The sequence below is a fragment of the Microbispora sp. CSR-4 genome, from assembly GCF_008033685.1.
GTDB lineage: Bacteria > Actinomycetota > Actinomycetes > Streptosporangiales > Streptosporangiaceae > Microbispora.
The window spans coordinates 57,367-111,624 of sequence record NZ_VJVX01000018.1 but is presented as its reverse complement, the minus strand read 5'-3'; the positions used below and the strand labels follow the sequence as shown (position 1 = coordinate 111,624).

Below are 54,258 nucleotides of genomic sequence, written 5' to 3'. Positions count from 1 at the left end.
TAGGTGAAGGTGTTCATCTCCATCTGGGCGGTGGCGGACCGTTCGGGATCGGTCAGGTCGGTCATCGCCTCGGCCATGGCCCGGAACCTGGTCCTGTCCTCGTACGGCACGCCGAGGAGCTCGCAGATCACCTGGATCGGCAGCGGGAGCGACAGACCGGCGTGCAGGTCCGCCGGCGGGCCCTGCTCGTCGAGCCCGTCGAGCAGCGCCCTGACCAGCGACCCGATCCGGTCCGACAACATCCGCATGCGGCGGGCCGAGAACGCGGGGGTGAGCAGGCGCCGCATCTGCTTGTGGACCGACCGCTCCGTGGCGTACTGGCCGGTCGGGCCGCCGAGGAGGGCGTTGTTCGACAGGCGGGCCGCGGTCTCGGGGGTGGGGTGGGAGCGGCCGAACCTGTCGTCGGCGAACACCTGCCGAATCTCCTCGTAGCCCGTGATCAGCCATGCCTCGTCGCCCATGGCGGTCGTGACCTTGGCGATCGGCGCTCTGGCTCGCAGTTCGCCGAAGCCGGGGGATATCCCCAGGACGTCCGGCCGCTCGAACGGCAGCCGCGGGAGTCCGGGCATAAGTGACCTTCCCTTCGTTTTCGATGTCGGCCCTCTCGAATCTCTCCCCTGACTCTCTGTCCGGCAAGGTAGTAAAACCATGTCCGGCATGACCCGAGAGGCGACATTTGCCACACGACACCCCGCCGCGCCTGCTCGCGCCCGGACACTCGTGCCCCGCGCATACCAGCGTCGTTCCCGCGACCCGGCATGAGACAGGTGGTACGGGAGGAACGGGGATCAAGTCGTGGTGAAGTCACCGCAACCGGCGGGAGATCTTCGTCGGGGCCGGTGTGGCGGTGCGGCCGGAGGGGGGAGACCGCTTCTCACTACCAATCGTGTCCGGATGAGCACACCGTTGTCTCCCGGCACAGAGCCTGGAGGTGGTGACGAGTGCGGTTCTCAGCCGAGGACGCTGCCTGGAGACAACTGAGCAGCGAGTACGCCGGCCGCTGGTCGATCTGGAGGAGCGACGCCGGCCGCTGGTACGCGACCCGGCTGACCAGGTCGCTGTCCCGGATCGAGATGGACCGGGGCCTGATCATGACCGCATGCGGCGAAAGCGCGGAGGAGTTGCGCGCCTTGCTCACCGCGCAGGAGGGCCTTGCGGGCAAGACGCTCTCCACGTGACGCCCAGGACGTGGGCCCGGTCCGCTGCCGGGCTCACGACCCGAGAGTCCGCCGGGTCTCGGCCCCGAGGCTCTCCACAGGGTGCCCTGCGGGCGTCATGGGCCGGATGGGAAAATCCCTCTCATGACAGAATCAGCGGTTCGCGAAGCCGTTTCCCCGACCGGCACGCAGCACACGATCGCGGCGCACGGATACGCGGCGACCGTCACCGAAGTGGGCGGGGGCCTGCGCGCCCTGACGTACAACGAGCGGCCGCTGATCATGTCGTTCCCCGCGGACGCGCAGCCGGTGGGCGCCGCCGGACAGTTGCTGCTGCCCTGGCCCAACCGGGTGCGCGACGGCAGATACGACTTCGACGGCGAGACCAGGCAGCTCGCGATCACCGAGCCCAGGACCGGCAACGCCGCGCACGGCTTCGCCCGCCTGATGCCCTGGACGGTCCTCGACCGGGACGACGCCTCGATCCGGCTCGGGCTGCGGCTGTTCCCCCAGCTCGGCTATCCGCACGTGCTCGACCTGACCGCGTCGTACGCCCTGGGGGAGGCGGGCCTGGAGGTCGAGGTGGCGGCCGTCAACGTGGGGGAGGGCGTCGCGCCGTACGGCATGGGCGCGCACCCCTACCTCACCCTCGGCGAGGAGACGGTGGACGACGCCGTGCTGGAGCTGCCCGCGGCCGAGTGGACTCCGGTTGACGAGCAGCAGATCCCTACCGGCCGTCGCCCGGTCGAGGGCACGGAGTACGACTTCCGCGCGGGACGCCGCATCGGCGGCACGGTGCTCGACACCCCGTACACGTCCCTGCGGCGGGACGGCGACGGGCTGGTGCGGGCCCGGCTCCGGACGTCCGGCGGATCCCGGGGCGTGGAGCTGTGGGCCGCGTCCGGCGTCGAGTGGCTCCAGGTCTTCACGGGGGACACGCTGGCCGAGCCGTACCGGCGGGCCGGAGTGGCGGTCGAGCCGATGAGCTGCCCGCCGAACGCCTTCGCGACCGGCGAGTGCCTGGTGCGCCTGGCCCCCGGGGAACGGGTCGCCCACCGCTGGGGGATCACCGCGCTCGGGTGAGCGGCAGGCCGGACGAATTGGGTCTTATGCCGCACAGTGGACATGCGAGATGATTCGGTCTGCGTGCATCGCGAGTCACGGATGCTCGTATTTCAGCTATTTTCATGGTGAAGCCGGTGGTGTGGGCACGTTCCGTGGTCACGGTGGCGGGCGGGGCATGCCGGATGGGGTGCCGCTGACGTGCGCACTCCCGGCAACGTACAGAAGATCGATGGCCTTTCCTCCTTTCCGCGCATCACGGAACGGGCATTGACCGGAAACAATCTTGTTTCTTTGAATTCACATGACTGCGTTGCGTGCCGTATCTTGAGCCGTGGGAGCGCTCCCATGAGCCTAAGGAGGCGCGCGTGACTCTCCCCTTCGGTACGGCGCCGGTCGACCCGGCCCCTGTCTGGACCGCGGAATGCCTCCTGCCCGCCATCGGAGCGAGTGTCGGCGAGGCACGTGCTCTCGTCCGCCGCGAGCTCGGCCGGTGGGGCCTGGACGAGCTCGTGGACGACTGCTGCCTCATCGTCAGCGAACTCGCCTCCAACGTCGTACGGCACGGCGGGAACGTCTTCACCCTGCGGCTCGGCAGCAACGGCACCTGGGTGTACGGGGAGGTCTTCGACCAGGGCGAGGGCGTGCCGCACCAGCGCGAGGCGGACATCGATTCGGTCGGCGGCCGTGGCCTGCTCATCGTGGACGAACTCGCCGACGACTGGGGAGTGGCCAGCTCGGGCCGGAGCGGCAAGACCGTCTGGTTTCTCGCCGGGTCCGGCAGCCCGTCGCCGCTGCCCGTCGTCCCGCACCAGATGCGCATCGCGGTCGGCTGACCCGGCCACCTGACCCGCCCGGCTCACGCGCGGCCCGGCCACCTGACCCGCCCAAACCGGCGCGCCCGCCGGCCCGAACCACGTGCCCCCACTGATCCGCCCGGCTCACGCGCGGCCCGTCCGGCGGATCCGCTCAACCTGACCCGCCCTGGGATCGGGCGGTCCTGTCGTCGGCGCAGGGGCCTTTTGCGGGTCTCCTCAGCAGGGTTTTCCGTACGTCTTTTCAGCGGGTCTTCTTTTCAGCGGGTCTTCGCGCCGTCGAGACGCGCGAGCACCGTGGCCGCGATCTCCTCGGGCCTGTGGGTGGAGGGATCGACCGTCACGTCCGCGACCTCCCGGAACCACGGCAGCCGCAGGTCGCGCTGCTCGGTCAGCATGCGTACGAGGTCGGGCTTGAAGTGCGGGCGGTGGGTGCTCGACTTCATCCGCTCGGCCAGCACCTCGGGCGGGCCGTCGAGGAAGACCACGAAGGCGGAGGCCAGCGCACGGCGCGTCTCGGGGTCCTCGACCGTGCTGGCGGCGGCCGCGACGACAGGGGTGGGACGGTCCGCCAGCGCCTCCCGCAGCACCAGCGCCTCTCGGGCGTGCAGCTCGTCCGCGCCCACACCGGCGGCCATCGCGGCGGCGGTCGTGCCGAACCTGGCCTCCAGATCGGCGTCGCTGTCGCGCATGGGACGGCCGAGCGCGTCGGCGAGCAGCCGGGCGACGGTGCTCTTCCCGGCGCCCATGAGTCCCATCACCACAATGGGGATATCGGTCATAACTCGCAATGCTGCCCTATGCGGGCACCCGCATGCGACGTTTGGAATCCGTGGAGGGGATAGAGCAGAAGGCGAAGGAGGAAAGCCATGACCATCGCCGGAAGCATCATCCTCATCATGCTGGGGGCCATCCTCACCTGGGCGGTCGACTTCACCATCGCGGGCCTCGACATCCAGGTGATCGGGGTGATCCTCATGGTGGGCGGCCTGGCCGGGCTGCTCTTCGGCATCTGGCGCCTGACGACGGTCCGCCGCAGGACCACTGTCACCGCTGCCGCCCCCGTGGACACGACCGCCACCCGCCGCCACGTGTACGAGGAGCGGCGCTACGACGACCCCACCATCTGACCCCCTCCAACGGACTTCCGACGGCCTGAAGGGAGGCATGGAACATGCCAGGACGTAAGGAACTGCCCTCGACCCTGGAGCGCTCGCCCAAGGAGGCCCAGGAGACGTGGATCAAGGCGCACGACTCCGCAGTCGAGACGTACGGCGAGGGCCAGCGCGCCCACCGTACGGCGTTCGCCGCACTCAAGCACTCCTTCGAGAAGGTGGGCGACCACTGGGAGAAGAAGGGGGGACGCGGACCGTCGGACGAGCAGGCGAAGAAGGGCACGCCGAAGCAGGGCAAGACGGCCGAGGGCGTAGACGCGAACGCGTCCAAGCAGCATCTCTATGACGTCGCCGGCCGCCTCGGCATCCAGGGCCGGTCGAAGATGACCAAGGACGAGCTCGTGGACGCCATCAAGAAGGCCAACCGCAAGGCGACCGCCAAGGCCCGCTGATCGCTCTCGTACGCGCCGCCGGCAGCCCGGAAGGGCCTGTCACGTGGACGGTGGTTCCGGGCGGCCGGAGGCGGCGAGGAGACGACGGGCGAAGGCGGCATAGGCACCGCGGAAGTCCTCGGGCTCGATGACGGTGAAGTCGGCGTCGAGACGGGCGAGGCCGAGGACGAGCCATTCCCAGGAGTCGAGCCAGACGGTGACCCGGGTCTCTCCGGCGCCGAGCCCACGGCGCATCTCGGCGTCCTCGAACTTCAACGCGTCGGCCACCTGGTCGGGCCGCGCCCGCACGACGAGCCGTACGCGCCGGCGGTCGGCGTTGAGGCCCTGGCGGAGGTAGGCCAGGGCCGCGTCGGCGGGCAGGGCGCGGGGAGCGTGCCGGACACCGGTGCGCACGAGGTCGCGGACGCGGTCGAGGCGGAACACCCGCCAGTCGTCCCTGTCCAGGTCCCACCCCAGCAGATACCAGCGCAGAAGCAGATGGACCTGCCGGTGCGGCTCCACCCGCCGGCGGCTCTCCCCGCCGTGTCTGTCGCGATAACCGAACCGTACGACCTCCCGGTCGTCGATCGCCTCGGCGAGACCGGCGAGAAGCGCCGCGTTCACCGCGGGCGCGAGCTGCCGGCCGGTCTCCAGGCTCGCCCGCAGCGCGGCCACGCGCGGCCGCAGCCGCGCGGGCAGGAACTGGTCGAGCTTGCCGTACGCGCGGGTGGCCGCGTCGTCGAACGCCCCGTCCTCGCCCGAACCGGAGGAGGCGAGAGTCGCGAGACCGAGCAGCGCGGCGATCGCCTCGTCATCGTCGAGGACGAGCGGGGGCATCGTCCGGCCCGCCACGAGCCGGTAGTAGCCGCCCGGTCCCGGCTGAGTCTCCACGGGATAGCCGTACTCCCGGAGCCGGTCCACGTCGCGGCGCACGGTGCGGGGGCTGACGTCGAGGCGCGCGGCCAGTTCGTCCCCGCTGAACGGCCGTCCCGTCTGGAGGATCGACAGCAGGGCCAGCATGCGTCCCCGCCGCGCTGTTCAGCGCCAACTCCGAAGGCGCCTGCCCGAAGTGCGACGGGCTCGGGATCATCTACACCGACCTGGCCTTCATGGACGGCCAGGAGGTCGTCTGCGAGGCGTGTGAAGGGCGGCGCTTCACCCCCGAGGTGCTCGCGTACACCGTCGACGGTCTGTCCATCGCCGACGTCGATGCCCTCTCCGTCGACCAGGCCAGGCGCCGGCTGTCCGACACGGCCGTCGACCGGGCGCTGCGGCACCTGTCGCAGGCCGGTCTCGGCTATCTCCGGCTGGGCCAGTCGCTCACCACGCTGTCCGGAGGGGAGTGCCAGCGACTCAAGATCGCCAAGGAGCTGCGCGACGCCGAGCGGCCCACGACGTACGTGCTCGACGAACCGACCACGGGCCTGCACATGAGCGACATCGACGGACTGCTCCGGGTCCTGGACGCCCTCGTCGACCGGGGGCACACCGTCGTGGTCATCGAGCACAACCTGGACGTCGTCCGGCAGGCCGACTGGCTGATCGATCTCGGGCCCGGCCCCGGCAGGCACGGCGGGCGCGTCCTCTACCAGGGGCACGTCGCGGACTACCCGCCGGACGCCGGGACGCCGACGGCCCGCGCCCTCGCCGCCCACCGGTAGGCTCGGCGGGTCTCAGCGGAGCAGGGACAGGACGGCCGCGCGGATGGCGCCCCTGTCGATGCCGGCGTCCTCCAGTTGCTCCTGTGAGGTCGCGCTGCCCGGCATCACCGACACGCCCAGCTTGCGTACCGGCACCGGCGCGTCCGCGAGCGCGGAGAGGACGGCGTCGCCGAGCCCGCCCTCCGGCCAGTGGTCCTCCACGGTGACGACCTTCCCGGTGGCCCTGGCCGCGTCGAGCAGCTCGGCCGAGTCGAGCGGCTTGATCGAGTACGCGTCGACGACGGTGACGGAGACGCCGTCCTCGGCGAGCAGGTCGGCGGCGGCCAGCGCCTCGTGCACGGTGATGCCCGCGGCCACCACGGTCGCCTGGCCGCCGGTGCGCAGGATCTTGCAGCCGCCCACCGGGAACTCCTCGTCCGGGCCGTAGATCACCGGGGTCTCGCCTCGGGTCGTCCGCAGGTAGCGGATGCCCTCCAGGCCGGCCATGTCCGCGACCAGCCGGGCCGTCTGGTTGGCGTCACAGGGGTAGAGCACGGTGCTGCCGTGCACCGCGCGGAACGCCGCGAGGTCCTCCAGGCCCATCTGGGAGGGCCCGTCCTCGCCGATGGACACTCCGCCGTGCGAGCCCACCAGGCAGATGCCCGCCCGGCTCACCGCCGCCATCCGCACGAAGTCGTACGCCCTGGTGAGAAAGGCGGCGAACGTCGCGGCGTAGGGGGTCCAGCCGCGGGCCGCCATGCCGACGGCGGCGGCGACCATCTGCTGCTCGGCGATGTAGAACTCGAAGAACCGCTCGGGGTGCGCCTTGGCGAACGCCTCCAGCTTCGTCGAGTCGGCCACCTCGCCGTCGAGCCCGACGACGTCGCCCCGCGCCGTGCCGAGCGCGGCCAGCGCCTCGCCGAAGGCGGTCCGGGTGGCCACCCGCTCACCCACCTCATATGCCGGCAGGTCGAGCGTGCCGTCGGCGTACCGGTACGGCGTGGCCGGGGCGTCCGGCGGGGTGACCTCGACGGTGAGGGAACGCGGCCCGCCGAGCTCCTCGATCGCCCGCTCGGCGTCCTCAAGCGGCTTGCCGTGCTTGCCCTCGCGGTTCTCCACGGCCGACACGCCGCGGCCCTTGCAGGTCCTGGCGATGATCGCCGTCGGGCGGCGCCGGGTGGCCCGGGCGTCGGCGAGCGCGTAGTCGATCTGGCCGGGGTCGTGGCCGTCGATCTCGATGGTGTGCCAGCCGAAGGCGCCGAGCCTGGCGGCGTACGCGCCGAGGTCCCAGCCGTGCCGGGTCGGGCCGCGCTGACCGAGCCGGTTCACGTCGATGATCGCCGTGAGGTTGTTCAGCCCCTCGTGCCCGGCGTGCTCGAACGCCTCCCACATCGATCCCTCGGCGAGCTCGCTGTCGCCGCACAACACCCAGACGTGGTACGGCAGGCGGTCCAGACTCCGTGCGGTCAGCGCCAGCCCCACCCCCACGGGCAGGCCGAAGCCCAGCGAGCCGGTGGCCACGTCGATGAACGGCACCCGGGGCGTGGGATGTCCCTCCAGGCGGCTGCCGCGCTTCCGGAAGGTCAGCAACTCCTCGTCGCTGATCACCCCGGCGGCCTTGAGCATCGCGTACAGGAGGGGTGAGGCATGGCCCTTCGAGAAGACGAGATGGTCGTTGGCCGGGTTGGCCGGGTCCGCGATATCAATGCGCAGGTGACGCGCGAGCAGTACGGCCATCAGCTCGGCCGCCGACATCGAGGACGTGGGATGTCCCGAGCCGGCGGCCGCGGCGGCCCGCACCGAGTCCACCCGGAACTGGGCCGCGAGTTCGCACAGGAAGTGGTAGTCAAGCTCGTCCATCGCCCTCGACTACCCCGGTATGCCCCTACGTATCAGCAGGAAAAGGTCGTGCCTCGATATAGAGCGATATTCACACCCGCGCGTATCACCGACCGGGCTGCCGGGCACCTCGCCCGAGGCCGGGTCGGGTAGGGGAGAGGAGCGCGGGCCTGAGCCGTCAGCGGCGGCGCAGGCCGAGTCCGGCGAGGGCGGCGAGCCCGAGGCCGGCGGCGGTGACGAGGCGGCGGTGCTGCGACATCCACAGCTGCACGCTGCGGCCGTGCGAGCGCCGGTCGAAGCCGCCGTGCGCGCCGTAGTCCTTGTCCTCGTCCGCCGGTTCCCACAGGTTGGACACCCCGGTCGGGGTCTTGTCACCGGTGAGCTGCGACTTCACTCCGGTCCTCGCGAGATAGCGGTCGAGCAGCGCGGGCGCCAGCCGCTGGCCGATGATCGTGGCCGCGGTCATCCCGCCGACCCAATACTCCTTGCGCTCCGGATGCCCGGCGGCGTAGACGAGCGCGTCGGCGGCCACCTCCGGCTGGTAGATCGGCGGCACCGGCTGCGCGTGCCGTCGCATCCGGTTCAACCCCCAGTCGAACTGCGGAGTGTTCAGCGCCGGAAGCTGCACCACCGTGATCTTCACGCCCGAGTCCTCGGCGAGAAGTTCGGTCCGAACCGACTCGGTGAACCCGACGATCGCGTGCTTGGCGCCGCAGTACGCCGACTGCAGCGGGATCGACCGGTAGGCCAGGGCCGAGCCCGCCTGCACGATGACGCCCCTGTCGCGCGGCTTCATCATCTCCAGGGCCACCCGGGTGCCCCAGACGTAGCCGAGATAGGTCACCTTGGTCTCGCGCTCGTACTCCTCGGGAGTGATCTCCAGGAACGGCGCGAACACCGTCGTGAACGCGATGTTGATCCACACGTCGATCGGGCCCAGCTCGGCCTCGGCGCGCTGGGCGGCCTTGCGGACCTGGTCGTAGTCGGAGACGTCCGCTGCGAAGGTCTTTCCGGTGCCGCCCTCCGCCCCGACGTCCACGGCCGCGCCGGCGAGGCCGGCCTCTCCTCGTGCGATGAGCGCGACCTTCGCGCCCTCCGCTCCGAGCTGCCGGACCACCGCGCGGCCCACGCCGCCGCTGGCGCCGGTCACCACGACGACCTTGTCCTTCAGGCTCACCTCGTCATCCTCTCGATCGGGGCCCGCCGCCCAGCTTCTTCTGCTTGCGTACGGCGAAGGCCATGTAGAGGCCGATGGCCGCCATGATCACCACGACGATCCCCGTCAGCACCCACAGGCGGCCGACGAAGGAGAGCACCAGTACGGCGACGCAGAAGACCAGTGCGAACGACCCGATGCGGATGCGGATCACATCCATCGGGGTCGCCTCCACCATGGGCTTGCCGGTCGGAGAGCGTTGTTCTTCGGTCATGGGGCCCCCTCTACCCTCGAATCCGGTTCGCTATCGCCGCGGTCGAACGGGCCTGGACATATCCGGGGTGCAGCGCCGTCATCTCCCGGCGGCTACCCCCGAAAACGCAGGGGAAACAGCAGGCACCGCAGACCCGTCCGCTCGGTTTGGGGCCGTCCCACCGGGGTAACCGGGATCAGACGTCGCTCCACACGAGTGCTCCGCCGGGGGTCAGCCGGCGGGCCGGACGAATGGGGGTGTCCGATGCACGAGGGGACGGGGCGGGTGGCATGAGCGCCCTGCTCGTGGAAGGAGTCGAGCGGATCGCGGTGCTGAGGGCCAGCGCCCTCGGCGACCTGCTGCTGGCGCTGCCCGCCATCGGGGCGCTCAGGCGGGCCTACCCGGCCGCCAGGATCACCCTGCTCGGCCGTGAGTGGCACGCGCGGTTCCTGCGCGATCGCCCGGGTCCGGTGGACGAGGTGGTGGCGTTGCCGCCCATCTCCGGCGTCTCCTCCCCGGCCGACGGGTCCGGCGGGTCCGCCACGCCCGAGAAGCCGTACGAGGAACGGTACGAGGAGCTGTGCGAGGACCTGCGCCGGCGCAGGTTCGACCTGGCCGTCCAGATGCACGGCGGCGGGCGCGACTCCAATCCGTTCATCCGCCGCCTGGGAGCGCGGGTGACGGCCGGCCTGCGCGCCCCCGACGCCGAGCCGCTCGACCGCTGGGTGCCGTACGTCCACTACCAGCACGAGACCCTGCGCTACCTGGAGGTGGCGGGGCTGGTCGGCGCGACCGCCACCGAGATCGAGCCGAGGATAGCGGTCGTGCGGAAGGACTGGGCCGAGCTGAACCGCACGCTCGGCAAGGTGCCCAGGGGACTGGTGGCGATCCACCCGGGCGCGGGGGACCGGCGCAGGAGATGGCCGCCGGAACGCTTCGCCGAGGTAGCCGATCGCCTCGGACGGCCGGTGGTGGTGACCGGCGTCGAGGAGGAGCGGGACGTCGTCGAGAAGGTCGTCGCGCAGATGCAGACCCCGGCGAGGGCCGTCGTCGGAGAGCTGTCCCTCGGCGGGCTCACGGCGCTGTACGCCGCCTGCGACCTGCTGGTCTCCAACGACACGGGGCCGCGTCACCTGGCGGCGGCGACCGGCACCCCCACCGTGGGCGTCTACTGGTGCGGCAACATGATCAACTGGGGTCCGCTGAGCAGGGGCCACCAGCGGCCGCTGATCTCCTGGACGTCCGGCTGCCCGGTCTGCGGGACGCCCGCCGACCCCCGGCTGGGCATGCGGGAGTGCGGTCACCAGGACGTCTCGTGGGTGGGCGACGTGAGCGTGGACGAGGTGCTCGAACAGGCGTGGGAGCTGCTGCGATGAGCACGGTGACCCAGAAGGCGGCCACCCGGGGTTCCCCGGACGAAGAGACCCTCGCGGAGGCGGCCAAGGTCTTCCAGACACCGCCCGTCGAGCTGCGGCCGAGCGATCCCGGCGAGCCGGGCATCCGGCGCAGGCGCCGCGGGCGCGGGTTCAGCTACACCTGGGCCTCCGGCCGTACGGTGAAGGACCACGCCACCCTGCGCCGGATCAGGCACCTCGCGATCCCGCCGGCCTGGACCGACGTGTGGATCTGCGCCCATCCGGACGGTCACCTCCAGGCCGTGGGCACCGACTCGGCGGGCCGGCGGCAGTATCGCTACCACGACGAGTGGCGCAGGCAGCAGGACGAGGCCAAGTTCGACCACGTGCTGGAGATCGCCCGGCGGCTTCCGGCGTTCCGCGAGCGGGTCGCGCGCGACCTGCGCGGCGACGAGCTGAGCCGCGAGCGCGTGCTGGCCACCGCCGCGCGCATGCTCGACATCGGCTTCTTCCGCGTCGGCGGGGAGGAGTACACCGACTCGTACGGCCTGGCCACGCTGAAGACCTCGCACGTCAGATGCGGCGATGGTGAGGTCGTGTGCCGCTACCTGGCCAAGGGCCGCAAGGAGCGGGAGCAGGTGCTGACCGACGCCGACGTGTGCGCGGTGCTGTCGGCGCTGTCGAAGGGCCGCAGGGGCGAGCTGCTGCGCTACCGCACCGACGAGGGCTGGGTGGACGTGCGGAGCGCCGACATCAACGCCTACCTGAAGGATGCGTTCGGCACCGAGGTCTCGGCCAAGGACTTCCGCACCTGGCACGCCACGGTCCTGGCGGCGGTCGGGCTCGCCGTCTCCCGCCCCGTACGCAGCGGCGCCGGGCGCAAGCGGGCCGTCTCCCGGGTGATGAAGGAGGTGTCGGAATACCTGGGCAACACACCGTCGGTCTGCCGCGCCTCCTACGTGGACCCACGCGTCGTCGCGCTGTACGAGAAGGGGCGGACGATCCCTCTCGGGCGGCTGGGCGAGGACACCGGCGAGGGCAGGCTCGCCACCCACGGGCCGGTCGAGGAGGCCGTCATCGAACTCCTGTGCCGGGCGCCCGCACGGCGCCGTTGAGCACCTGCCGCCGAGCACCTGCCGCCGAGCGCCTACCGTCGACCGCCTGCGGTTGAGCACCTGCGGTTGAGCACCTGCCGTCGACCGCCTGTGGCTGACCATCTGCCCGTTGACCGCCTGCGGTTGAGCACTTGCGGTTGAGCAGATGGAAACCGCACCGGTGAGCGGACCGCCGATGCCGCCGATGCCGCTGATGCCCCCGATGCCGCCGGAACGCGGCACGGGGGCCGTGGACATCAGTGGCTCACCCCATAGGCCGGATCAGGAAGCGCTCCTCGCCGGCTCACGGGCGGACAGCACCCGGTCGTAGGCGGCCAGGGTCTCGGTGGCGATGCGGCTCCAGGCATACCTCGCGCGGGCGCGGTCGGCCCCCGCGATGCCGTACGCCGTGCGCCGCACCCGGTCGCCGAGCAGCCTGCGCAGCGCCCTGGCCAGCGCGGCGGGGTTGCGGGGCGGCACGAGGAGGCCGGTCACGGTGTTGACCACCGTCTCCTTCTGGCCGCCGACCGCGGAGGCGACGACCGGGACGCCGCAGGCCATCGCCTCCAGCGCCGCCATCCCGAACGGCTCATACCAGGGCACCGAAACGACGGCGGCGGCCGAGCGCATCAGCGCGGGCAGGGTGTCGCGCTCGACCCGGCCCAGGAAACGGACCCGGTCGGAGACGCCCGCCCGCGTCACGAGCCACCGCAGCCGGGTGACCTCGGGGTCGCGGTGCAGCTCGGCCGCCGGGGGTCCGCCCGCGATGACCAGCTCGGCGTCCCGCAGGTGCCGCAGGGCTTCGATGGTGGTCTCCAGGCCCTTGCGGGGCACGAGACGGCCGACCGACAGCAGGCGCGGGCGCTCCGGCCGTTCCAGAGGCTCGACGTGGGGGTGGAAGGTGGCGACGTCCACGCCGCAGGGGACGACCCGGGTCGCGCGGCGCCGCACGCCCATGCGGATCAGTTCGTCGACCTCGTCGTTGCAGGTCGCGATGATGCCGTCGACCCGCCGCCCGATGTCGGCCTCGGCCTGGACGCGCTCCCGCGGGCTGGTGTCCGCCGGGCCCTGGTGCCGCCGCTTGACGCTGCCGAGCGCGTGGTAGGTGTGGACGACCGGGATGCCGAGCTTCTCGGCCGCGGCGAGCGCGGCCAGCCCGCTCATCCAGAAGTGGCTGTGCACGATGTCGGGGCGGTCGAACAGCCACCGGTCGTGCAGCCACTTTCCGAAGTGGGGGATCCAGGGCAGGATCTCGTCCTTGGGCATCTCGGCGGCGGGGCCCGCGGGGACATGGACGACGTCCACACCCGGGCCGAAGGCGACGGTTTCCGGCAGGTCCTCGCGGTCTCTGCGGGTGTAGACGGTGACCTCGTGACCGGCGCGGGCGAGCTCCAGGGCGAGGGCGGCGACGTGCACGTTCTGGCCGCCGGAGTCGACACCGCCGAGGGTGGCGAGCGGGCTGGCGTGCTCCGAGACCATGGCGATCTTCACTGGGGGTTCCTCCATGTGCGGCAGTGGCGAATACCCGGCTCGGGGATCAGGGAGTCCAGGTGGGCGGGCCCGGCGGCCGGTACGGGCCCGGTGACCGGTACGGGGTCGACGGCCGGTACGGGGTCGACGGCCGGTATGGGGACGGCGGCCGGTCGCGGCGTGTGGGAGCCGCGGGCGCACGCATGGCGGGCCGCGGCCGGCAGGCACGGAGTGGGAAGGCGGGGGGTGGGAAGGCGGGGAGTGGGAAGGCACGGAGTGGGAAGGCGGGGGGTGGGAAGGCAGGGAGCGGGCGTGCGGCCCATGGGCGGCGACGCGGCGGGGTGGGGTCCGGTGCCTGTTCCCAAGACGCTCCTCCATCACGGCATGCTCACGCCGCGGAGGTACCTGCGTCTTAGGCACCGGAACATCAACTCCCCTATCCACCCTCACGCCCGTCAAACCAACGGGTTTCGCCCGGAAAGGGCCGGGCAGCGCTAGCGAGAAGGAACCGAGGGGGACACGAGGGGAAGAGATGGAGACGCCGCACTATGTCGCGGCCCGCGTCCAGCGGGCTCTCGCGGAGGACGATCGGACCACCGAGCTGGGCATTCGGGTGGATGTACGAGGAGAAGAGGTCTACCTGCGCGGACAGGTCTCCTGTGACGAGCGGCGCCACCAGATCGAGAACGTCGCCAGGGAGGCGGCTCCCGGCCTGCGGCTGCACAACGAGATCACCTTGGTCGAGGTGCGGGAGGCGGGAGAGGAGGAGCACCTGTGAGGGAGCTGCGGATCGCCGCCGTCGCCGACATCCATCTGGGCGAGGATCTGCGCGGCCACTATCGCAAGAAGATCGAGGGCATCGAGCGTCGCGCGGACGTGCTGCTGGTGGGAGGCGATCTGACCAGGCACGGCACGATCGCCGAGGGCCGGGTGGTCGCCGAGGAGCTGAGCGGCCTGCCCATCCCCGTCGTCGCCGTGCTCGGCAACCACGACTACCACTCCGACTGCAACCAGGAGATCATCGCTCTCCTCCGTGACGCCGGCATCGTCGTCCTCGACGACGAGAGCACGGTCGTCCCCATCGACGGCGTACGACTCGGGGTCGCCGGAGGCAAGGGCTTCGGCGGCGGGTTCGCCGGGAAGTGCGCGAGCGAGTTCGGCGAGCCGGAGACCAAGGCGTTCGTCCGGCACACCAAGGAGATCGCCGAACGGTGGCGGCGGGCGCTCAAGGATCTGGACGCCGACCACAGGGTCGTGCTCAGCCACTACTCGCCGGTCAAGGACACGCTGATGGGCGAGCCGCCGGAAATCTATCCGTTCCTCGGCAGCTACATGCTGGCGGAGGCGGCCGACGCCGAGGGCGCGGATCTTTTCATTCACGGTCACGCGCATGCGGGCACGGAAAAAGGCGTCACTCCCGGTGGTATCCGGGTGCGTAATGTCGCCCTTCCGGTCATCAAGCACGCCTACACCGTTTACTGCCTGAACGGCGACCATTGCTGATTCGCTGTTCCGATCCCGACCCCGGTCCAGATCCAGACCCAGGTCCCGGTCCCGAGACGGCCACCGGCCCTTCGGCCGGTGGCCGTCTCGGTGTCCGCGAGTAGCGTGGGTGAGGTTGCGGCTGGTGGGTGAGGTTGCGGTTAGGGATTGAAGATGCTGACGCCCCCGGGGCCGACCAGGAATCCGAGGACGATGAGGACGATCCCCCAGAGGATGTCCCGACGGGCCAGGATGACGTAGATCCCGGCGATGACCAGTACCACGGCGATGATCCAAAGCAGAGTAGCCATGGCCCTCCACTGCCCCTGCAAAGGGTCTCGTAACATCATCGAGCCCTGGCACCGATCGAATTTGCCGCCGAAGCACCCATTGTTACGTTTGCTTGACAATAACCAGGCATCTGGCGATGCATGACGACTTTCGGATATTTCCTGTCCAGTGAGGAGCATGATTGCAAGGAGTTCGTACGGCAGGCGAAACTCGCCGAGGAAGCCGGCTTCGAGGTGCTGTGGATCTCCGACCACTTTCACCCCTGGCTGGACGAGCAGGGCGAGAGCTCGTTCGTATGGTCCGTCATCGGAGCCGTCTCGCAGGCCACGTCGCTGCCGGTGACCACCGCGGTCACCTGCCCCATCATCCGCGTCCACCCGGCGATCATCGCCCAGGCCGCCGCGACAGCCCAGACCCTGCTGGACGGCGGGTTCCGCCTGGGGGTCGGCACCGGCGAGGCGCTGAACGAGCACATCCTGGGCGATCAGTGGCCCCCGGCCGAGCAGCGGCAGCGCATGCTGGAGGAGGCCGTCGACGGCTACATCCACACCGCGCCCGCCGCCCACATGGTCGAGGCGTTCCACAAGGCGGGCGGCGAGGGCAGGCCGTGCGCGGCCGGGCTGAAGGTGTGCTGGGCGAACGACGAGGCCGAGGCGCGCAAGACCGTCCACAGGCTCTGGCCCAACCAGGGGATCCCCGGCGAGGCCGCCCAGCTCCTGCCGCTGCCGCGGCACTTCGAGCAGCTCGCGCAGCTCGTCACGGAGGAGGCCGCCACCCGGTCGACGCCCTGCGGGCCCTCTCCGGAGGCACATCTGAGCGCGATCCGCGCGCACGTGGACGCCGGCTTCGACGAGGTCTACATCGCGCAGATCGGCACGGAGCAGGAGGGGTTCTTCGAGTTCTACTCGACGCGGATCCTGCCCCGCCTCAGAGAACGGCGCTCCAGGGAGCTGAGCTGACGCGAGGCATACGGGAGCGCGGCCGCCGCGGTCGCGTTCTGCTTCCGCGCTCTGCTTCTGGTCGTTCTTGGCTTCTAGCCGTTCTTGGCTTCTAGTCGTTGTCGACCAGGTGCAGCGACAGGAGCGGCTGGACGAACCACAGCCAGGCGCACAGCAGCGCCACGCCCGCGCCGATCAGCGCGGCGGGCCCCGGGCTGGTCAGCGCGTCCAGCACCAGGGCGGTGGAGCAGCTCATCGACACCGCCAGGGCCAGTCCGCCGGCCACGCCCAGCCGGTTGGCCCGGTGCAGCAGCAGCTCCTTGAGCCCCGACCGGAACAGGATCCGGTGCTGGGTCGCCGGGGCGATCGTGCAGATCGACGCGACCGCCGCGCTGACGACCGCCAGGTAGAACAGCCAGTTCCCGGTCGTATCGATCTTTCCGAAGCCGGAGGAGAACGGCAGCGTCAGCAGGAACGCGAACAGCACCTGCACGCCCGTCGCGGCCACCCGCAGGCCCTGCAGCAGCTCGCCGAGCTCGCGGTCGACGCGCTCCTTGCGGCTCTCGCCGGTGTTCTCCAGAGGTTCGAGCACCTCACTCATGTCCGCTTTCCCGCCTCGCTCACTCCGCGGCCTTCATCAGGCGCGCGTACGCGAGCTGGAGCCAGTCGGAGATCGCCACGGCCGCCATGGTGGCCCCGGCCAGCCGGGTCACCCTGGGGAAGAACACGGTGCCCGCCGCGTATCCGGTCGCCACCCACTGGGCCAGACAGAACGGGCAGGTCAGCAGCTCGCCCACAGCGTGCCGCAACCCGTGGCCGCGGACCTTCTCCTTGAGCTCCGCCGGGCCGGAGGGGCCCTCATAGCGGGTGAAGGGAGCGCGGATGGGGCTGGTGACCGGGTCCTTCGCGAGCGTGCGCGAGAGCCGGTGCGTGAACAGCCCCATAAGCATGAGGTCCATCGCCTTGATGTTCTCGGCGGGCCTGCGGCCCGTCAGCTTCGCCGCGGCGAGCAGCGCCGCGACGGCCCCGCCGTACACCGCGAGAACTCGTGTGTACGAGGCCAGGGGACGGTTGTCCTCGCCCTCGTACTCACGCTTGATCTCCTGGAGGGTCTCGGTCATGAGCGCGCTCTACCCTGGATTGTTTGCGCCGAACATGGCTGGGCAAGCGACGTAAGTGGGTAGTCACAGTCACGAAGTCACCGACGCGATCCTTGAGACGCTCAAGCGCGCCGGGGCCGGTCTCAAGGAGGCCGGGGTGCGGTTCGCGCTGGCCGGAGGCTGCGCCGGCTATGCGAGGGGCGCCGCGCCATCACTACATGACGTCGACTTCGCCCTGGTCGAGGAAGACGTCCCGCTCGCGCTGAAAACCCTGGAGAGCCTGGGTTTCCGGACCGCGAAACCACCGGAGGACTGGCTGGTCAAGGCGTTCGACGAGGAGGGCGTCCTCGTCGACCTGATCTTCTCGCTCGCCGACAGGCCCGTGACCGAGGCCATGATCGCCAGAGCCGAGCCGATCAACACCGCCGCGTTGAGCCTGCCCGTCCTCGAAGCCACCGACCTTGTGATCTCCTGGATACTGCCGCTGTCGGAGCACGCCTGCGACTACGGTTCGCTGCTGCCCATGGTCCGCGCCATGCGGGAGCAGGTGGACTGGGACCGGGTCGCCTCGGTCGTCGCGCCGTCGCCGTACGCCTCGACGTTCGTCACGCTCCTGGAGCGGCTGCGCATCATCGCCCCTACGACACCGCGGCCGGACGGCACCTGGCCCTGAAGGCCGCGCTCCGGTCCGCCGCACCGGTCCATACGGCACGGTTCGCCGGTGCAGGTTCGCCGGCACGGTTTCGCTGGCACGGTTTCGCCGGCATCGTTCGCCGGTACGGTTCGCCGGGATGGAGAAAGGGCCGCGCCATGCCGGCGCGGCCCCTCTCATATGCAGATTGATCTGGCCGCGCCGTTTTCCCGGCGCGGGGCCGCGGATGGCGCGGAACACTTCCGGAAGCCGCTACTCTTGTGGTGCGGGCGCCGCTAGCTCAGTTGGTTAGAGCAGCTGACTCTTAATCAGCGGGTCCGGGGTTCGAGTCCCTGGCGGCGCACCACTTTCATCGCGACCTGTGGTCTCCCGGCGGCGACGCCTACGGGGGCCGCAGGTTTCGTGCTTCCCGGCCAGCGCGTCCCAGAGTCCGGTCACGTTGTGTAGGGGCCGAAGCGGGCCCACGCGGTGAACGCGGCGGCGACGAAGAGGACGACCGTGAGGGGAATCGCGGCGTACTCGTGCCGCCGGGCATGGAAGATCGCGGCCAGTGTCATGGTCAGGGCCAGGCCGGTCGCCGCCAGCGGCGTCAGGACCGGTGCGATGCCGGTGACCGCGGGCAGGACGAGCCCGGCCGCTCCGGCCAGCTCGGCGATCCCGATGAGACGGATCGCCGCCCCGGGGAAATCCGCCGTCCAGGGCATCCTGGAGATCAGGGTGCTCCTTGACGGGATGGCCTGCCTCGCGCCCGCCACGACGAAGACCGCAGCGAGGGTGCCCTGCACGGCCCACAGGAAGGCGTCGGTCTCACAGGCCCGCCGCCGACACGCCGCCGTCCACGGTGAACACCGCGCCCGTGGTGTACGCGGACCGGTCCGAGGCCAGGAAGGCGACGAGGTCGGCGATCTCGCGCGGGCTCGCGGCACGGCCCAGCGGGAACATCGCGGTCAGCTCGGGATAGCGGGACTCGTCGCCGAAGCGGGCGCGGGCCTGGGCCTTCATGAGGGTCAGGATGCGCTCGGTGGCGACGGGACCGGGGTTGACGCCGACCACGCGAATGCCGTCGGCCAGGCTGCGGCCGCCCAGGGCCCGGGTGAAGGTCATCAGTGCGGCGTTGCCGGTGCTGCCCGCGATGTAGTTGGCGTCGGCTCCCTCGCCTGAGGCGCCGATGTTGTTGATGATCACGCCGTGGCCCGCGGCCTTCATCCTGGCGTACATGTGCCGGGTGAGGTTGATGTAGCCGAAGACCTTCAGTTCCCAGCCGTGCCGCCACATCTCCTCGTTCACCGCGGCCAGCGGCCCGCCGGGGATGTCGCCGGCGTTGTTGACCAGGATGTCCGGCACCGGCACTTCGGCGGCGAACCGGTCGAGCTCGTCGCCGCGCCGCAGATCCACGAGGTGCACGGTGGCCGCCACGCCGTGCTCGGCGCGCAGGCGGGCGGCGAGGTTCTCCAGTTCGGGCTCGCTGCGTGCGGCGAGGTCGAGGTCGCAGCCTTCCTCGGCGAGCACCTCGGCGATGGCCGCGCCGATGCCCCGGGACGCTCCGGTGATGAGCGCCCGCTTGCCACGCAGGTTCAGGTCCATGACGTTGCCTCAATCTTGTCGGAACCATCGGTTCTGGTAAAAGCGTTGTCGAAACTGACAGTTTCGTCAAGGGGTCCCTGTCCGGGGCCGTCGTCACATGGCGCGTGGAAGCGTGCACACCCGGCGGGGACACAAGGGGAGCGAGGTGGGCCGTTGCGGCCAAGAGGGATGCCGAAACCGTTGGTTCCGTCAACTGTTATGCTCGGCGGCGTGACCGCAGAGCCGCAGCCCCGTCCGCATACCGGACGGCGACGCAATCCGGCCGTACGGCAGGCCATTCTCGATCGTGCGGCCGACCTGCTGGCCGACAACGACTACTCGGCGGTCTCGATCGACGTCATTGCGCAGGCCGCCGGGGTGAGCAAGCACACCATCTATCGGTGGTGGCCCTCCAAGGGCGCGGTGCTGCTGGAGGCGATGGCGGAGCGGGCCCGGCAACTGACGCCCGGCCTCGACACCGGTGTCTTCGCCGACGACCTGGAGACCTTTCTGGCCGCCACCTTCCGCACCGCCGTGAAGGTGAGCGGGCTGCTGCGCGGCATCATGGCCGAGGCGCAGCGCGACCCGGTGGCGGCCGAGGGGCTGCGCCAGTTCACCGCCGGGCGCAGGGACGAACTGCGCGCCCTGCTCGCCCGCGGGCTCCGGCAGGGCGATCTGCCCGCGGACAGCGATCTGGACCTGCTGGTCGATCAGCTCTTCGGCATGATGTGGTATCGCCTGCTGATCGGCCACGCGCCGCTGGACGACGCCGTCGCCGCCCGGCTGGCCCGTTCGGTGATCGCGCCGCGGTGAGCGGCGCGGGCGGGCGTCAGCGGGAGATCTCGTACCAGTGGTAGGGGATCGACCAGTCCCAGTGCTCGGTCTCCTCGGCCAGTTCCGGCGCCGGATCGGGGGTGTCGGGACCCCAGGTCAGCGCGTAGGCGAGGCCGAACTGGGCGACCCAGTAGCGCCCGAGCCGTACGAACCCCCGTCCGAGAGCGGAGAGCAATCGCTTCGCCAGCGAGTACAGCATCGGGCACCACTCCTCGCAGGATCGGGCGCGGCACTATGTGGCCCAGATCACTTTGCATCTGGAAATCAGGTTTATCTGGCTGGATCTTCCGTGTAAATGCCCAGAGCGGTATGTCACGCGCCGCAGTGGGATCGGGTCGTACGCGTGACCGCCCGGCGTGAGGCTGTCGCTCATGGCGCCTTAGGGGATCGGTGGAACCGCCCTGGTGTGGCGATCCCTTCGGTGAGCCCCTGGTCGGGGGCTTTCGGGAACGCTACGACTCCTCGGCGGCGTACGGCATGCCCGCGCACGTCACCGTCCTGTATCCGTTCCTTCCGTGGGAGCGTGCCGGTCGCTCCCGCATGCCTGTGGATAACGTCACGGCACTGGGGGTCGGGGCTGACAGAATCGCTCGCACGAGCGATCGGGGGAGGGCGAGCGGATGAGCGGCAGCCGCAGGGGAAGTGCCAGGGGAAGTGCCAGGGGCAGCGGCAGAGACAGTGGCAGTGGCGCGGAGCGGGAGGGCGCACGGCGGCGGTGGAGCCTCGGGCCGCCGGGCGGAGCCACCTGGAGTTTCCCCTGGTCGTCGGGCTCCCCGGGCCAGGCGGCGGAGGAGATGGTGGCCGGGCTGCTGTCCGCGGCGCTGGAGGCGCGGCGCCGTCACGACGAGATCGAGTTCCGGCGATGCGTGAAGATCCTCGCGCAGGGCCAGGGGCTGCGCGAGGCCGTGGACCGGGCTCTGCTCGACGCACTGAACCGGCATGTGACGCTCGCCTGGCACGGTGGCTGGCAGCCCGCCGACCTCGTCCGGCTGGCGGGCCGGCGGCTGGAGGCCCGGCACGTCCGCCTCGTGACCGACGCCATCGCGGCCGAGATGCGCGCCTACGCCGCCGCGACCGTGGACGACCGCTGGCTCGACCAGCTCGACGCCATCGGCGCGACGGTGTGGTGGGGCCGCGACGAGGAGTATCTCCGTGACGACGGCGGCAGGACCGCGATGGTCGCCTGCGCGCTCCGGGTGATCCACCTGCTGGCCACGCTGCCGGCGCTGGAGCGGCTGTGCCCCGTGCCGGGAACGGCCCGCCGTACGCCCGGCGTCCGGGGCGGTGCCGTCGACGAACGGACGCTCGCCCGGGTTCGGGCCCTGCTGGCCAAGGCCGAGTCGACCGAGTTCGAGGCGGAGGCCGAGACGTTCACCGCCGCGGCGCAGGCGCTGATGGCCCGGCACAGCATCGACGCCGCGCTGCTCGCCGCGCAGACGCCCGGTCCGGGAGCAGCCGGTGGTCCGGAGGGGCGGCGGCTCGGAGTCGACGCGCCCTATGAGGGCCCGAAGGCGATGCTGCTGGACGTCATCGCCTCGGCCAACCACTGCCGCTCGGTGTGGAGCCGGCATTTCGGGTTCGCCACCGTGCTCGGGTTCCCCGCGGATCTGGCCGCCGTGGAGGTGCTGTTCACCTCGCTGCTGGTGCAGGCCACGACCGCGATGCGGCTGGCCGGATCCCGCCGGGACGGCCTGGGCCGTTCCCGCACGCGGTCGTTCCGGCAGTCGTTCCTCGCGGCGTACGCCCAGCGGATCGGCGAGCGGCTGCGGGAGGCGACGGGGGAGGCGGTGCGGGAGGCCGCCGCCGATGCGGGGCGCGACCTGCTGCCGGTGCTGGCGGCCAGGGAACAGGCCGTCGAGGCGAGGGTCGAGGAGCTCTTCCCGACGCTGACCCTGGTCGGCGCGGGTGCGGTCAGCAACCGCGAGGGCTGGATCTCCGGCCGGGCCGCCGCCGACCGGGCCGTCCTCGACGTACGCCGGAAGCTCGCGGAGGGAGGCCGTTGACCCGAAGCCGCACCTGAGAGACCCTGTGACCTCCCGGACCAGGCACGATGACGGCGCGTGCGTATCACCCGCGGCCTGCCTGCGCGGCACAACATCGCGGGGCGCGCCAGGATGGTCAGACGACGGATCCGGTGGCGCCGTCGGCGAGCTCTCTGAGGATGTCCGCGTGCCCGGCGTGCCGCGCGGTCTCCTCGATCATGTGGACGTAGATCCAGCGCAGCGAGAGCGCGGGGATCTGCTCGTGCGGCACCTCGTGATCGAGGGGGAACCGGGCGGCGATGCGCCGCGACTCCGCGCACGCCTGCTCGTAGGCCGTGATCAGGGATTCGATGGTGTCGTCGTCGCCGACCGCGAAGCTCCTGTCGGCGTCCTTCTCCGAGGGAGGCGCCATGGCCGGGTCCTGCGCCAGCACCCGCCCGAACCAGGTCCGCTCCACCACGGTCAGGTGCCTGATCAGCCCGGCCAGCGTCGTCGCCGACGGCACATGACGGCGGCGCACGTCCTGCTCGGACAGCCCTTGGGCCTTGCGGACGACCATCGCGCGAAGGAGGTCGAGAAAGGCCTCCAGCACCTGCCGCTCGTCGCCCGTGGCGGCCCGCACCACCGCCTGCGCCGGTTCGGTCGAAGGAAGAGTGGCCATGCCCCGGACCGTACGGAGCGCGGGGATCTCCCGGCAAGAACCCCTGCCCACGCTCTCAGCGAACCCGCATCCCGCGTGTCGAGCGAGTTCGTGTCCCCCGTCGCGAGTGAGCCTGCATCCCCGTGTCGAGCGGGCCCGCGTCTCGGCATCACGCGAAGCCGCGTCCCGGCGTCATGCGAAGCCGCGTCCCGGCGTCATGCGAAGCCGCGTCCCCGCCTCAGCCGGAGGTGTCGTCGAAGTGCAGCTCGGAGGTGATGCGGTAGCGGTCGCCGCGATAGATGGACCGGGTGAACTCCACGACCCGGCCGTTGGCCTCGCGGGCCGTGCGTTCGATGAGCAGGGCCGGTGCGTGCTGGGGGACGCCGAGCAGTTCGGCCTCGGTCTCGTCGGTGACGGTCGGCTCGATGCTCTGGGTGGCGCGGCGGACGTCGATGCCGAACCTCGTGCGCAGGAACCGGTAGAACGATCCGGACACCATGTCGTCGGGCCGCAGCGACTCGACCAGGCGGTGCGGCAGGTGGATGCGCTCGATCGCCATCGGCTCGTCGTCCACCAGGCGGAGCCGTACGACGCGCAGGACCGGGTCGGCGGGGGAGACCTGCAGGCGGTGTGCGAGCCGGGCGGTGGCCGGGGCCGAGTCGAACTCCAGGATGCGGCTGAGCCAGTTCCCCTCGGCGGCGGGGGCATGGAAGGAGTCGTCGCCGGCCGCGAGGGGCTGGGTGACCTTCCGGCGGCCGGTGAACGTCCCCCGCCCGTGCTCCCGCACGAGCATGCCCTGCCGTACGAGCCCGTCGATCGCCGCGCGGAGGGTCGGGCGGGAGACGCCGAGCTCGCGCGACAGGTCGCGTTCCGAGGGGATGGCGGTGCCGGGCTCCTTGTCGGAGATCAGGTCGAGCAGGACATCTCTGACCCGGTCGCGTTTGAGGCCCGCTGGAAGTCTCTGCACGTCCCAGACCTTACCAGTAGTTGACCACTCCTCCGGGCGTCATGCCTGCGAATATCCCGATATTTCGCCCCTTGACAGCCCGACTGGTTAAGACCACTCTCCTCTCAACGGTTTACCAATAACTGACCAGTGGGAGGACCGATGAGGTACCGCTTCCTCGCCACGGCGGCCGCGTTCAGCCTCGCGCTCGCCGGATGCGGTTCGGCGTCCGAGCCAGGGACATCCGGAGAGACCGGCACGACCACGCTGACCGTGTGGTTCATGCGCGACAGCCTGTCGGACGCGATCGTGCAGCGGTTCACGGACGACTTCCAGCGGTCGCATCCCGGGATCGCCCTGAACGTCCAGATCCAGGAATGGGACGGCATCGGGCAGAAGGTCACCAGCGCGCTCGCCAGCAAGGACGCCCCCGACGTCATCGAGGTCGGCAACACCCAGGTCGCCGAGTACGCCGCGAGCGGCGGGGTCAGGGACCTCACCGCCAAGATCGCCGACCTGGGCGGATCCGACTGGCTGCCCGGCCTGGCCGAGCCGGGGAAGATCGACGGCAGGCAGTACGGCATCCCCTGGTACGCCGCCAACCGGGTGGTCATCTACAACAAGGACCTGTTCGCCAAGGCCGGCGTCACGACCCCGCCGAAGACCCGCGACGAGTGGATCGACGTCACCACGAAGCTGAACAAGGGCGGCGTGCAGGGCATCTACCTGCCCGGCCAGAACTGGTACACCCTCGCCGGATTCGTCTGGGACGAGGGCGGCGACCTCGCCGTCAAGGACGGAACCGGCTGGAAGGGCGTGCTCGACACGCCGCAGGCGCTCGCCGGGATGGCGTTCTACCAGCGCCTCCAAGCGCTCGGCAAGGGCCCCAAGGACTCCGACGAGGCCAGGCCGCCGCAGGCCGACGTGTTCGGCAAGGGCGACATCGCGCAGATCATCTCCGCTCCCGGCGGCGCGGTCGCGATCGAGAAGGCCAACCCGGACCTCAAGGGCAGGCTCGGCTTCTTCCCGATCCCCGGCAAGACGGCGGACAAGCCGGGCGCCGTCTTCACCGGCGGATCCGACCTGATCATCCCCGAGGCGTCCGCCCACCCGGACGAGGCGTACGAGGTGGTCAAGGCCCTGGCCGGGGAGAAGTTCCAGCTCGACATGGCCAAAGAGATGAGCTATGTGCCCAACCGCACCTCGTACGCCGGGGTGCTGAGCGGCGACGAGGCCACGGCGGCGATGGCGGCGGGCGCCGCGGTCGGGCACGCCACGCCCAACTCGCCCAACTGGGCAGCGGTGGAGGCCAAGAACGTCATCAAGGAGTACATGACCAAGGTGCTCACCGGAGGCGACGCGGCCACCGAGGCGAAGGCGGCCTCCGAGGTGATCACCACGATCCTCAACACCGCGTCGTGACATGGCGCGCACCCTCGCCCGTACGGCGGCCCGTCCCGCTCCCCTGATCGGGGCGGGAACCCGCAGGAAGGGGACGTTCTGGCCCTACCTGCTGGTGGCCCCGGCCCTGGCCGGCTTCGCGTGCCTGCTCGTCTACCCGCTGGCCCGCAGCGTCGTGATCTCCTTCCAGCACTTCCGGCTGGGCGAGCTGATCAGGGGCGGAGCGGGCTTCGCCGGGCTCGCCAACTATGCCGAGGCTCTCGGCGGGCCGGAGTTCTGGGGGGTCGTGCGGCGCACGTTCCTGTGGACCGCCGCCAACGTCGTGCTCATCATGGTGATCTCCACGGCCGTCGCGCTGATGCTGCCGCGCCTCGGGCGGCGGATGCGGCTGGCGGTCATGAGCGGGATGGTGCTCACCTGGGCCACCCCGGTGCTCGCCGCGACCACGATCTTCCAGTGGCTGTTCCAGTCGCGCCTGGGGGTGGTCAACTGGCTGCTGGCCGGCCTCGGCTTCGACTCCTTCCGCGACTACACGTGGTTCGCCCATGGCGGTGCGACGTTCGCGATCCTTGTCGCGCTGGTCGTCTGGCAGTCGGTGCCGTTCGCGGCGCTCACCCTCTACGCGGGACTCACGACGATCCCCGGCGAGCTGTACGAGGCGGCCAGGATCGACGGGGCCGGGTCGTGGCAGGTCTTCGGCCGGGTCACGTTCCCGATCCTGCGCCCGCTGTTCGGCCTGATCACGTCGCTGGAGGTGATCTGGGTCTTCACCTGCTTCGCGCAGATCTGGGCGATCAGCAAGGGCGGCCCCGGAGGAGCGACGGCCACGCTGCCGGTCTACGCGTTCCAGATCGCGCAGTCGCTGCACCGGTACGACCTGGGGTCGGCCGTCTCCACGCTCACCGTGCTGATGCTGCTCGCGGTGCTGGTCGTCCACCTACGCCGCATGTTCCGGGAGGAGAACGCATGAGGCGCGTGGCATTCAACCGGCCCGCGCTCAACAGGGTCGTGCTGAACACCGCCGCCCTGGGCGTGCTGGCGGTGTCGGTCTTCCCCGTCTACTGGATGGTGATCACCGCGTTCAAGCCGACGGTGGACATCCTCACCGAGACCCCGGCGTTCTGGCCCGCCCGGCCGACCCTCGACCACTTCGCCACGGCCGTGAACGCCGCCGGGTTCTGGACGTTCTGGCGCAACAGCCTGGCGGTCACCGTCAGCGCGGTGCTGCTCGCGCTGGCCGTGGCGCTGCCGTCCGCGTTCGCCGTGGCCCGGCTGCGCTGGTCCGGGCGGCGCGGGTTCATCCTGATGGTCTTCGTCGCCCAGACCGCGCCCTGGTCGGCGCTGCTCGTGCCGGTCTACATCATCGCCCGCGACGCGGACATGCTCGACCGGCTGCCGACGCTGACGCTCGTCTACTTCGTCACGACGCTGCCGTTCACGATCGTGACGCTGCGCGGCTTCATCGCGGGGGTCCCGCGCGAGCTGGAGGAGGCCGCGCTGATGGACGGGTGCGGCCGGGCCGAGGCGTTCCGCCGGGTGGTGCTGCCGCTGCTCGCGCCGGGCCTGATGTCCACGTCGCTGTTCGGCTTCATCACCGCCTGGAACGAGTTCGCCTTCGCCAACGCCCTCATGATCAAGGACCAGGGCGACCGTACGCTGCCGATCTGGCTGTCCGGGTTCAGCAACGTCTTCGGCACCGACTGGGGCGCCACCATGGCCGCCGCCACGCTGTTCATGCTTCCCGTCCTGCTCGTCTTCCTCGTGCTCCAGCGCCGCGTGTCCGCCGGGATGATCGCGGGCGCGGTGAAGGGATGACCCAGATGATGATTCCGCGGCCCCGCGAGGTGGCCGTGCTCGGGGGAACCGTCATGCTCCACGACGGCCTCGTACGGCACGCGCCCGACGATCCCCGGCTCGGCGAGGAGGGATACCGGATCGACGTCACCCCCGGCGGCGCGGAGCTCGCCGCCGGGGGACCGGCCGGCCGTTTCTACGGCCTGCGCACCCTGGCGGCGCTCGGCCCCGAGGCGCCGCTGTGCCGGATAACCGACCGGCCCGCGCACTCCTGGCGCGGGGTGATGCTCGACGTCGCCCGGCACTTCATGCCGAAGGACTTCGTGCTGCGCCTGATCGACCTGCTCGCGGTGCACCGGCTCAACCGGCTGCACCTGCACCTCACCGACGACCAGGGCTGGCGGCTGCAGATCAAGCGTTATCCCCGGCTCACCGAGATCAGCGGGGAGCACTACACCCAGGAGGACATCCGCGAGATCGTGTCGTACGCCGCCGACCGGTTCGTCACGATCGTGCCCGAGATCGAGATGCCGGGGCACGCCCAGGCGGCCATCGCCGCCTACCCCTGGCTCGGCAACCAGCCGTCGCGCCGCCTGCCGGTGCGGGACTCGTGGGGGATCAGCCCCCACGTGTTCAACCTGGAGGAGGCCGCCATCGGCTTCTGCCGCGACGTGCTCGACGAGGTCATGGACCTGTTCCCCGGCGAGTACGTCCACCTCGGCGGCGACGAGTGCCCGCCGGACGAGTGGGCGCGCAGCGAGGCGGCGCTGCGGCGGATCGCCGAGCTCGGGCTGCCGGGCCCGGACGCGGCGCGGGCGTGGTTCACCGCCACCGTCGGCGCCCACGTGGCCTCCCGCGGCCGGCGCCCGATCCACTGGTACGACGGTCCCGGTGGGGCACGCGACGTGACCGCGATGACCTGGCTCGACCACGAGAGCGGCCCGCGGGCGGCGCTCGAAGGGTTCGACGTCGTGCTCGCCCCGCACACCAGCACCTACTTCGACTATCCCGCCGACGCCCCCGGCCCGCACGGGCACATGCTCTCCCTCTCCGACGTGTACGGCTACGCGCCGCCCGCGGCCCCGGAGGGCGCCACCGGCCGGATCCTCGGCGTGCAGTGCCAGCTCTGGACCGAATACATGCCCACGCCCGAGCACGTCGAGGCGATGGCCTTCCCCCGGCTGTGCGCCTTCGCCGAGGTGGCGTGGGGCACGGCGGGGGACTACCGCGATTTCCTGCACAGGCTCACCCCCCACCTGGAGTCCCTGGGCGTCCGGCCGGGGCCGGTCATCCCCTGACTCCGCACCCCACCCCCCACGAAAGGAAGACTGCGGTGTCACGAAAGCTCTTATGGGGCGGTCTCGCGGCCGTCCTGCTGGCCGCGCTGGTCGTGGCCCTGCCCGCCGAGGCGGCCCAGTCGCTGCGGCTGCGCTACAAGACCAGCGCCACCGGCGCCACCGCCGACCAGGTGGAGCCGTGGTTCGATCTGGTCAACAGCGGGACCACGGCGGTGCCGCTGAACACCGTGAAGATCCGCTACTACTTCACCGCCGACTCGCCCACCCAGCAGTACCGTTTCGCCTGCTCGTGGGCGGTCGTCTCCTGCTCGACCGTCACCGGAACCTTTCAGACGATCTCGGGCACGGCCGCGGCCGACCGCTACCTTGAGGTCGGCTTCACCTCCGGCAGCCTGGCGGCCGGCGCATCGACCGGCGACATGCAGCTGCGGTTCTACCGGGCCGACTGGCAGACGATCCGGCAGAGCGACGACTACTCCTTCGGCCCCGCGCGCACGACGTACGGCGACTGGGACAAGGTCACGGTCTACCAGGGCGGCACGCTGGTCTGGGGCACCCCGCCCGCGGGCGTGACCGACCCCTCGCCGTCCCCGTCGCCCACCGCCTCGCCTTCCACCTCGCCGTCGCCGGGCGGACCGGGCGGCGGCAGCGGGGTCGTCTTCGACGACTTCGCCTACGCCTCCTCGTCCGATCCGCAGATCACCGCGCACCACTGGACCGTACGGACCAACAGCGGCGGCCCCGGCGTCCCCGGGGCGAGCTGGCCGGCGTCCAACGTGAGCTTCCCGGTCGTCACCGGGAGCAACCGGGCGCTGCAACTGCGGGCGGCCACCGACGGCACCGCCGGGGGCACCTCGCAGGCCGAGTTCCTGCACCAGCGCAAGTTCTTCGAGGGCACGTACGCCGCGCGGGTGAAGTTCGCCGACGCCCCCGACAGCGGCCCCGACGGCGACAACATCGTGGAGACGTTCTTCACCATCACGCCCCTGGCGTACGACCTCGACCCGGACTACAGCGAGCAGGACTTCGAGTATCTGCCGAACGGCGGCTGGGGCGCGCAGGGCCCGATCATGTACACGACCACCTGGGAGACCTACCGCAACGAGCCCTGGCTCGCGGTCAACACGCACACCGAGCGTACGGCGAGCTACGCCGGCTGGCACGACCTCGTGCTGCAGGTCTCCGGCGGCACGGTCCGCTACTACATCGACGGCACGCTGTTCGCCGAGCACGGCGGCGACTACTACCCCGAGACGCCGCAGTCGGTGAACTTCAACCTCTGGTTCATCGGCGGCGGGCTGCTGGGCAGCGCCACCCCGCGCGTCTACACCCAGCAGGTCGACTGGTTCTACTTCAGCAAGAACGAGGTCGTGGCCCCGGCCGACGTCACCTCCAGGGTGAACGCCTTCCGGAGCGCCGGCACCACGTGGCAGGACACCGTGCCGATGCCATGAAAACCCTGGCCCGGGTCCTGGCGGCGGCCGGGGCCCGGGCCGTGCAGCCGGGCAGGTCAGTCGAGCAGGTCGGGGTCGGAGGCGAGGATCTGGTCGAGCAGGGGCTGGAAGTTGATCCAGCCGACGAGGTCGTTGCCGATCTGGCCGTGGGTGAGCTTGGCGTTCTCGTGCGTGATGGGCACCGTCGGCCCGGCGGCCTTGGCCGCGAGCTGCGCCTGGCAGCTGCGTTCCATGGTGATGAACCACCAGGCCGCCGCCTCCACGCTGTCGCCCACGGTCAGCAGCCCGTGGTTGCGCAGGATCACCGCCTTGTGCGAGCCCAGTGCCTGCGCGATGCGGCGGCCCTCCTCGGTCTCCACGACCACCCCGGTGTAGTCGTCGAACAGGGCGTGGTCCTCGTAGAACGCGCACGCGTCCTGCGTCAGCGGTTCGAGCAGCGTGCCCAGCGCCGACAGGGCCTTGCCATAGACGGAGTGGGAGTGGGCGGCCGCGACCACGTCGGGCCTGGCCTGGTGGACCATCGAGTGGATGGCGAACGCCGCCTGGTTGACGTGATAGCGGCCCTCCACCACCTGGCCCTCGTGGTTGACCAGGATCAGGTCGCTGACCTTGATCTGCTTGAACGACATGCCGAACGGGTTCACCCAGAAGTGGTCGGTGTGCTCCGGGTCCCGGGCCGTGATGTGACCGGCCACCCCCTCCTCGAACCCGAACCTCCCGAACAGGCGCAGCGCCGCCGCGAGCCGCTCCTTGCGGTGCCGCCGCTCCTCCTCCACGGTCTCGAACGTCGGCGGCATCCGGAAGGCGAGCTGGTCGGCGGGCACGGGCTGCAGGTCGGACAGGCTCATCGCGGCTCCCAGGGCTGGTGAGGCTTCACCCGTCCAGCGTGTCCTTCGCCGCCGCCTCCTGTCCATGCCGGAACCGAATCATCTTCGGTGCCTCGGAAAGACTTCGGTCCTACCGAACCGGGCAGTGGAGACGGACCGAATCCGCGTAAGGTGCATGCAGCGCGAGCGACAGGAGGTACCGATGCGGTTGGAAGCGGTCTTCTTCGACGTCGGAGAGACCCTGGTGGACGAATCCCGCGAATACGGCACCTGGGCCGACTGGCTGGGCGTTCCGCGGCACACCTTCTCCGCCGTGTTCGGGGCCGTGATCGCACGCGGCGGCGACTACCGGGAGACCTTCCAGTATTTCCGGCCCGGGTTCGACCTCCACGTCGAACGGGAGCGCCGGGCCGCGGCGGGCCAGGCCGAGACGTTCGGCGAGGAGAACCTCTACCCCGACGCCCGCCCCTGCATGGCCGAGTTACGGGAGATGGGGCTGCGCGTCGGCCTCGCCGGCAACCAGACCTCCCGCGCCGAGACCATCCTGCGCGCTCTCGACCTGCCCGTCGACGTGATCGGCACCTCCGACGGCTGGGGGGTGGAGAAACCGGACGCGTCCTTCTTCGACCGCGTGGTGACGGAGGCCGGCTGCCCGGCGGAGTCCGTCCTCTACGTGGGCGACCGCCTCGACAACGACATCCGGCCCGCCCAGAAGGCCGGGCTGCGCACCGCCCTCGTACGGCGGGGGCCCTGGGGCCACATCCTCCGCGACGAGCCGGTGGAACGGGCGTGCCTGTTCCACGTCGACTCGCTGGCCGAGCTGCCCGCCCTGATCCGCAAGCACAACGGCGACTGATCGCTCACCCGGCCTCGGTGAGGTCGACCGAGGCGGCCAGGTCCGCCGCCACGCCGAGCAGGTTCCGTACGGCCTGGCGGTCGCGGGCGGGGTGCGCGGTCGAGATGAGTAAGGCCACCCGGAGCCTGCCGATCTCGCCGCGCACCGCCCTGCGGGTGGTCTCCAGGGCCGCGTCCGCGTGCGTGAGAACGGCCCGCGCCTCGGGCAGGAACATACGGCCGACCTCGGTCAGACGCGTGCCCCGGGTGTCGCGGTCGAACAGCCGCCCGCCGAGGGCGTGTTCGAGCGCCGCGATCTGCTGCGACAGCGACTGCTGGGCGATGTGCAGCTCCCGCGCGGCGACGGTGAAGCTCAGATGCTCGGCCACGGCGACGAAATACCGCAGATGGCGCAGCTCGGGGGTCACAGGCTCTGACTGTAACCCCCGCAGGGAACGTGTGTTGGCCGTGCGGGGCTCGCTCCGGGGAGAGTGGTCGCACTGATCACGAGAACGAGGAGTGGGGATCATGACAGGACGGGTGTGGTTGATCACCGGATGCTCGGCGGGCTTCGGCCGGGAGCTGGCCGAGGCCGCGCTGGCGGCGGGAGACCGGGTGATGGCGACCGCGCGACGGCCCGAGACGCTGGCGGACCTGGTCGAAGCCGGTGGCGATCGGGTGCGCGCGGCGCGGCTGGACGTCACCGACGCCGCGTCGATCGACGCCGCGGTGGCCGGGACCCTGTCGGCCTTCGGCCGGATCGACGTCGTGGTGAACAACGCCGGCTACGGGTCCGTGGGGGCCGTCGAAGAGATCGACATGGCCGACCTGCGTGCGCTGATGGAGGTCATGTTCTTCGGGGCGGTGGCCGTGACCAAGGCCGTCCTGCCGCATCTGCGCCGGCAGGGGAGCGGGACGATCGTGCAGATGAGCTCGATGGGCGGGCAGCTCAGCATGCCGGGGTTCGGCGCCTACTGCGCCGCCAAGTTCGCCCTGGAGGGATTGTCGGAGGCGCTCGCCGCCGAGGTCGCGCCCTTCGGCGTACGGGTGCTGATCGTGGAGCCGGGGGTGTTCCGCACCGAGTTCGGCGGCCACCGCATGCACCGCTCGGAGCCCATCGACGCCTACGAGATGTCGGCGGGCGCGACCCGGGCGTTCGTGGACCGGATGGACGGCACCCAGCCCGGAGACCCGGCCAAGGCGGCGCAGGCGATCCTCCAGGTCGTCGACCACGCCGACCCTCCGCTGCGGCTCGCCCTGGGCGACGACGCGGTGGACGCCATCCGCGCCCACCACGAGTCGCTCCGCGCCGACCTGGACCAATGGGAGAAGCTCAGCCGGGCCACGAGCCTCTAGAGCCGCCCATCCGGGCCTCGGAGACTCACAGGCGGGAGACCTGGTAGTGGCCGATGCGCCAGCCCTCCTCCGTCCGCTTCACCAGCACGCTGAGATAGACGTGCAGGGCGGGACGGTCGGTGAAGGAGAAGTCGACGGCCAGGTAGCCGAGGACGAGGCCGTCGGCGGGGGCCGTGGTCTCCAGGATGCGGTACGCCGCCGTCAGCCCGGGCGGCTGGGAGTCGTAGTAGGCGGCGATCCCCGGCCTCCCGACGGTGTAGGGGCGCAGCCCCTGGAAGATCGCGTCCTCCGTGAACAGGGCGGCGACCCGCTGCGGTTCGTGGGCGCCGACGCCGGCTCTCCACTGGTCGAGGACGTCCCTGAGGATCGTTTCCCTGTCGATGTCGCTGGTCATCAGAGGTCTCCTGTCGGTGAGGCCGGGGATCGCGGATCAGTGGCCGGCGCTCATGCCGCCGTCGACGTGGAGGATCTCGCCGGTCACGAAGGGGGCGGTCTCCAGGTAGACGACCGCGTCCGCGACGTCGCCCGGCTCGCCCATCCGGCCCACCGGCTGCAGCGCCGCGAGGGCCTGGTGGGTCTCCTCCGGGTGCATGGGGGTCTTGATGGAGCCCGGCGAGACGGCGTTGACGCGGATGCCGCGCGTGGCGTACTCGATGGCGAGCGACTTGGTCGCGGACTGCAGGCCGCCCTTGGTCAGCGAGGCCAGCACGGACGGCACCCGGGAGTCGGCGTTGTCGACCAGGCTGGTGGTGATGGTGACGACGTGGCCGCCACCCTGGGTCAGCATGCGCGCGATGGCGAGCTGGGTGATGTGGAAGAAGCCGTCGAGGTTCACCCTGGTCACCGCGCTGTAGTCGTCGGCGGTGTAGTCGGTGAACGGCTTGGCGACGAAGATGCCCGCGTTGTTGACCAGGGTGTCCACCCGGCCGAACCGCTCGACTGCCGTGGCGATGGCGCGTTCGGCGGTGGCGAGGTCGGCGACGTCGCCCTGGACGGCGATGACGCCGGGGTCGTCGGAGGGCGAGATCGTGCGTGAGACGGCGACGACGGCGTAGCCCAGCTTGCGGTAGGCCGTGACCAGTGCGGCGCCGATGCCCTGCGACGCGCCGGTGACGAGGGCGACCTTCTGCTGCGGAATGCTCATGATGATCCTTCTCCAGATGGACCGGCCGGTTACTAGTCAACCGGTCGTCTATTCACACCGTGAACGTAGGCCGCTGGAGAGGCGAAGTCAAAGCGTCATGAGGTCTCAGCCGGAACCGGAATGCTCCCAGCTGATAGGCGCAGACTCCTAAAGCTCCGCGAGCCTGGCCTGGCGACGGTGCGGATCGTCCTTGGGCAGCCAGGCGTCCGGGCCGTCGATCCCGAAGTGGCCGTCGGCGCGGAGCGCCTCCACGACGGCGAGCACCGAGCCGCGTACCTCGGTGCGGCGCCACACCAGCGACCAGGTCCAGTAGATCTCCGGCGCGACGACCGGGCGCCGTACGAGGTCCGGCGGCAACGGAGTGGTCTGGCCCTTGGGCGAGTTGACGATCGGACGGCGGCAGCGGCGCACGTGATCGAAGAACCCCGGGCCGGTGATGCCGCCGTCGGAGATGCGGACCGCGGTGGCCCCGGTCTCGCCGGCCAGCTCCTCGGCGTACGCGTTCCAGGACGACCAGGAGGTGGTGTCGGCGTCGAGCAGGATGCCGGTCTCGCGGGCGGGGACCTCGGTGGTGTCCCGGCCGGTGGCCACGGCGTAGAGGCGGTCGGCGCCGATGAGCTGAGCGTGCAGGCCGTGCCGTTCCAGATCGCCGGTGCGCAGCCAGCAGATCGCGAGGTCCAGGCCGCCTTCGGCGACCCTGGCGGCCTGGGTGTGCGAGGGCGCGACCCAGGCGTCGACGTGGACCTGCGCCGCCGCTGCCGTACGCGCGGTCAGGTCAGGGGGCAGCCAGTTGACGTAGCCGAGCCGCACCGGTTCCGATCCGGCCAGCCGGCGGGCCCGGTGCCGGAAGTCGTCGGCGCGCTCCAGCAGGGCCCGGGCGTCGGACAGCAGGGCGAAACCGGCGGGGGTGAGGGACACCGAGCGGCGATCCCGGTCGAACAGGCGCACGCCCAGGTCGCGCTCCAGCGCCTTGATCTGCTGGGACAGGGAAGGGCCGGCGATGAGCAGGCGCCTGGCGGCTCTGCCGAAGTTCAGCTCCTCGGCGACCGCGACGAAATACCGCAACTGGCGCAGCTCCATGCTTGCCATGCTAGAGAGCGCCTACTACTGGACGGGCGGGGGTCAGAGACCGTGGGCCATCTCGGCGCGGGCGCCGAGCAGCGCCAGGCAGTTGGCCCACAGGGGACCGAGCCGCTGCGTGTCGTTGTAGAGCTTGGCGAACAGAACGTGCCCCTCCAGCTGGGCCACCACCGACCGCGCGGCCTCCCGGGTGTCGGCCACGGCGACGTCCCCACGAGCCTTGGCCTCGACGACGACCGCCTCGATCATGTCGACCTGCGCCTCGAAGATCTCCTGCAGCCGTCCGCGGATGGCTTCGGTCTGGTTGCTCATCTCCAGCGTGAGATTGCCGAACATGCAGCCCGAGACGGTGCCGCAGTTCTGCTGCCCGGCACGTTGGACGGCCTGGGTCGCCTCGAACAGCCGGCGCAGACGTGCCAGCGGCTCCCCCTCGCCGGACAGGATCCGCCTCCAGTCCCGCTCCTGGTCGGCCCAGTGCTCGTCGATGACCGCCAGAGCGAGGGCTTCCTTGGTCTCGAAGAAGTAGTAGAAGCTGCCCTTGGGCACACCGGCCGCCTTGCAGATCTCCGCCACCCCCAGGGCGGAGTAACCACGCAGCTCGATGAGCGTCCGGGCGGCGCCGAGGATCTTCTCCTTGGCATCGCTGGTCCGTCCCATGCGGTCAGTATACGACCGGTCATATAAAATGCCCCGATTGGCCGACGGCCGTGTGACGGGGGCGTGTGAGGGGGCCGGACGAGGGGGCGTGTGAGGGGGCCGGGTGAGGAGGGCCGTCGTCACATCGTAAGTTCGGGGTGCCGCGACCGGCCGAGGTCGGTCAGCCGTTCGTCCAGCGCCCGCGTCTGGGCGGCGGGCGGCAGGACCTGCAGCACGCGGCGGACCCGGTCATGCCCGATCGCGTACCACTGGTCGTCCAGCGCGTCGACCGCCTGCCTGAGATGTTCGGCGGCCTGGTCGCCGTCGGTGGGGGCGTGGGCGGCGGCGAGGTCGGCGAGCAGCACCGAGCGCTGCTTGCCGCCGTTCGGGCCCAGGTCGTCGAGCGCCTTGCGCAGCCTGCGGGCCGCCTCCTCGTGGTGGCCCGCCGTCAGCGCGCTGTAGCCGGCGAACCCGTCGAGCCTCGCCCGCTCGAAGAAGTCCAGCCACTTGGGGTCGTCGCCGCCCGCGTCCACCATCTGGTCGGCGCGGTCGATGTGGCGCATGCACTCCTTCGGCTCGCCGCAGCGGGCCGAGATCTCCGACGCCACGCAGTGCAGCCACGCCCGGGTGAGCGGGCCGACGCCGTGCCAGGCGTGCGCGAACGCCGCGTCCAGCAGGCCCAGGGCGTCCGTACGGTTGCCCGCGAACCCCGGCACGAACGCCGCGTGGGCGAGCACGGCGGCGGCGAGCGGATGGTCGCCGCACTCCCGGGTGGCCGACAGGGCCATCCGGTACAGCCGCGCAGCGGTGGGGCCGTCATCGAGGTCGAAGAAGGCGACCCTGCCCGACAGCAGGGCCGAACGCGCGGCGGCCTCGGCCAGCGTCTGCCTGACCGCTCCCTCCGGCGCCGAACGCAGCAGGCTCATGCCGAGCCGGGTGTGCGCGACCGACGCCTGGAAGATGTCGTCCGGCGGCGAGGTCCAATAGAGGGCGGCCTGCTTGTCGACGACCCGGGCGAACGCCTCGGCCGACTCGGCGTCGACTCCGCGTCCTCGTTCCACCGCCGCGGGAAGACGTTCGCCGCCCTCGCCGAGGAGCGGAGCGAGCACGCCCGCGCCGAAGATCCCCCGCAGGAACGTGGAGCGGTCGATGCCTTCTGCGACGATCATGCTCAGCAGCCTCCGTATCTCGTCCACCACCTCCGTGACCGGCCGCATGGCCATCTCGTCGGGGGTGAGCAGTCCCAGCTCGCTCGCGGGCTTGTCGAAAATCGTCACGAGGTGCTTGCGGTAACGCGGATCCGGCCACCGCTCGCCGGTCTCCCACCGTCGCACCGTGTTGGCCGTCAGGCCGGTGTCCTTCTCGTCGCACGACCGCATGGACGCGCGGATGCGCTCGCACAGCTCCTCGTAGGACCACCCGCGCTGCAGGCGTTCCCACGCGAGCCGGCGGTTCGGCGGATGGCGGTGGTTGGCCGGCATGTCGCACCCCTCCTCGCACGACCGCAAGCACGCTGTGTCAGCGTGACACGCCGACACTACGGGAGATTCCGTGTTCGCGCGGCTACTGGCTGTGATTGGACGTCCTCTGGCTGATACTCCAACCGCTCTAAAAGCGCTTAGCTTGGCCCACTTCCGCGAGCAGCCGCTTGGAGATGGGTGACATGACCACGTTGGAGGACATCGCACGGGTCCATACCGGCTGGATCATCTGGCGGTCGGACATCGGCCGCTGGTGGGCGACCAGGCGCGGCGCGGTGGACCTCGAAGCGATCCGCATGGGATGCGCGATGACGCTCGACGCCGACGATCCCGAGGCCCTCGCCGCCGCTCTGGACGCACAGGCCGAGCTGATCGCCGCGCTCGCCGCCGACCCCGCCGCCGGGTGACCGGGACCCTCCGGTACGGTCAGCCGCCGTGCCGGAGACGGTCCCCGATGTAGTGGACGACGTGAACCGCGCAGGCGCCGTTGTCGGCGCCTGCGCGATCGGTGACAGTGAACTCGGCCGGCGACGCGCATGACGACCCGCCTCAGGTGCACCGGCGTTCGTGCCCCTTCGTGCCCGGCCGGTAATCGTCCGACTCCCGGAACTTGATCTGGAACAGATCCATCCGCGCGCACCCTCCGCTGTTCAGACGAGGAGATCAGGCCAGCAAATCAGGCCGCAGTACCTCCGCCTGGAGGACGCGCTCGATCTCCTTCTCGTCCGCATTGTGTCCCGTCTGCCGCCGCAGCTCCTTCCGTACGGCGTCGAGGATCACCGGAGTGAGGAGGACCCGTACGAGGGATTTCGGGGCCGTCGCTGCGCGGGCCTTCCACAGGTCGTCTATCAGGCGGCGCTTGAACGCCTCCTTGCTGAGGTAGAAGAGCGCGTCGGCCTTCCCGGTCAGCCCACCATCGTCCAGGAGATCGACCTGCAGCGCCAGGTCGATGACGGCGATGCCTGCTATGTCGCTCGATTGGCGCTTTATTGGGAAATGTCTCCACAAAAAGGAGGGTGCGGGCTGCCCCCTCGGCGCCAGTGCCGGTGCTCTGGGCGGGTGGGAGTCCTCGGGTCGACGGCCGGGCTGCGTGTGCCGGTCTGGTAAGGAGTTCCCGCTTCCCTTGCGAAAGGCGGTGGGGGAGCGATGGCGCGGGGACGGGCGGACAGGGACCTGGTCGGGCTGACGGTGCTCGCCCTGCTGTCGGTACGGCCCGCACCCCTATGAGCTGCATCGATTCGTCATCGACACGCACAGGGACTACATCGGTGGCCTGCCGCGCAGCCTCTACACGCGGTCGACCGGCTGGCCCGCGAGGAGCTCATCGTCCCCGTGGAGACCAGCAGAGAGGGCCGACGGCCGGAACGTACGGTCTACCGCGTGACCGACGAGGGGCGGGCCGGGCCGCTTCGTCCTCACCGCGCCCGGCCACGCGATGACGGTGGAGGTGGGCCGGGACCTGCTGGCCGCGCAGGGCGGCTGGTGGTGGCGGGGCGATCGGACGGCCCCTGAAATCCGACGGCCGCTGAACGAGGTCACCGGACCGGCCCGCGACGGGCCGGTCCGCGATGGGGCCGGTCCGTCAGCCCTTCTCCGCGCCCTCGTTGGCCCCGCGTACGAAGTAGCGCTGGAACACCACGAAGATGACCGCCACCGGGATGGTGGCGAGCACGGCGGCGCCGAGCTTGAGCGGATACTGCGTGCCCTTGCCGAGCGAGCCGCTGACCAGATCGGCGATGCCGCGCGGCAGCGTGAACAGCTCCGGGCTCTGCACCGCCACGAGGGTGTGCGCGAACTCGTTCCAGCTCCCCTGGAAGGAGATGATCGTGAGGGTGATCAGGGCCGGTCGCGCCATCGGCAGCACCACCGACCAGAACGTCCGCCACACCCCCGCGCCGTCGATGCGCGCGGCCTCCTCCACGCTCACCGGGACCGATTCGAAGAACTGCTTCATGATGAAGACGCCCGCGGCGTCCACGATCAGGGGCAGCACCAGCGCCGTGTAACTGTCGTACAGGCCGAACTGGTTGAGCACGAGGAACTTCGGCACGAACAGCACCACGGGCGGCACGGCCATGACCCCGATGACGGCGGAGAACAGCGCCTTGCGGCCGCGGAAGCGGATGCGCGCCAGCGCGTACCCGGCCATCGAGCACAGCAGCACCCGCCCGGCGGTGACCAGGATCGTCACCAGCACCGAGTTGCCCAGCCACAGCGGCAGGTCGGTGTTGAGGAAGACCTTCTCGTAACCGCTGGTGGAGAAGGGATGGGGGACGGGCGACAGCGCGTTGGCCGCGGCGTCCGGCTCGGTCTTGAACGAGTTCGCGACCTGGATCACGAACGGATAGAGGAAGACCAGCGCGAAGAAGACCAGCACGAAGTAGCCCGCGAAGGTGGAGGCGAGCGAGCGGGAGTCCCGGCGTTTCACGGTCACGACCTCCTCGTACGGCGGGCGGGGTCGCGGTCGCGCATGATCCACCGCTGGAGCAGCGCGAGCACGACGATGATGGCGAACAGCACGAACGAGATGGCCGTCCCCGAGCCGTACTCGAAGCTGCGGAAGGCCGTCTGATACGACAGGAAGGCCGGGGTGAGGGTGGTCTTGGCCGGGTTGCCCTGGCTCATCACGTAGACCTGGTCGAAGACCTGCCAGGTCGCGATGAGGCCGAGCGTTAGCACCAGGAACAGCGTGGGCTTCAGCAGCGGGAGCGTGATGTGCCGGAACCGCTGCCAGCGCCCCGCGCCGTCGAGCATGCCGGCCTCCTCCAGCGTGACCGGGATGTCCTGGAGCGCGGCCAGGAACATCAGCATGAACGTGCCCGACGTCGTCCAGACGACCAGCATGATGATCGTGCACATCGCCACGCTCGGCCCGGACAGCCACTCCCACCACGACAGCCCGAACGGCCCGCCGCTCGTCAGCGCCGCCGGCGGATTGTCGGGGTCGGCCAGGCCGAGCCCGCCGAGCAGCAGGTGGAGCACGCCCCGCGAGTCGGAGAACCACTGCGGCCCGTCGATCCCGAACACCTTCAGCAGGCTGGTCACCGCGCCGGAGTTGGCGAAGATGAACAGGAACACCACGCTGATCGCCACCGAGCTGGTGACCGAGGGGAAGAAGAACGCGGCGCGGAAGAACGTCTTCCCCTTCAGCATCCTGCTGTTCACGATCAGGGCGAGCCCCAGCGCCAGCACCGTCTGGGCCGGCACGACGATCACGACGTAGTAGAAGTTGTTGCGGATGCTGGTCATGAAGTCCTGGCGGGCCAGGCCGTCCTCGGTGAACAGCCGGGTGTAGTTCTCCATCCCGACGAACGGCACGCCCGAGCGGAACGGGCTGCCCTGGCCGTTCCAGTCGGTGAGGCTGACCCACATCGCCATCAGGATCGGCAGCAGCAGGAACAGGCCCAGGATCACCACCACCGGCGCCACGAACAGCCAGCCCGCGATGTTCTCCCGTACGGCCGCGCTCAGCCGGGGCCCGGGCCGCGAGGCCCGTGGGGCGCCGGGCGCGGGGACGGGTGCGGTGTCGGCCACGGTGTCGGCCACGGTGTCGGCCACGGTCACTCCTTCCGGTCGGCGGGGCCCCGGCCGTGACCGGCCGGGGCCCGCACCGCCTCCGCGTCAGCCGAGGGCGGCCTGGGTGTTCTTCTGCACGCGCTCCAGCAGCGCCTTCGGGTCACTGGAGGTGAGCTTCTGGATGCCGGTGTCGAAGTCGGCCAGGACGCTGTCCATCTTCGGCGCGTTGACCGGGCCCTGGGCGTAGTCGGCGCCGTTCACGAACGGGGCGTCGGCGGGGAACTCCTGGGTGTAGGCGTCCTTCGCCGACTGCCGCGAGGGCATGACCCCGAAGGCCCGGGCGAAGGCCATCTGCTGGTCGACGGTGGTCATCGCCTCGACGAAGTCGATCGCCTGCTGCTTGAATTTGCTCTTCGCCGAGATGCCCCAGCAGTTGGTGAACGACAGGGTGCCCTTGCCCTTGGGGCCGGCCGGAAGCTCGTGCACGCTGTATTTCACGTCGGGGAAGTCGGCCTTGAGCGCGCCCTTGATCCAGTTGCCCTCGATGGTCATCGCGGCCTTGCCCTTGCCGAACGCCTCGCCGCCCCAGCCCGCGTCGAGCTGGCTCGGGAACTGGGCGAGCTTGTCCTTGAGCAGCGACTGGACGTACTGCAGGGCCGTGAGGTTCTCGGGGCTGTCGGCCGTCGCCTGCTTGCCGTCGGGGCTGGTGATCCAGCCGCCCGCCTGCACCATGAACGCGCCGATCCGGTCGCGGGTGTCGGCGACCGCGAGCGGCGTCATGCCCTTGGCCTTGAGCTTCTCGCTCACCGACCTGAGCTGGTCCCAGGTCGTGGGCACGTCGCCCTCGCCCAGCCCGGCCTTGGCCCACATGTCGTCGTTGATCACGAGGGCGAGGGTGGAGAAGTCCTTCGGCGCGCAGTAGAACGTGCCGTTGTAGGTGAACGTGGCGCGCAGGCTCGGGTAGAAGTCCGACGCGTCGGACAGCTTGCCGGCGTACGGCTCCAGCGCGCCCACGCTGGCGTAGTCGGCGAACCGGGAGGCGTCCACGTAGAACACGTCGGGCGGGTTGTCGCCCGCGAACGCCTGGCCGAGCTGCTGGGCGAGGTCCTGCGCCGGGGTCACGGTCGCAGTCGAGCCGGACTTCTTCGCCCAGGCCGCGGCGGCGTCCTTCACCGCGGTGGTCTCCGCGTCGCCCGAGGAGCCGATGAGGATCTGCAGGTCGGCAGGGCCGGCGCTCTGCTGGGCGGGAGAGGCCGCCTTGTCGTCGTCGAAACCGCTGCCGCAGGCGGCCGTGGCGAGGAGAGCGGCGCCGGCGGCGCCGAGCACCGCCGTACGTACGGTTCTGTTCTTCATGAGAGTTCCCGATCTTCGTTGAGGGGGATGACGCGCCGGTTCACGCCGACTGGCGGACGACCAGCGAGGGTTCGAGCAGCACGTTCGCCGGCGGTTCGCCGGGGTCGGCCTGGCCGTCGAGGAGTGTGGTGAGGAGCGCCACGCAGTGCGCGGCGGCCTGCGCCAGCGGCTGGCTCAGGCTGGTCAGGCCGACGGCCTTGGCCACCGGCGTGTCGTCGAAGCCGATCACCGCGACCGGCCGTTCCGCCGCGCCGCCGCCGGGCCCTCTGCCGGGCCGCCAGGCGAGGCCGGGGGAGCGGGCGGCGTGCAGCGCGCCGAGCGCGAGCGAGTCGCTGGCGCACACCAGCGCGGTCACCCCGAGATCCGACCGCAGCAGGTCGTAGGCGGCCTTCTCGCCGTCGGCGACCTCGTCGCTGGTGGCCCGGCTCAGGCCGGTGGGGTCGACGCCCGCCGCGGTGAGCGTGCGCGCCCACCCTTCGCGGCGGTCGTCGCCGACCCCGGAGCCGGACGGCCAGCCGAGGAAGCCGATCGCGCGGTGGCCCGCGTCGAGCAGGTGCCGGGTGGCGGCGGCCGTGCCCGCCGCGCCGTCCACGTCCACCCACAGGTGCTCCGGGGAGTCCGCGCTCCAGGGGCGGCCGAAGGTGACGAACGGCACCTTGTGGTCCTGCAGCCAGGCCGTACGCAGGTCGCCGTGGTGGGTGCTGGTCAGCACGAACGCGTCGGGCTCGTACGCGCCGAGCAGGTCCTCGAACGTGTCGACCTCGGCCCGGTCGTCGTCGGCCGTGTAGAGCAGCACCCGGTAGCCGGACCGCGCGGCCGACTCGGTCAGGCCGTGCAGGAAGCGGTCGAGCACCGAGCCGTTGATGCCGTCGCGGTCGGGCTCGATCCGGATGGCGATCAGCCGGGACCGGCCGGTGCGCATCTGGCGGGCGGCCTGGTTGACCCGGTAGCCCAGCTCCTCAACCGCGCGCAGCACCCGCTGCCTGGTCTCCTCGCGGACGACATCGGGGCTGTTCAGGGCGTTCGAGACCGTCTGGCGTGATACGCCGGCGAGCCGGGCCACGTCGGCGATTGTCACCTTTTCGGCCATGATCTGCCCTTCTGGGGGTTTGAACGTTCAAGGAGGAGTAAGGCATGATTAGATCGATCAAAGTAAAGCGAATGTTTCGCAATGTGCACCCCCGGCGACCACATGTCAAGGTCAAGGCCGGGGCGATTCGATCCAGGAGGGCCCCTCGGTGCTCGTCGGAGCCACGCCCGGTCCGGGCGGCGAGTTCGCCGCCGGTGCGGCGTACCGCCTGCAACCACCGCTGCACGAGCTGGTCAGCACCGTCATGGCGCCGACCGGAGCGCTGAGCGGCGCTGACGGCCAGATCCGCCCCTTCGGCGTCCAGGGGCTCTTCCACGCCGACCATCGGGCGCTGTCGCAGGCGACGCTGCTCGTGAACGGCCGCGAGCCCGAGGCCATCGGCCACGTGCACGAGGAGGCCGGGCGCACCCGGTTCGTCTCGCTCGCCCGCTGGCTCGGCGACCCCCAGCCCGACCCCACGGTGCGTCTCGAACGCGTACGGGAGGTCGGCGCGCGCGGCATGAGCGAGCGTGTGGAGATCACCTCCACCGCCACGGTGGCCGTGATCGCGTCGGTCACCGTCGAGCTGGGCTGCGACTTCGCGCCGATCGAGGTGGTCAAGTCGGGCGGCGACATCGTCCCCGCCGAGCCCGACGGCCCGGACCCGGCTCGTACGGACGGCGCGGGCCGCGGCGGCCTGTCGTGGCGGAGCGGCGGCATCCGCGTCACGGCCGCGGGCGAGGACGCCCGCGCGGAGACCGGCGGCGGCGCGCGGCTGCGCTGGGAGCTGAGCCTGCCCCCGGGCGGGACGGCGACGCTGCGCTGGGAGGTCGTCGTGGACGACCCCGCCGCCGTCGTCGTCACCCCGGCCAGGGCGCTGGAGTGGAGCAAACCCGAGGTCACCGCAGCCGACCGGCGGCTGACCCGGCTGCTGCACCAGTCGCTCGAAGACCTGCGGTCGCTGCGGCTGGCGGAGACCGGCGCGCCCGAGGACACCTTCCTCGGCGCGGGGGTGCCGTGGTTCCTCACGCTCTTCGGGCGCGACAGCCTGTGGGCCGCCCGGATGCTGCTGCCGCTCGGCACCGACCTCGCCGCCGGCACGCTGCGGGTGCTCGCCCGCCGGCAGGGCACGCGGGTGGACCCGGCCTCGGGCGAGGCGCCGGGCAAGATCATGCACGAGCTGCGGCGGCGCGAGTTCACCGTCGAGGGCAACGGCCTGCGGCTGCCCGCGGCCTACTACGGCACGATCGACGCCACGCCGCTGTGGATCAGCCTCCTGCACGACGCCTGGCGGTGGGGGATGCCCGAGCGCGAGGTCGCGGCGCTGCTGCCGCACATGGAGGCCGCGCTCGGCTGGCTCGCGGACTTCGCCGACCCCGACGGCGACGGGTTCGTGGAATACATCGACACCTCCGAGCGGGGCCTGGCCAACCAGGGCTGGAAGGACTCCGGCGACTCCATCCGGTTCCGCGACGGGAGCCAGGCCAAGCCGCCGATCGCGCTGGTGGAGGTGCAGGGCTACGCGTACGAGGCGGCCAGGAACGCCGCGTCGCTGCTGGAGGCGTTCGGCCGTCCCGGCGCCGCGCGGTGGAACGCGCACGCCGACGCGCTGTCGGAGCGGTTCCGCGCCCGGTTCTGGGTGGACGGCCCGAACGGCCGCTTCCCCGCGCTCGCGCTCGACATCGACAAGCGGCCGGTGGACGCGCTGACCAGCAACATCGGCCACCTCCTCGGCACCGGCCTGTTGTCGGAGGCGGAGTCGGCCCAGGTCGCGGACCTGCTGGCCGGCCCGGCGATGAGCGGCGGCTACGGGCTGCGCACGATGTCGTCCGGCGACGGCGGCTTCAGCCCGCTGTCCTATCACTGCGGCTCGATCTGGGCGCACGACACGGCGATCGTGCTCGGCGGGCTGGCCAGGGCCGGGTTCGCGGCACAGGCGGCCGGGCTCGCCGAAGGGCTGCTCGCCGCCGGGGAGGCGTTCGGCTACCGGCTGCCCGAGCTGTACGCCGGGGACGGCGCCGGCCCGCACCCTGCCTTCGGCAGGCCCATGCCCTACCCGGCGGCCTGCCGTCCCCAGGCGTGGTCGGCCGCCGCGGCGGTGGCGATCACCCACGCGGCGCTGGGCCTCTATCCCGACGTGCCGGCCGGGCGGGTGCTGCTGCGGCCCATGGCCGGGGCGCCCCTCGGCGCGGTGTCGGCCCGGGGACTGCGGGTGGCGGGCGCGGAGGTGAGCGTCGCCGTGGACGCGGCGGGCCGCGCCACCGTCACCGGCCTGCCGCCGGGCCTCGACCTCGACGTACGCTGACGAACCCGGCCCTCGGCTCCCGACATGATCGAATGCATGTTTGAATATGCTGGTAGCCATGACGGCTTTCCAGGCTTCGTTGCTCGACTGGGGCGAGGACGTTCATGTCGGCGAGCTGGGCTCGTCCGTGCGCCGCACTCTCCTGGAGCGCGGCGCCTGGATCGACGTGCGGCCCCACTGGATCGAGGGGGCCGACGCGCTCTTCGAACGCCTGCTTGAGGCGGTGCCCTGGCACGCCGAGCGCAGGCACATGTACGACCGGGTCGTGGACGTGCCGCGCCTGCTGAAGTTCTACGAGGAGGACGAGGAGCTGCCCGACCCGGTGCTGGTGCAGGCGAGGGACGCGCTCAACGCCCACTACGAGGAGGAGCTCGGCGAGCCGTTCCGTACGGCCGGCATGTGCCTCTATCGCGACGGCAGGGACAGCGTCGCCTGGCACGGCGACACCATCGGGCGGGGGAGCACGCACGACACGATGGTCGCGATCGTGTCGGTCGGCACCCCGCGCCCGCTGCTGCTGCGCCCCCGCGGCGGGGGAGGCCCGGCGCTGCGGCACGAGCTGGGCCACGGCGACCTCATCGTCATGGGCGGGAGCTGCCAGCGCACCTGGGAGCACGCGATCCCCAAGTCGGCGAAGGTGACCGGCGCCCGCATCAGCGTGCAGTTCCGCCCGCGCGGCGTGCGCTGAGCACGGGCCGGGGGCACTGGGCCGGGGGCACTGGGCAGGGGGCCGGTGGGCAGGGGGCACTGGGCCGGGGCCGGTGGGCAGAGCGCGGTGGGCAGAGCGCGGTGGGCAGAGCGCGGTGGGCAGAGCGCGGTGGGCAGGGGGCGGTGGGCCAGCCTTGAGCACGTGCGGTTAGCTGGTAGTCCTTGAGTAAGGCCGCGGCAAAGGACCGGCCCAGTCGCGCAAGAAAGGCCACGGATGACCCCGCACCCCTACGTCCCCGCCCCCGCTCGATACGACGACATGCGGTATCGGCGCAGCGGAAGGAGTGGCGTGCTGCTTCCCGAGATCTCCCTCGGGCTGTGGCACAACTTCGGCGACGGCCACCCGCTCGACGTGCAGCGCGCCGTCCTGCGCCGTGCCTTCGACCTCGGCATCACCCACTTCGACCTGGCCAACAACTACGGCCCGCCGTACGGCTCGGCGGAGGAGAACTTCGGCCGCCACCTGCGCGCGGACTTCCGGTCCTACCGCGACGAGCTGTTCATCTCGACCAAGGCGGGCTACGACATGTGGCCCGGGCCGTACGGCGAGTGGGGGTCGCGCAAGTATCTGCTGGCGAGCCTCGACCGGTCGCTGAGCCGGATGGGCCTCGACTACGTCGACGTCTTCTACTCCCACCGGCCCGACCCGGACACCCCGATCGAGGAGACGATGGGCGCCCTCGACACGGCGGTGCGCTCCGGCAAGGCGCTCTATGTAGGCATCTCGAACTACTCGGCGGAGCAGACCGAGCGGGCCGCCGCCGTGCTGCGCGAGCTGGGCACGCCGCTGCTGATCCACCAGCCGCGCTACTCCATGCTCGACCGCTGGGTCGAGGACGGCCTGCTGGACACGCTGGAGCGGGCCGGGGCGGGGTGCATCGCCTACTCGCCGCTCGCGCAGGGCCTGCTCACCGGCCGCTACCTCGACGGCGCGGTGCCGGCGGACTCCCGGATGGCGATCGGCCACTTCCTGAAGCGCGACCGGCTCACCCCCGAGCTGCTGGAGACCCTGCGCGGCCTCAACAAGATCGCCCAGGAGCGCGGTCAGTCGCTCGCGCAGCTCGCGCTCGCGTGGATCCTGCGCGACCAGCGGGTCACGTCCGTGCTGATCGGGGCGAGCTCGGTCACCCAGCTCGAGCAGAACGTCGCGGCCCTGGACGCGCCGGCGCTCACCGCCGAGGAGCTGGCCGCGATCGAGAGCCTGCTATAACCCTCCCGACGTGTTGTCCGGGGCGGCACACCCGTGCCGGCCCGGTCAGTCGGCCTCGGCACTGCCGTTCACGCGGAGCTTGCGGCGGGCTCGCTCGTAGAAGGTCGTCGTGCCGAGCCGCACCACGCGGGCGGCGGCGCGCAGCGCGGTCACCGTGAGCCGGTCGCCGGGACACAGGTGGCCGCCGATGGTGCCGTCGACCTCCAGCGCGAGCTGTCCGCTGGTCGGGAGCACGTCGAGCGTCACCTCCTCGTCGGCCGACAGGACCAGCGCCCGGTTGAACGCCGAGTGGGCGGCGGCCGGGACGACGAGGAAACCCTCGACCGTGGGGGAGACGATCGGGCCACCCGCCGAGAAGTTGTACGCGGTGGAGCCGGTCGAGGTGGAGACGATCACGGCGTCGGCGGAGTAGCGGACGAACGGCTCGCCGTAGACCGAGACGGACACCGCGGCGAGCCCGTCGCCGGGGATGCGGACGAGGGCGATGTCGTTGAACGCGGTCACCATCCGGCCGTCGTGGCTCGTCGCCCGGACGGCCATGCGCGGCTCGACCGTGTATCTGTGCTCGTCGATCGCCGACAGCGCGGGGGCCAGCTCGTCCACGTCGATCTCGGCGAGGAAGCCGAGCCGTCCCAGGTTGACCCCGAGGACGGGGGTCGGCCGCCCGGCGATCAGGCGCATCGTGCGCAGCATCGTGCCGTCGCCGCCGAGGCTGACGAGGAGGTCGGACCGCTTCACCAGCGTCTGGGCGTCCACCGCGATGGCGCTGCAGTCGATGCGCCCGACCTCGTCGGGCAGCCCCAGCACCGCGCAGTCCCGCTTGCGCGCCCACTCGACGATCGTCTCGATCGCCTCCCTGGAGTCGCGCTGCGGGTGCAGGACGAGACCCACGGTGCTGACCATGCCCATGCCCACACTGTACGGGGCCGTGTGGGCGGCTCTACCGAACGGCCTCCGGGGCCGCCTGGTCCAGCGGAAGGTAGACCCGGAACCGGGTGTCGCCGGGCTGTGAGTCCACCCGGATGTCCCCGTGGTGCTTGTTGACCACGATCCGATAGGAGATGTCCAGGCCCAGGCCGGTGCCCTCACCGACGGGCTTGGTGGTGAAGAACGGCTCGAAGATGCGGGGCCGGACCTCGGGCGAGATGCCGGTGCCGGTGTCGCCGACCTCGACGACCAGGTGGCCGTCCTTGCGCCGGGTGCGGAGGGTCAGCGTGCCCGTGCCGTTCATCGCGCCGAGCGCGTTGTCGATCAGGTTGGTCCACACCTGGTTGAGCTCGGCGGCGTACGCCGGGATGAGCGGCAGCGACCGGTCGTAGTCCTTGACCGTGTGGACGCCCCCGGGGATCTTGCCCTGCATCATGGTCAACGTGGCGTCGAGCAGGTCGTGCACGTCGACCGTCTGGTACGGGGCGCGGTCGAGCTGGGAGTACTGCTTGGCAGCGGCGACCAGGCCCGAGATCCGGTTGACCGCGTCGTCGATCTCGCACATCAGCAGCTCGGCGTCCACCGTGTAGGTGAGCCATCGGATCGCGGACTCCAGGTTCTCCTCGCCCACCGCTCCGGCGATCTGGTCGAGCCAGCTCGCGTCGAGGCCACCGGCCACCAGCGTCGCCGCCAGGTCCCAGCTGCCGACGATGTCGTGGTCGTCCAGCCAGTCGGCGACCGCGTCCTCGGCGTCGGAGCGCGCCAGCGGCGTGAGGTCGGGGGCGGAGGCCGACCGCTTGACCGCGTTCTCCTGGAGCTCCACCAGGTCGTGCAGCTGACTGCCGTCCAGCCGCCCGTCGGCGATCATGGCGAGCTTGTGCCGCATGCCCGCCACCCGCTCGCGCAGCGCCGACGTCGCCCGTACGGCGGCGGCGGCCGGGTTGTTCAGCTCGTGGGTCAGTCCGGCCGACAGCGAGCCGAGCGCGAGCAGCCGCTCCCGTTCGCTGACGATCGTCTGGCTGGTGCGCATGCCGAGGAACAACCCCTCCAGCAGGTGCATCGCCATCGGGAACCACTCGCGCACGCATTCGGCGATCACCTCGGCCGGCAGCACGAAGAACTCGGCGTCGGTGACCGCGGTCAGCGAGTTCAGGTAGAGCTGGGAGAACTCGCCGGAGATGTACGCCTGGGTGGCGCCGGCGTACACGCCGCGCTGGCTGGTGCGGCTCACCTCGACGTCGTCGCCCTGCACCCGCCTGCTCATCGCGACCGTGCCGTTCAGCAGCACGAAGAAGCAGGTGGCGGGGTCGCCCTCCGGGTAGACGAGGGTGCCGGCGAGCCGTCGCTCGACCCGCCCCGCCTCCGACAGCCGGGCGAGCTGCGCGTCGTCCAGCGCCTCGAACAGGAACAGCGTGCGCAGCTCGTCGGGGGGCAGCGTCGGCTCATGGGGATGGTCGGTCATGGAGTCTCCAGATAACGGTGAACGAGTGAGACCGCCATGGCGCCCTCACCCACGGCCGAGGCGACGCGCTTGACCGACCCGGCCCGCACGTCGCCCGCCGCGAAGACGCCGGGCATGCTCGACTCCAGGTGATAGGGGTCCCTGGACAGTGTCCACCCGGCCGGGCGGCGGCCGTCGGCGAGCAGGTCGGAGCCGGTCAGCACATAGCCGCCGGCGTCGCGGGCGACCACGTCGCCGAGCCAGTCGGTGCGCGGCTCCGCCCCGATGAAGACGAACAGCCACGACGCCGGCACGGTGGTCGTCCGGCCGGTCGTCCCGTCGCACAGGGTCAGGCGCTCCAGATGGTCGCGGCCCTCGCCGGCGACCACCTGCGTACACGGATGGACCTCGATCGAGGGGATGGCCTCGATCTGATCGATCAAATAGCGCGACATCGACCGGGTGAGGTCCTCGCCCCGGATGAGGACGTGCACCTTGCGGGCGTAGCGGGAGAAGTGCACCGCCGCCTGCCCGGCCGAGTTGGCCCCGCCGACGATGTAGACCTCTTCCCCGGCGCAGCTCGGGGCCTCGGTGGCGGCCGCGCCGTAGAAGACGCCCCGGCCGGTCAGGTCGGCCAGGCCGGGCGCGTTCAGGAGCCGGTATGACACGCCGGTCGCCAGCACGACCGTGTGCGCCGTCACGGCGGTGCCGTCGCCGAAGTGCAGCAGGGTCGCCGAACCGCTCCGTTCGAGGCCGACGACCTCGCGGGCGGTGAGCAGCTCGGTGTTGAACTTCAGCGCCTGCCTGCGGGCGCGGTCGGTGAGCTGGGCGCCGGAGACCCCGTCGGGAAAGCCCAGGTAGTTCTCGATCCGGCTGCTCTGCCCGGCCTGGCCGCCGGTGGCCCGCTGCTCCACGAGCAGGGTGCGCAGTCCCTCGGACGCGCCATAGACGGCGGCGCCGAGGCCGGCGGGTCCCGCGCCGATCACGGCGAGGTCGTAGAGATCCGAGGCGGGGGTGGTGGCCATACCCACGTGCGCGGCGAGGTCGGCCTCCGTGGGCCGCGCCAGGGCCTTGCCGTCCGTGGTGATCACCACCGGCACGTCCGCCTCGCTCATCCCGGCGGCGGCCAGCAGGCGGGTGCCCTCGGCCTCGTCGGCCCGCAGCCAGCGGTACGGCACGAGGTTGCGGGCGAGGAAGTCGCGCACCGCGAACGAGTGCGCCGACCAGCGGTGCCCGACGACCTTGGTCTCCGGCATCGTCACGGCGGGCGCGGCGAGCCACGCCTCCAGCAGCGCGTCGAGCACCGGGTAGAGCTTCTCCTCCGGCGGGTTCCACGGCTTGAGCAGGTAGTGGTCGAGATCGACGATGTTGATCGCGTTGATGGCCGCATCGGTGTCCGCGTACGCGGTCAGCAGCACTCTGCGCGCCAGCGGGAAGACGTCCATGGCGGCCTCGAGGAACTCGATGCCGTTCATCTGGGGCATCCGATAGTCGGCCAGGAGGACGGCGACCTGCTCGCCGCGCAGCTTGATCTCGCGCAGCGCGTCGAGCGCGCTGGGGCCGGACTCGGCTCGGATCACCCGGTAGCGGTCGCCGTATCGGCGGCGGATGTCACGAGCCACGGCCCGGGAGACGGACGGGTCGTCATCTACGGTGAGGATCGCGGCATTCTGCACATCTCACACGGTACTGGCGGGTCTTCCCTGATTGGCACCCCTGAGGACATAGGTCCCACGGGAGGGGGACGTTCGCCGGTCGCCCCGCGGCCGGTCGTGGCGAAGGCTGGGGGAGACGAGGGAGGCCCGCCATGCCGATGACCGTGAGCGACGTCATGAACCGGTTCGTCGTCGCCGTCGAGGCGACGGCCTCGTTCGCCGACGTGGTCACCGCGATGTGCCGCTTCCATGTGGGGGCGGTCCCCGTCGTGGACGGGGACCGGCGCGTCATCGGCATGGTGAGCGACAGCGACCTGCTGCTCAAGAGCCTCGACCGGCGACCCGGCGACCTGATCATCGAGGGGCCGTCCCGGTGCAGGGAGCGCAGGAAGGCGAGCGGCCGCACCGCCGCCCAGATCATGACCAGCCCCGCGATCACGGTCACCGAGGACACCACGCTGCGGCGGGCGGCCTGCCTGATGCGCCGCAACAGGATCAAGGAGCTGCCGGTCGTGGACGGCGAGACCGGCCGCATCACCGGACTGGTCAAACAGTCGGACCTGATCAGGGCGTTCTGCCGGCCCGCGGAGGACCTCCGCGACGACGTCATCGCGGTGGTGTCGCGCTACTCCCCGCAGTGTTCCGTACGGGTCGAGGACGGGATCGTCCACCTCGCCGGCAGCGTGGCGCGGCGTCGCCAGGTCCGCGCCCTGATCGATGAGGTCTGGCAGGTGGACGGCGTGGTGGACGTCGACTCCTCCATCACCTACGAGACGGACGACGCGGACCGGGCAGTCCCCGCGGGCGCGCCCCGGTGGACCCCGGAGGGCGGGAAGGACCGATGAGCGTCGAGACGATGACCGCGTCCGACGTGATGACCCGGACGCTCGTCACGGTGGAGCCGGAGGAGTCGCCGCTGATGGCCTGGGAGCTCATGTGGCGGGCAGGCGTCCCCCACCCCCCGGTCGTGGACGCCTGCTTCCGGCTCGTCGGCGTGCTCGGGCGGGAGGACGTCGCCGCGCACTGGTCGGGCGGCCCCGCCGAGCAGTCCCGGACGGCGGTGCGCACGCTCCTGCAGGGGCGGCGCTGTCCCCGGGTCGCCCCGGACGCCCCGCTGCCCGAGGTCGCCGCGCTGATGGCCGACGCCGACTGCTGCGCGGTCCCCGTGCTGGGCCCGGACGACGTCCTGCGGGGCCTGGTCACCACCACCGACGTGCTGATGGCGCTGGCCGGGAGGACGGCGCGGCCGGTCGGCGACCCCACGTACGTGAAGGGCGGCCTGTTCCGCCTGGAGCCGGTGCCGTCCGCGCCCCGTCCATAAGCGTCACCCCTGGCTGTCACCCGTCCATGAGCAGGACCGCCGCCCCCTCCACGCGGTCGGCGGCCAGGTCGGCCAGCGCCCGGTCGGCGGCGGCGAAGGGATAGGGCGTCGTCGTGACCCGCGGGTGGTGGAGGGACGCCAGCCGCAGGAACTCCCGCCCGTCGTCGCGGGTGTTGGCCGTCACGCTGCGCAGCGTCCGCTCCTGGAACAGGTGGCGCTGGTAGTTCAGCACCGGGATGTCGGTGAGGTGGATCCCCGCCACCGCGAGCGTGCCGCCCCGGTCGAGCGCGGCCAGCGCGACCGGCACGAGATCGCCCACCGGGGCGAACAGGATGGCCGCGTCCAGAGGCTCGGGCGGCGGGTCGGCGCTGCCCGCCGCGGAGGCCGCGCCCAGCCGCAGCGCGAGCTCCCTGGCCGCCGCCGACCTCGTCATCACGTGCACGGTCGCGCCCTCGGCGATCGCGATCTGCGCGGTCAGATGGGCCGAGGCGCCGAACCCGTAGACGCCGAGCCGCCCGCCCGGAGGCAGGTCGGCGCGGACCAGCGCGCGATAGCCGATGATCCCCGCGCACAGCAGCGGGGCGAGCGTCTCGGCCGGGACGTCCTCGGGCAGCGGATAGACGTACGCCGCGGGGGCGGTCAGCAGCTCCGCGTATCCGCCGTCGGCGTCCCAGCCCGTGTAGGTGGACTCGGGGCACAGGTTTTCCGCGCCGCGCCGGCAGTAGCGGCACCGCCCGCAGGTCGAGCGCAGCCAGGCCACGCCCACGCGGGCGCCGACCGGCGGCCCCTGCGTGTCCGGGCCGAGCCCGGCCACGCGTCCCACGACCTCGTGCCCGGGAACCGTACGCGGACGCCTCGGGGGGAGATCGCCCTCGGCGAGGTGCAGGTCGGTGCGGCAGACCGCGCACGCCTCGACGCGGATGAGCAGCTCCCCCGGCCCGGGCACGGGGTCCGGCAGCACCGTGCGCTCCAGCGGCCGAGTCGCGACGGGCCCCGGCCGGGCCACGACCCAGGCGTCCATCACGCGTGCGTGATGCGCCGGCCGGTGATCTCGTTGGGCGAGATCCGGATGTAGAGCGGGCGTTCGCCGCCCGCCCACGATTCCACGGCGTCCTTGTTCACGTCGCCCGTGATGTGGTGGGCCCCGCCGCGCACGAGCACGCTCCAGCCCTCGCGGGTGCTCTCGTCGATGTGGTCCACCTCGAAGGCCACCATGAAGTCGGCCCCCTCGATCCCCGTACGCAGGTCGGCGTCCATCGGCCCGCCGAGAGCGGTGCGGAACAGGACGGAGCCCTGCTCGATCGTGTAGTTGACCGGCAGGATCACGGGCCCGGTCGGGTTGTTGAAGGCCACCCTGCCCACGCCGCCCGGAGAGATCAGCCGCAGGCACTCCTCGCGGTCGAGCTTGTCCAGGCGCGGCAGGCCGGCGGGAGCCGTGTCTTCGGTCATTCGGACCTCCACAATGATCCTCAAGGGCGTCGGCGACCACTCTGCCGTTCCCGGCTCCGCGGCGGCACGGACCTCCGTCGTACGACGGAGGGACGAAGTGCCCGGGAAGCCTTGGCCGTCGTTTGCCGCAATTCATCCTTTAACCGCATGCCCCGGATGGGCACGCACGTCACATGGAAGTGCT

60 protein-coding genes and 1 tRNA gene (2 of these 61 cut by a window edge) are annotated in these 54,258 nt (G+C 71.2%); 29 read left to right on the top strand and 32 right to left on the bottom strand.

Features of this window, described 5'->3' with window-relative positions:
- A protein-coding gene (locus FLV34_RS16015; RefSeq protein WP_147943459.1) for a cytochrome P450 crosses the window boundary here: on the bottom strand, positions 1-569 show its 5' end (the start). The gene continues 607 nt to the left of window position 1, outside the view; the window shows 569 of its 1,176 coding nt (coding positions 1-569); its start codon is at positions 567-569; its stop codon lies beyond the left edge, outside the window.
- Positions 570-941: 372 nt separating this feature from the next.
- Here FLV34_RS16015 and FLV34_RS16010 point away from each other — a divergent pair, with 372 nt between their 5' ends.
- The 3 genes from FLV34_RS16010 (at position 942) to FLV34_RS16000 (ending at position 3,055) form a co-directional block, all read left to right on the top strand.
- Positions 942-1,178 carry a hypothetical protein gene (locus FLV34_RS16010; RefSeq protein WP_142645978.1) on the top strand — a complete coding sequence of 79 codons (237 nt, stop codon included), beginning with the start codon at positions 942-944 and terminating at the stop codon, positions 1,176-1,178.
- A gap of 123 nt (positions 1,179-1,301) precedes the next feature.
- A complete protein-coding gene (locus FLV34_RS16005; protein WP_142645977.1) occupies positions 1,302-2,240 on the top strand; it encodes an aldose 1-epimerase family protein in 939 nt (312 codons plus the stop codon).
- A 347-nt stretch (positions 2,241-2,587) separates the two neighbouring features.
- A complete protein-coding gene (locus tag FLV34_RS16000) occupies positions 2,588-3,055 on the top strand; it encodes an ATP-binding protein (protein WP_168065700.1) in 468 nt (155 codons plus the stop codon).
- Between the two features lie 239 nt (positions 3,056-3,294).
- On the opposite strand, the gene FLV34_RS15995 is transcribed toward FLV34_RS16000, so the two are convergent.
- Positions 3,295-3,816, bottom strand: coding sequence for a shikimate kinase (locus FLV34_RS15995; protein ID WP_205829933.1), 522 nt, complete (start codon positions 3,814-3,816; stop codon positions 3,295-3,297).
- 87 nt (positions 3,817-3,903) lie between these two features.
- On the opposite strand from FLV34_RS15995, the gene FLV34_RS15990 reads away from it, so the two are divergent.
- Entirely contained in the window at positions 3,904-4,164 is a 261-nt protein-coding gene (locus FLV34_RS15990) for a DUF6458 family protein (protein ID WP_142645975.1), read from the top strand.
- Positions 4,165-4,208: 44 nt separating this feature from the next.
- The gene (locus FLV34_RS15985; protein ID WP_142645974.1) at positions 4,209-4,601 is read left to right on the top strand and encodes a ChaB family protein; all 393 of its coding nucleotides are present in this window, start codon (positions 4,209-4,211) and stop codon (positions 4,599-4,601) included.
- A gap of 39 nt (positions 4,602-4,640) precedes the next feature.
- Here the strand turns inward: FLV34_RS15985 and FLV34_RS15980 are convergent, their stop codons facing one another.
- Complete coding sequence (locus tag FLV34_RS15980) at positions 4,641-5,600, bottom strand: YafY family protein (RefSeq protein ID WP_147943458.1); 960 nt, start codon at positions 5,598-5,600, stop codon at positions 4,641-4,643.
- A gap of 89 nt (positions 5,601-5,689) precedes the next feature.
- On the opposite strand from FLV34_RS15980, the gene FLV34_RS15975 reads away from it, so the two are divergent.
- Complete coding sequence (locus FLV34_RS15975) at positions 5,690-6,241, top strand: ATP-binding cassette domain-containing protein (protein WP_147943457.1); 552 nt, start codon at positions 5,690-5,692, stop codon at positions 6,239-6,241.
- Positions 6,242-6,253: 12 nt separating this feature from the next.
- Here FLV34_RS15975 and FLV34_RS15970 read toward each other — a convergent pair whose 3' ends face one another.
- The 3 genes from FLV34_RS15970 to FLV34_RS15960 all read right to left on the bottom strand — a co-directional run bounded on the left by FLV34_RS15970 (position 6,254) and on the right by FLV34_RS15960 (position 9,489).
- Positions 6,254-8,080: a transketolase gene (locus FLV34_RS15970; RefSeq protein ID WP_147943456.1), complete on the bottom strand. Its 1,827-nt coding sequence runs from the start codon at positions 8,078-8,080 to the stop codon at positions 6,254-6,256.
- A gap of 157 nt (positions 8,081-8,237) precedes the next feature.
- Complete coding sequence (locus FLV34_RS15965; RefSeq protein WP_315985193.1) at positions 8,238-9,236, bottom strand: SDR family oxidoreductase; 999 nt, start codon at positions 9,234-9,236, stop codon at positions 8,238-8,240.
- 4 nt (positions 9,237-9,240) lie between these two features.
- The gene (locus tag FLV34_RS15960; protein ID WP_142645972.1) at positions 9,241-9,489 is read right to left on the bottom strand and encodes a hypothetical protein; all 249 of its coding nucleotides are present in this window, start codon (positions 9,487-9,489) and stop codon (positions 9,241-9,243) included.
- Positions 9,490-9,758: 269 nt separating this feature from the next.
- Between FLV34_RS15960 and FLV34_RS15955 the strand changes: the two genes are divergently transcribed.
- Entirely contained in the window at positions 9,759-10,844 is a 1,086-nt protein-coding gene (locus FLV34_RS15955; RefSeq protein WP_147943455.1) for a glycosyltransferase family 9 protein, read from the top strand.
- Entirely contained in the window at positions 10,841-11,938 is a 1,098-nt protein-coding gene (locus tag FLV34_RS15950) for a DNA topoisomerase IB (protein WP_142645970.1), read from the top strand. Before FLV34_RS15955 ends, FLV34_RS15950 begins: the two co-directional genes overlap by 4 nt.
- A gap of 261 nt (positions 11,939-12,199) precedes the next feature.
- Here the strand turns inward: FLV34_RS15950 and FLV34_RS15945 are convergent, their stop codons facing one another.
- Entirely contained in the window at positions 12,200-13,423 is a 1,224-nt protein-coding gene (locus FLV34_RS15945) for a glycosyltransferase (RefSeq protein WP_240971074.1), read from the bottom strand.
- Between the two features lie 496 nt (positions 13,424-13,919).
- Here FLV34_RS15945 and FLV34_RS15940 point away from each other — a divergent pair, with 496 nt between their 5' ends.
- A complete protein-coding gene (locus FLV34_RS15940) occupies positions 13,920-14,165 on the top strand; it encodes a BON domain-containing protein (RefSeq protein WP_142645968.1) in 246 nt (81 codons plus the stop codon).
- On the top strand, positions 14,162-14,890 hold the full coding sequence (locus FLV34_RS15935) for a metallophosphoesterase (protein ID WP_221889876.1): 729 nt from the start codon (positions 14,162-14,164) through the stop codon (positions 14,888-14,890). The genes FLV34_RS15940 and FLV34_RS15935 overlap by 4 nt, the downstream gene beginning before the upstream one ends.
- A gap of 140 nt (positions 14,891-15,030) precedes the next feature.
- Here FLV34_RS15935 and FLV34_RS40470 read toward each other — a convergent pair whose 3' ends face one another.
- On the bottom strand, positions 15,031-15,180 hold the full coding sequence (locus FLV34_RS40470; RefSeq protein ID WP_167530303.1) for a GPGG-motif small membrane protein: 150 nt from the start codon (positions 15,178-15,180) through the stop codon (positions 15,031-15,033).
- Positions 15,181-15,300: 120 nt separating this feature from the next.
- On the opposite strand from FLV34_RS40470, the gene FLV34_RS15930 reads away from it, so the two are divergent.
- Positions 15,301-16,119: a TIGR03557 family F420-dependent LLM class oxidoreductase gene (locus tag FLV34_RS15930; RefSeq protein ID WP_147943454.1), complete on the top strand. Its 819-nt coding sequence runs from the start codon at positions 15,301-15,303 to the stop codon at positions 16,117-16,119.
- A 91-nt stretch (positions 16,120-16,210) separates the two neighbouring features.
- Here the strand turns inward: FLV34_RS15930 and FLV34_RS15925 are convergent, their stop codons facing one another.
- Both FLV34_RS15925 and FLV34_RS15920 read right to left on the bottom strand, forming a co-directional pair.
- Positions 16,211-16,699, bottom strand: coding sequence for a DUF6328 family protein (locus FLV34_RS15925; protein WP_147943453.1), 489 nt, complete (start codon positions 16,697-16,699; stop codon positions 16,211-16,213).
- Positions 16,700-16,718: 19 nt separating this feature from the next.
- Positions 16,719-17,219, bottom strand: a complete 501-nt coding sequence (locus FLV34_RS15920) for a DUF1360 domain-containing protein (protein WP_147943452.1) — start codon at positions 17,217-17,219, stop codon at positions 16,719-16,721.
- 55 nt (positions 17,220-17,274) lie between these two features.
- Here FLV34_RS15920 and FLV34_RS15915 point away from each other — a divergent pair, with 55 nt between their 5' ends.
- Together FLV34_RS15915 and FLV34_RS15910 are read left to right on the top strand one after the other, a co-directional pair.
- Positions 17,275-17,871 (top strand): nucleotidyltransferase family protein, encoded by a 597-nt coding sequence (locus FLV34_RS15915; protein WP_142645964.1) that lies wholly within the window; start codon positions 17,275-17,277, stop codon positions 17,869-17,871.
- Positions 17,872-18,119: 248 nt separating this feature from the next.
- Positions 18,120-18,196: transfer RNA gene (locus FLV34_RS15910), tRNA-Lys, on the top strand.
- Between the two features lie 88 nt (positions 18,197-18,284).
- Here the strand turns inward: FLV34_RS15910 and FLV34_RS15905 are convergent.
- Together FLV34_RS15905 and FLV34_RS15900 are read right to left on the bottom strand one after the other, a co-directional pair.
- On the bottom strand, positions 18,285-18,635 hold the full coding sequence (locus FLV34_RS15905; protein ID WP_261985793.1) for a DoxX family protein: 351 nt from the start codon (positions 18,633-18,635) through the stop codon (positions 18,285-18,287).
- A 22-nt stretch (positions 18,636-18,657) separates the two neighbouring features.
- A complete protein-coding gene (locus FLV34_RS15900; protein ID WP_142645963.1) occupies positions 18,658-19,434 on the bottom strand; it encodes an SDR family oxidoreductase in 777 nt (258 codons plus the stop codon).
- Positions 19,435-19,644: 210 nt separating this feature from the next.
- Between FLV34_RS15900 and FLV34_RS15895 the strand changes: the two genes are divergently transcribed.
- Entirely contained in the window at positions 19,645-20,226 is a 582-nt protein-coding gene (locus tag FLV34_RS15895) for a TetR/AcrR family transcriptional regulator (protein ID WP_261985792.1), read from the top strand.
- Between the two features lie 16 nt (positions 20,227-20,242).
- Here FLV34_RS15895 and FLV34_RS15890 read toward each other — a convergent pair whose 3' ends face one another.
- Positions 20,243-20,446, bottom strand: a complete 204-nt coding sequence (locus FLV34_RS15890; protein ID WP_142645961.1) for a hypothetical protein — start codon at positions 20,444-20,446, stop codon at positions 20,243-20,245.
- A 595-nt stretch (positions 20,447-21,041) separates the two neighbouring features.
- On the opposite strand from FLV34_RS15890, the gene FLV34_RS15880 reads away from it, so the two are divergent.
- Positions 21,042-22,250, top strand: a complete 1,209-nt coding sequence (locus FLV34_RS15880) for a DUF2786 domain-containing protein (protein WP_147943450.1) — start codon at positions 21,042-21,044, stop codon at positions 22,248-22,250.
- A gap of 115 nt (positions 22,251-22,365) precedes the next feature.
- Here the strand turns inward: FLV34_RS15880 and FLV34_RS15875 are convergent, their stop codons facing one another.
- Both FLV34_RS15875 and FLV34_RS15870 read right to left on the bottom strand, forming a co-directional pair.
- Positions 22,366-22,890, bottom strand: coding sequence for a DinB family protein (locus tag FLV34_RS15875; protein WP_147943449.1), 525 nt, complete (start codon positions 22,888-22,890; stop codon positions 22,366-22,368).
- A 217-nt stretch (positions 22,891-23,107) separates the two neighbouring features.
- Positions 23,108-23,836, bottom strand: coding sequence for a GntR family transcriptional regulator (locus FLV34_RS15870; protein WP_142645959.1), 729 nt, complete (start codon positions 23,834-23,836; stop codon positions 23,108-23,110).
- A 141-nt stretch (positions 23,837-23,977) separates the two neighbouring features.
- Between FLV34_RS15870 and FLV34_RS15865 the strand changes: the two genes are divergently transcribed.
- From FLV34_RS15865 to FLV34_RS15845, 5 genes are read left to right on the top strand one after another with little or no spacing between them, the layout of a single operon-like run.
- A complete protein-coding gene (locus tag FLV34_RS15865; protein WP_147943448.1) occupies positions 23,978-25,237 on the top strand; it encodes an extracellular solute-binding protein in 1,260 nt (419 codons plus the stop codon).
- A 1-nt stretch (position 25,238) separates the two neighbouring features.
- Complete coding sequence (locus FLV34_RS15860) at positions 25,239-26,186, top strand: carbohydrate ABC transporter permease (protein ID WP_142645957.1); 948 nt, start codon at positions 25,239-25,241, stop codon at positions 26,184-26,186.
- Positions 26,183-27,031 (top strand): carbohydrate ABC transporter permease, encoded by an 849-nt coding sequence (locus FLV34_RS15855; RefSeq protein WP_147943447.1) that lies wholly within the window; start codon positions 26,183-26,185, stop codon positions 27,029-27,031. The genes FLV34_RS15860 and FLV34_RS15855 overlap by 4 nt, the downstream gene beginning before the upstream one ends.
- Before the next feature lie 5 nt (positions 27,032-27,036).
- Positions 27,037-28,308, top strand: a complete 1,272-nt coding sequence (locus FLV34_RS15850) for a beta-N-acetylhexosaminidase (protein WP_142645955.1) — start codon at positions 27,037-27,039, stop codon at positions 28,306-28,308.
- Between the two features lie 35 nt (positions 28,309-28,343).
- Entirely contained in the window at positions 28,344-29,762 is a 1,419-nt protein-coding gene (locus FLV34_RS15845) for a cellulose binding domain-containing protein (protein ID WP_147943446.1), read from the top strand.
- A gap of 56 nt (positions 29,763-29,818) precedes the next feature.
- Here the strand turns inward: FLV34_RS15845 and FLV34_RS15840 are convergent, their stop codons facing one another.
- Positions 29,819-30,610 (bottom strand): class II aldolase/adducin family protein, encoded by a 792-nt coding sequence (locus FLV34_RS15840; protein WP_142645953.1) that lies wholly within the window; start codon positions 30,608-30,610, stop codon positions 29,819-29,821.
- A 181-nt stretch (positions 30,611-30,791) separates the two neighbouring features.
- On the opposite strand from FLV34_RS15840, the gene FLV34_RS15835 reads away from it, so the two are divergent.
- On the top strand, positions 30,792-31,445 hold the full coding sequence (locus FLV34_RS15835) for an HAD family hydrolase (RefSeq protein WP_142645952.1): 654 nt from the start codon (positions 30,792-30,794) through the stop codon (positions 31,443-31,445).
- A 4-nt stretch (positions 31,446-31,449) separates the two neighbouring features.
- On the opposite strand, the gene FLV34_RS15830 is transcribed toward FLV34_RS15835, so the two are convergent.
- Positions 31,450-31,851, bottom strand: a complete 402-nt coding sequence (locus FLV34_RS15830) for a LysR family transcriptional regulator (RefSeq protein WP_142645951.1) — start codon at positions 31,849-31,851, stop codon at positions 31,450-31,452.
- Between the two features lie 100 nt (positions 31,852-31,951).
- Between FLV34_RS15830 and FLV34_RS15825 the strand changes: the two genes are divergently transcribed.
- Positions 31,952-32,779: an oxidoreductase gene (locus tag FLV34_RS15825; RefSeq protein WP_142645950.1), complete on the top strand. Its 828-nt coding sequence runs from the start codon at positions 31,952-31,954 to the stop codon at positions 32,777-32,779.
- A 25-nt stretch (positions 32,780-32,804) separates the two neighbouring features.
- Here the strand turns inward: FLV34_RS15825 and FLV34_RS15820 are convergent, their stop codons facing one another.
- The 5 genes from FLV34_RS15820 to FLV34_RS15800 all read right to left on the bottom strand — a co-directional run bounded on the left by FLV34_RS15820 (position 32,805) and on the right by FLV34_RS15800 (position 37,120).
- The gene (locus tag FLV34_RS15820; RefSeq protein ID WP_142645949.1) at positions 32,805-33,173 is read right to left on the bottom strand and encodes a nuclear transport factor 2 family protein; all 369 of its coding nucleotides are present in this window, start codon (positions 33,171-33,173) and stop codon (positions 32,805-32,807) included.
- A gap of 36 nt (positions 33,174-33,209) precedes the next feature.
- Positions 33,210-33,923, bottom strand: a complete 714-nt coding sequence (locus FLV34_RS15815) for an SDR family NAD(P)-dependent oxidoreductase (protein WP_142645948.1) — start codon at positions 33,921-33,923, stop codon at positions 33,210-33,212.
- A gap of 147 nt (positions 33,924-34,070) precedes the next feature.
- The gene (locus FLV34_RS43270) at positions 34,071-35,003 is read right to left on the bottom strand and encodes a LysR family transcriptional regulator (protein WP_187280646.1); all 933 of its coding nucleotides are present in this window, start codon (positions 35,001-35,003) and stop codon (positions 34,071-34,073) included.
- 42 nt (positions 35,004-35,045) lie between these two features.
- Complete coding sequence (locus FLV34_RS15805) at positions 35,046-35,660, bottom strand: TetR/AcrR family transcriptional regulator (protein WP_142645946.1); 615 nt, start codon at positions 35,658-35,660, stop codon at positions 35,046-35,048.
- A 119-nt stretch (positions 35,661-35,779) separates the two neighbouring features.
- On the bottom strand, positions 35,780-37,120 hold the full coding sequence (locus tag FLV34_RS15800) for a helix-turn-helix transcriptional regulator (protein WP_142645945.1): 1,341 nt from the start codon (positions 37,118-37,120) through the stop codon (positions 35,780-35,782).
- 182 nt (positions 37,121-37,302) lie between these two features.
- Between FLV34_RS15800 and FLV34_RS15795 the strand changes: the two genes are divergently transcribed.
- Positions 37,303-37,527, top strand: coding sequence for a hypothetical protein (locus tag FLV34_RS15795; protein ID WP_142645944.1), 225 nt, complete (start codon positions 37,303-37,305; stop codon positions 37,525-37,527).
- A gap of 256 nt (positions 37,528-37,783) precedes the next feature.
- Here the strand turns inward: FLV34_RS15795 and FLV34_RS15790 are convergent, their stop codons facing one another.
- The 5 genes from FLV34_RS15790 to FLV34_RS15765 form a co-directional block, all read right to left on the bottom strand.
- The gene (locus FLV34_RS15790; protein ID WP_142645943.1) at positions 37,784-38,128 is read right to left on the bottom strand and encodes a hypothetical protein; all 345 of its coding nucleotides are present in this window, start codon (positions 38,126-38,128) and stop codon (positions 37,784-37,786) included.
- 574 nt (positions 38,129-38,702) lie between these two features.
- A complete protein-coding gene (locus FLV34_RS15780; protein ID WP_260617141.1) occupies positions 38,703-39,554 on the bottom strand; it encodes a carbohydrate ABC transporter permease in 852 nt (283 codons plus the stop codon).
- A complete protein-coding gene (locus tag FLV34_RS15775; RefSeq protein ID WP_261985791.1) occupies positions 39,551-40,678 on the bottom strand; it encodes a carbohydrate ABC transporter permease in 1,128 nt (375 codons plus the stop codon). The genes FLV34_RS15780 and FLV34_RS15775 overlap by 4 nt, the downstream gene beginning before the upstream one ends.
- Before the next feature lie 63 nt (positions 40,679-40,741).
- The gene (locus FLV34_RS15770) at positions 40,742-41,989 is read right to left on the bottom strand and encodes an extracellular solute-binding protein (RefSeq protein WP_147943444.1); all 1,248 of its coding nucleotides are present in this window, start codon (positions 41,987-41,989) and stop codon (positions 40,742-40,744) included.
- A 40-nt stretch (positions 41,990-42,029) separates the two neighbouring features.
- The gene (locus tag FLV34_RS15765; protein ID WP_142645940.1) at positions 42,030-43,079 is read right to left on the bottom strand and encodes a LacI family DNA-binding transcriptional regulator; all 1,050 of its coding nucleotides are present in this window, start codon (positions 43,077-43,079) and stop codon (positions 42,030-42,032) included.
- Positions 43,080-43,227: 148 nt separating this feature from the next.
- Here FLV34_RS15765 and FLV34_RS15760 point away from each other — a divergent pair, with 148 nt between their 5' ends.
- The 3 genes from FLV34_RS15760 (at position 43,228) to mgrA (ending at position 47,281) form a co-directional block, all read left to right on the top strand.
- Entirely contained in the window at positions 43,228-45,363 is a 2,136-nt protein-coding gene (locus tag FLV34_RS15760) for a glycogen debranching N-terminal domain-containing protein (RefSeq protein WP_260617139.1), read from the top strand.
- Between the two features lie 58 nt (positions 45,364-45,421).
- The gene (locus FLV34_RS15755; RefSeq protein WP_142645939.1) at positions 45,422-46,051 is read left to right on the top strand and encodes an alpha-ketoglutarate-dependent dioxygenase AlkB; all 630 of its coding nucleotides are present in this window, start codon (positions 45,422-45,424) and stop codon (positions 46,049-46,051) included.
- 234 nt (positions 46,052-46,285) lie between these two features.
- On the top strand, positions 46,286-47,281 hold the full coding sequence (mgrA, locus tag FLV34_RS15750) for an L-glyceraldehyde 3-phosphate reductase (protein ID WP_147943443.1): 996 nt from the start codon (positions 46,286-46,288) through the stop codon (positions 47,279-47,281).
- Positions 47,282-47,326: 45 nt separating this feature from the next.
- Here the strand turns inward: mgrA and FLV34_RS15745 are convergent, their stop codons facing one another.
- From FLV34_RS15745 to FLV34_RS15735, 3 genes are read right to left on the bottom strand one after another with little or no spacing between them, the layout of a single operon-like run.
- Entirely contained in the window at positions 47,327-48,190 is an 864-nt protein-coding gene (locus tag FLV34_RS15745; protein WP_168065698.1) for an NAD(+)/NADH kinase, read from the bottom strand.
- A gap of 31 nt (positions 48,191-48,221) precedes the next feature.
- Entirely contained in the window at positions 48,222-49,670 is a 1,449-nt protein-coding gene (locus tag FLV34_RS15740) for an ATP-binding protein (protein WP_142645937.1), read from the bottom strand.
- Positions 49,667-51,325 (bottom strand): FAD-dependent oxidoreductase, encoded by a 1,659-nt coding sequence (locus FLV34_RS15735; protein ID WP_142645936.1) that lies wholly within the window; start codon positions 51,323-51,325, stop codon positions 49,667-49,669. The genes FLV34_RS15740 and FLV34_RS15735 overlap by 4 nt, the downstream gene beginning before the upstream one ends.
- 131 nt (positions 51,326-51,456) lie before the next feature.
- Here FLV34_RS15735 and FLV34_RS15730 point away from each other — a divergent pair, with 131 nt between their 5' ends.
- On the top strand, positions 51,457-52,149 hold the full coding sequence (locus FLV34_RS15730) for a CBS domain-containing protein (protein WP_142645935.1): 693 nt from the start codon (positions 51,457-51,459) through the stop codon (positions 52,147-52,149).
- On the top strand, positions 52,146-52,625 hold the full coding sequence (locus tag FLV34_RS15725) for an HPP family protein (RefSeq protein ID WP_147943442.1): 480 nt from the start codon (positions 52,146-52,148) through the stop codon (positions 52,623-52,625). The genes FLV34_RS15730 and FLV34_RS15725 overlap by 4 nt, the downstream gene beginning before the upstream one ends.
- A 16-nt stretch (positions 52,626-52,641) precedes the next feature.
- Here the strand turns inward: FLV34_RS15725 and FLV34_RS15720 are convergent, their stop codons facing one another.
- Together FLV34_RS15720 and FLV34_RS15715 are read right to left on the bottom strand one after the other, a co-directional pair.
- Positions 52,642-53,646 carry a zinc-binding alcohol dehydrogenase family protein gene (locus FLV34_RS15720; protein WP_142645933.1) on the bottom strand — a complete coding sequence of 335 codons (1,005 nt, stop codon included), beginning with the start codon at positions 53,644-53,646 and terminating at the stop codon, positions 52,642-52,644.
- A complete protein-coding gene (locus FLV34_RS15715) occupies positions 53,646-54,074 on the bottom strand; it encodes a pyridoxamine 5'-phosphate oxidase family protein (protein ID WP_142645932.1) in 429 nt (142 codons plus the stop codon). Before FLV34_RS15715 ends, FLV34_RS15720 begins: the two co-directional genes overlap by 1 nt.
- A gap of 173 nt (positions 54,075-54,247) precedes the next feature.
- On the opposite strand from FLV34_RS15715, the gene FLV34_RS15710 reads away from it, so the two are divergent.
- Positions 54,248-54,258, top strand: partial view of a VOC family protein gene (locus tag FLV34_RS15710; protein ID WP_142645931.1) — the 5' end (the start) only. Its footprint extends 397 nt past the window's final position; only the first 11 of its 408 coding nucleotides appear in the window; the start codon lies at positions 54,248-54,250; its stop codon lies off the right edge, out of view.

Bases quoted from the DNA above. Each gene is read 5' to 3' on its own strand.
- FLV34_RS16005 (WP_142645977.1), top strand. From the start codon at position 1,302: ATGACAGAATCAGCGGTTCGCGAAGCCGTTTCCCCGACCGGCACGCAG.
- FLV34_RS15995 (WP_205829933.1), bottom strand. From the start codon at position 3,816: ATGACCGATATCCCCATTGTGGTGATGGGACTCATGGGCGCCGGGAAG.
- FLV34_RS15990 (WP_142645975.1), top strand. From the start codon at position 3,904: ATGACCATCGCCGGAAGCATCATCCTCATCATGCTGGGGGCCATCCTC.
- FLV34_RS15985 (WP_142645974.1), top strand. From the start codon at position 4,209: ATGCCAGGACGTAAGGAACTGCCCTCGACCCTGGAGCGCTCGCCCAAG.
- FLV34_RS15980 (WP_147943458.1), bottom strand. From the start codon at position 5,600: ATGCTGGCCCTGCTGTCGATCCTCCAGACGGGACGGCCGTTCAGCGGG.
- FLV34_RS15975 (WP_147943457.1), top strand. From the start codon at position 5,690: ATGGACGGCCAGGAGGTCGTCTGCGAGGCGTGTGAAGGGCGGCGCTTC.
- FLV34_RS15970 (WP_147943456.1), bottom strand. From the start codon at position 8,080: ATGGACGAGCTTGACTACCACTTCCTGTGCGAACTCGCGGCCCAGTTC.
- FLV34_RS15960 (WP_142645972.1), bottom strand. From the start codon at position 9,489: ATGACCGAAGAACAACGCTCTCCGACCGGCAAGCCCATGGTGGAGGCG.
- FLV34_RS15955 (WP_147943455.1), top strand. From the start codon at position 9,759: ATGAGCGCCCTGCTCGTGGAAGGAGTCGAGCGGATCGCGGTGCTGAGG.
- FLV34_RS15950 (WP_142645970.1), top strand. From the start codon at position 10,841: ATGAGCACGGTGACCCAGAAGGCGGCCACCCGGGGTTCCCCGGACGAA.
- FLV34_RS15945 (WP_240971074.1), bottom strand. From the start codon at position 13,423: ATGGAGGAACCCCCAGTGAAGATCGCCATGGTCTCGGAGCACGCCAGC.
- FLV34_RS15940 (WP_142645968.1), top strand. From the start codon at position 13,920: ATGGAGACGCCGCACTATGTCGCGGCCCGCGTCCAGCGGGCTCTCGCG.
- FLV34_RS40470 (WP_167530303.1), bottom strand. From the start codon at position 15,180: ATGGCTACTCTGCTTTGGATCATCGCCGTGGTACTGGTCATCGCCGGG.
- FLV34_RS15930 (WP_147943454.1), top strand. From the start codon at position 15,301: ATGACGACTTTCGGATATTTCCTGTCCAGTGAGGAGCATGATTGCAAG.
- FLV34_RS15925 (WP_147943453.1), bottom strand. From the start codon at position 16,699: ATGAGTGAGGTGCTCGAACCTCTGGAGAACACCGGCGAGAGCCGCAAG.
- FLV34_RS15920 (WP_147943452.1), bottom strand. From the start codon at position 17,219: ATGACCGAGACCCTCCAGGAGATCAAGCGTGAGTACGAGGGCGAGGAC.
- FLV34_RS15900 (WP_142645963.1), bottom strand. From the start codon at position 19,434: ATGGACCTGAACCTGCGTGGCAAGCGGGCGCTCATCACCGGAGCGTCC.
- FLV34_RS15890 (WP_142645961.1), bottom strand. From the start codon at position 20,446: ATGCTGTACTCGCTGGCGAAGCGATTGCTCTCCGCTCTCGGACGGGGG.
- FLV34_RS15880 (WP_147943450.1), top strand. From the start codon at position 21,042: ATGGTGGCCGGGCTGCTGTCCGCGGCGCTGGAGGCGCGGCGCCGTCAC.
- FLV34_RS15875 (WP_147943449.1), bottom strand. From the start codon at position 22,890: ATGGCCACTCTTCCTTCGACCGAACCGGCGCAGGCGGTGGTGCGGGCC.
- FLV34_RS15865 (WP_147943448.1), top strand. From the start codon at position 23,978: ATGAGGTACCGCTTCCTCGCCACGGCGGCCGCGTTCAGCCTCGCGCTC.
- FLV34_RS15860 (WP_142645957.1), top strand. From the start codon at position 25,239: ATGGCGCGCACCCTCGCCCGTACGGCGGCCCGTCCCGCTCCCCTGATC.
- FLV34_RS15855 (WP_147943447.1), top strand. From the start codon at position 26,183: ATGAGGCGCGTGGCATTCAACCGGCCCGCGCTCAACAGGGTCGTGCTG.
- FLV34_RS15850 (WP_142645955.1), top strand. From the start codon at position 27,037: ATGATGATTCCGCGGCCCCGCGAGGTGGCCGTGCTCGGGGGAACCGTC.
- FLV34_RS15840 (WP_142645953.1), bottom strand. From the start codon at position 30,610: ATGAGCCTGTCCGACCTGCAGCCCGTGCCCGCCGACCAGCTCGCCTTC.
- FLV34_RS15835 (WP_142645952.1), top strand. From the start codon at position 30,792: ATGCGGTTGGAAGCGGTCTTCTTCGACGTCGGAGAGACCCTGGTGGAC.
- FLV34_RS15825 (WP_142645950.1), top strand. From the start codon at position 31,952: ATGACAGGACGGGTGTGGTTGATCACCGGATGCTCGGCGGGCTTCGGC.
- FLV34_RS15820 (WP_142645949.1), bottom strand. From the start codon at position 33,173: ATGACCAGCGACATCGACAGGGAAACGATCCTCAGGGACGTCCTCGAC.
- FLV34_RS15815 (WP_142645948.1), bottom strand. From the start codon at position 33,923: ATGAGCATTCCGCAGCAGAAGGTCGCCCTCGTCACCGGCGCGTCGCAG.
- FLV34_RS43270 (WP_187280646.1), bottom strand. From the start codon at position 35,003: ATGGAGCTGCGCCAGTTGCGGTATTTCGTCGCGGTCGCCGAGGAGCTG.
- FLV34_RS15805 (WP_142645946.1), bottom strand. From the start codon at position 35,660: ATGGGACGGACCAGCGATGCCAAGGAGAAGATCCTCGGCGCCGCCCGG.
- FLV34_RS15800 (WP_142645945.1), bottom strand. From the start codon at position 37,120: ATGCCGGCCAACCACCGCCATCCGCCGAACCGCCGGCTCGCGTGGGAA.
- FLV34_RS15795 (WP_142645944.1), top strand. From the start codon at position 37,303: ATGACCACGTTGGAGGACATCGCACGGGTCCATACCGGCTGGATCATC.
- FLV34_RS15770 (WP_147943444.1), bottom strand. From the start codon at position 41,989: ATGAAGAACAGAACCGTACGTACGGCGGTGCTCGGCGCCGCCGGCGCC.
- FLV34_RS15765 (WP_142645940.1), bottom strand. From the start codon at position 43,079: ATGGCCGAAAAGGTGACAATCGCCGACGTGGCCCGGCTCGCCGGCGTA.
- FLV34_RS15755 (WP_142645939.1), top strand. From the start codon at position 45,422: ATGACGGCTTTCCAGGCTTCGTTGCTCGACTGGGGCGAGGACGTTCAT.
- mgrA (WP_147943443.1), top strand. From the start codon at position 46,286: ATGACCCCGCACCCCTACGTCCCCGCCCCCGCTCGATACGACGACATG.
- FLV34_RS15745 (WP_168065698.1), bottom strand. From the start codon at position 48,190: ATGGGCATGGTCAGCACCGTGGGTCTCGTCCTGCACCCGCAGCGCGAC.
- FLV34_RS15740 (WP_142645937.1), bottom strand. From the start codon at position 49,670: ATGACCGACCATCCCCATGAGCCGACGCTGCCCCCCGACGAGCTGCGC.
- FLV34_RS15730 (WP_142645935.1), top strand. From the start codon at position 51,457: ATGCCGATGACCGTGAGCGACGTCATGAACCGGTTCGTCGTCGCCGTC.
- FLV34_RS15725 (WP_147943442.1), top strand. From the start codon at position 52,146: ATGAGCGTCGAGACGATGACCGCGTCCGACGTGATGACCCGGACGCTC.
- FLV34_RS15720 (WP_142645933.1), bottom strand. From the start codon at position 53,646: ATGGACGCCTGGGTCGTGGCCCGGCCGGGGCCCGTCGCGACTCGGCCG.
- FLV34_RS15715 (WP_142645932.1), bottom strand. From the start codon at position 54,074: ATGACCGAAGACACGGCTCCCGCCGGCCTGCCGCGCCTGGACAAGCTC.